At 36.4% G+C, this 57,671-nt stretch carries 52 protein-coding genes, 2 pseudogenes and 1 other annotated feature; of the genes and pseudogenes, 5 read left to right on the forward strand and 49 right to left on the reverse strand.

The window, feature by feature from the left end; translation table 11 throughout:
* The 23 genes and pseudogenes from A3GS_RS0110080 to A3GS_RS0110190 all read right to left on the reverse strand — a co-directional run.
* Positions 1 to 186, reverse strand: a 186-nt coding sequence (locus tag A3GS_RS0110080) for a transposase (RefSeq protein WP_018364880.1), incomplete at its 3' end; no start/stop codon positions are given.
* Positions 187 to 414: 228 nt separating this feature from the next.
* On the reverse strand, positions 415 to 828 hold the full coding sequence (locus A3GS_RS11885; RefSeq protein ID WP_018365273.1) for an HdeD family acid-resistance protein: 414 nt from the start codon (positions 826 to 828) through the stop codon (positions 415 to 417).
* Positions 828 to 1,454, reverse strand: a complete 627-nt coding sequence (locus tag A3GS_RS0110090) for a TetR/AcrR family transcriptional regulator (RefSeq protein ID WP_018365274.1) — start codon at positions 1,452 to 1,454, stop codon at positions 828 to 830. Before A3GS_RS0110090 ends, A3GS_RS11885 begins: the two co-directional genes overlap by 1 nt.
* A gap of 93 nt (positions 1,455 to 1,547) precedes the next feature.
* Positions 1,548 to 1,700 carry a hypothetical protein gene (locus tag A3GS_RS12810; protein WP_018365275.1) on the reverse strand — a complete coding sequence of 51 codons (153 nt, stop codon included), beginning with the start codon at positions 1,698 to 1,700 and terminating at the stop codon, positions 1,548 to 1,550.
* A gap of 19 nt (positions 1,701 to 1,719) precedes the next feature.
* Positions 1,720 to 1,866 (reverse strand): annotated as a pseudogene (locus A3GS_RS13355) (TMEM175 family protein); the annotation flags it as partial.
* A gap of 387 nt (positions 1,867 to 2,253) precedes the next feature.
* Positions 2,254 to 2,847 (reverse strand): magnesium transporter CorA family protein, encoded by a 594-nt coding sequence (locus tag A3GS_RS11895; RefSeq protein WP_018365278.1) that lies wholly within the window; start codon positions 2,845 to 2,847, stop codon positions 2,254 to 2,256.
* Between the two features lie 731 nt (positions 2,848 to 3,578).
* Positions 3,579 to 3,911: a PD-(D/E)XK nuclease family protein gene (locus A3GS_RS0110115; protein ID WP_018365279.1), complete on the reverse strand. Its 333-nt coding sequence runs from the start codon at positions 3,909 to 3,911 to the stop codon at positions 3,579 to 3,581.
* Between the two features lie 101 nt (positions 3,912 to 4,012).
* Positions 4,013 to 5,788 carry a DUF262 domain-containing protein gene (locus tag A3GS_RS0110120; protein WP_018365280.1) on the reverse strand — a complete coding sequence of 592 codons (1,776 nt, stop codon included), beginning with the start codon at positions 5,786 to 5,788 and terminating at the stop codon, positions 4,013 to 4,015.
* Between the two features lie 2 nt (positions 5,789 to 5,790).
* Complete coding sequence (locus A3GS_RS0110125; RefSeq protein WP_018365281.1) at positions 5,791 to 7,107, reverse strand: DUF262 domain-containing protein; 1,317 nt, start codon at positions 7,105 to 7,107, stop codon at positions 5,791 to 5,793.
* A 188-nt stretch (positions 7,108 to 7,295) separates the two neighbouring features.
* Positions 7,296 to 7,418 carry a hypothetical protein gene (locus A3GS_RS13205; protein ID WP_018365282.1) on the reverse strand — a complete coding sequence of 41 codons (123 nt, stop codon included), beginning with the start codon at positions 7,416 to 7,418 and terminating at the stop codon, positions 7,296 to 7,298.
* A 151-nt stretch (positions 7,419 to 7,569) separates the two neighbouring features.
* Positions 7,570 to 7,722, reverse strand: coding sequence for a hypothetical protein (locus A3GS_RS12820; RefSeq protein ID WP_018365283.1), 153 nt, complete (start codon positions 7,720 to 7,722; stop codon positions 7,570 to 7,572).
* A gap of 44 nt (positions 7,723 to 7,766) precedes the next feature.
* Positions 7,767 to 7,925, reverse strand: a complete 159-nt coding sequence (locus A3GS_RS0110140) for a hypothetical protein (protein WP_018365284.1) — start codon at positions 7,923 to 7,925, stop codon at positions 7,767 to 7,769.
* Between the two features lie 73 nt (positions 7,926 to 7,998).
* Positions 7,999 to 8,946, reverse strand: a complete 948-nt coding sequence (locus tag A3GS_RS0110145; protein ID WP_018365285.1) for a helix-turn-helix transcriptional regulator — start codon at positions 8,944 to 8,946, stop codon at positions 7,999 to 8,001.
* A gap of 34 nt (positions 8,947 to 8,980) precedes the next feature.
* A complete protein-coding gene (locus tag A3GS_RS0110150) occupies positions 8,981 to 9,508 on the reverse strand; it encodes a hypothetical protein (RefSeq protein ID WP_018365286.1) in 528 nt (175 codons plus the stop codon).
* Positions 9,509 to 9,536: 28 nt separating this feature from the next.
* The gene (locus A3GS_RS13250) at positions 9,537 to 11,258 is read right to left on the reverse strand and encodes an AAA family ATPase (protein ID WP_338062741.1); all 1,722 of its coding nucleotides are present in this window, start codon (positions 11,256 to 11,258) and stop codon (positions 9,537 to 9,539) included.
* 51 nt (positions 11,259 to 11,309) lie between these two features.
* Positions 11,310 to 11,405 (reverse strand): annotated as a pseudogene (locus A3GS_RS13145) (DNA recombinase); the annotation flags it as partial.
* A gap of 615 nt (positions 11,406 to 12,020) precedes the next feature.
* The gene (locus A3GS_RS0110160; RefSeq protein ID WP_018365288.1) at positions 12,021 to 13,712 is read right to left on the reverse strand and encodes a recombinase family protein; all 1,692 of its coding nucleotides are present in this window, start codon (positions 13,710 to 13,712) and stop codon (positions 12,021 to 12,023) included.
* Positions 13,713 to 13,796: 84 nt separating this feature from the next.
* Positions 13,797 to 13,964: a hypothetical protein gene (locus A3GS_RS12930; RefSeq protein ID WP_018365289.1), complete on the reverse strand. Its 168-nt coding sequence runs from the start codon at positions 13,962 to 13,964 to the stop codon at positions 13,797 to 13,799.
* A 488-nt stretch (positions 13,965 to 14,452) separates the two neighbouring features.
* Positions 14,453 to 14,863: a sigma-70 family RNA polymerase sigma factor gene (locus tag A3GS_RS0110170; protein ID WP_018365290.1), complete on the reverse strand. Its 411-nt coding sequence runs from the start codon at positions 14,861 to 14,863 to the stop codon at positions 14,453 to 14,455.
* Positions 14,864 to 15,104: 241 nt separating this feature from the next.
* Complete coding sequence (locus A3GS_RS0110175; RefSeq protein ID WP_026216373.1) at positions 15,105 to 15,983, reverse strand: SPL family radical SAM protein; 879 nt, start codon at positions 15,981 to 15,983, stop codon at positions 15,105 to 15,107.
* Positions 15,984 to 16,001: 18 nt separating this feature from the next.
* The gene (locus A3GS_RS0110180; RefSeq protein WP_012678198.1) at positions 16,002 to 16,544 is read right to left on the reverse strand and encodes a ClbS/DfsB family four-helix bundle protein; all 543 of its coding nucleotides are present in this window, start codon (positions 16,542 to 16,544) and stop codon (positions 16,002 to 16,004) included.
* A 6-nt stretch (positions 16,545 to 16,550) separates the two neighbouring features.
* Entirely contained in the window at positions 16,551 to 16,814 is a 264-nt protein-coding gene (locus tag A3GS_RS12975) for a zinc ribbon domain-containing protein (protein ID WP_009222351.1), read from the reverse strand.
* A 61-nt stretch (positions 16,815 to 16,875) separates the two neighbouring features.
* The gene (locus tag A3GS_RS0110190; protein WP_018365292.1) at positions 16,876 to 17,775 is read right to left on the reverse strand and encodes a helix-turn-helix transcriptional regulator; all 900 of its coding nucleotides are present in this window, start codon (positions 17,773 to 17,775) and stop codon (positions 16,876 to 16,878) included.
* Between the two features lie 302 nt (positions 17,776 to 18,077).
* Here A3GS_RS0110190 and A3GS_RS0110195 point away from each other — a divergent pair, with 302 nt between their 5' ends.
* Positions 18,078 to 18,428, forward strand: a complete 351-nt coding sequence (locus tag A3GS_RS0110195) for a plasmid mobilization protein (RefSeq protein WP_012678200.1) — start codon at positions 18,078 to 18,080, stop codon at positions 18,426 to 18,428.
* 5 nt (positions 18,429 to 18,433) lie between these two features.
* Positions 18,434 to 19,765, forward strand: coding sequence for a relaxase/mobilization nuclease domain-containing protein (locus A3GS_RS0110200; protein ID WP_018365293.1), 1,332 nt, complete (start codon positions 18,434 to 18,436; stop codon positions 19,763 to 19,765).
* A 68-nt stretch (positions 19,766 to 19,833) separates the two neighbouring features.
* Here the strand turns inward: A3GS_RS0110200 and A3GS_RS0110205 are convergent, their stop codons facing one another.
* The 13 genes from A3GS_RS0110205 to A3GS_RS0110265 form a co-directional block, all read right to left on the reverse strand.
* The gene (locus A3GS_RS0110205) at positions 19,834 to 20,493 is read right to left on the reverse strand and encodes a hypothetical protein (protein WP_018365294.1); all 660 of its coding nucleotides are present in this window, start codon (positions 20,491 to 20,493) and stop codon (positions 19,834 to 19,836) included.
* A 42-nt stretch (positions 20,494 to 20,535) separates the two neighbouring features.
* The gene (locus A3GS_RS0110210) at positions 20,536 to 29,265 is read right to left on the reverse strand and encodes a helicase-related protein (protein ID WP_018365295.1); all 8,730 of its coding nucleotides are present in this window, start codon (positions 29,263 to 29,265) and stop codon (positions 20,536 to 20,538) included.
* An 82-nt stretch (positions 29,266 to 29,347) separates the two neighbouring features.
* Positions 29,348 to 30,889, reverse strand: coding sequence for an AlbA family DNA-binding domain-containing protein (locus A3GS_RS0110215; protein ID WP_018365296.1), 1,542 nt, complete (start codon positions 30,887 to 30,889; stop codon positions 29,348 to 29,350).
* Between the two features lie 80 nt (positions 30,890 to 30,969).
* Positions 30,970 to 32,676 (reverse strand): DNA topoisomerase 3, encoded by a 1,707-nt coding sequence (locus A3GS_RS0110220; protein ID WP_018365297.1) that lies wholly within the window; start codon positions 32,674 to 32,676, stop codon positions 30,970 to 30,972.
* A gap of 98 nt (positions 32,677 to 32,774) precedes the next feature.
* Complete coding sequence (locus tag A3GS_RS0110225) at positions 32,775 to 34,322, reverse strand: CD1107 family mobile element protein (protein ID WP_018365298.1); 1,548 nt, start codon at positions 34,320 to 34,322, stop codon at positions 32,775 to 32,777.
* Positions 34,297 to 34,536, reverse strand: coding sequence for a hypothetical protein (locus A3GS_RS0110230; RefSeq protein ID WP_018365299.1), 240 nt, complete (start codon positions 34,534 to 34,536; stop codon positions 34,297 to 34,299). The genes A3GS_RS0110225 and A3GS_RS0110230 overlap by 26 nt, the downstream gene beginning before the upstream one ends.
* A 12-nt stretch (positions 34,537 to 34,548) precedes the next feature.
* On the reverse strand, positions 34,549 to 36,672 hold the full coding sequence (locus tag A3GS_RS0110235; RefSeq protein WP_018365300.1) for a CHAP domain-containing protein: 2,124 nt from the start codon (positions 36,670 to 36,672) through the stop codon (positions 34,549 to 34,551).
* Positions 36,673 to 36,675: 3 nt separating this feature from the next.
* Positions 36,676 to 39,102, reverse strand: a complete 2,427-nt coding sequence (locus A3GS_RS0110240; protein ID WP_018365301.1) for a VirB4-like conjugal transfer ATPase, CD1110 family — start codon at positions 39,100 to 39,102, stop codon at positions 36,676 to 36,678.
* The gene (locus A3GS_RS0110245; protein WP_012678211.1) at positions 39,014 to 39,403 is read right to left on the reverse strand and encodes a PrgI family protein; all 390 of its coding nucleotides are present in this window, start codon (positions 39,401 to 39,403) and stop codon (positions 39,014 to 39,016) included. Before A3GS_RS0110245 ends, A3GS_RS0110240 begins: the two co-directional genes overlap by 89 nt.
* A gap of 3 nt (positions 39,404 to 39,406) precedes the next feature.
* Positions 39,407 to 39,670, reverse strand: coding sequence for a hypothetical protein (locus A3GS_RS0110250; protein ID WP_012678212.1), 264 nt, complete (start codon positions 39,668 to 39,670; stop codon positions 39,407 to 39,409).
* 17 nt (positions 39,671 to 39,687) lie between these two features.
* Positions 39,688 to 40,551, reverse strand: coding sequence for a VirB6/TrbL-like conjugal transfer protein, CD1112 family (locus A3GS_RS0110255; protein WP_012678213.1), 864 nt, complete (start codon positions 40,549 to 40,551; stop codon positions 39,688 to 39,690).
* A 19-nt stretch (positions 40,552 to 40,570) separates the two neighbouring features.
* On the reverse strand, positions 40,571 to 40,786 hold the full coding sequence (locus A3GS_RS0110260; RefSeq protein WP_000394022.1) for a Maff2 family mobile element protein: 216 nt from the start codon (positions 40,784 to 40,786) through the stop codon (positions 40,571 to 40,573).
* A gap of 3 nt (positions 40,787 to 40,789) precedes the next feature.
* Positions 40,790 to 41,101: a single-stranded DNA-binding protein gene (locus tag A3GS_RS0110265; RefSeq protein ID WP_012678214.1), complete on the reverse strand. Its 312-nt coding sequence runs from the start codon at positions 41,099 to 41,101 to the stop codon at positions 40,790 to 40,792.
* A gap of 349 nt (positions 41,102 to 41,450) precedes the next feature.
* Between A3GS_RS0110265 and A3GS_RS0110275 the strand changes: the two genes are divergently transcribed.
* Entirely contained in the window at positions 41,451 to 42,602 is a 1,152-nt protein-coding gene (locus A3GS_RS0110275; protein ID WP_040807880.1) for an IS91 family transposase, read from the forward strand.
* A gap of 42 nt (positions 42,603 to 42,644) precedes the next feature.
* Positions 42,645 to 42,818, forward strand: a complete 174-nt coding sequence (locus A3GS_RS12935; protein ID WP_018365306.1) for a hypothetical protein — start codon at positions 42,645 to 42,647, stop codon at positions 42,816 to 42,818.
* A 164-nt stretch (positions 42,819 to 42,982) separates the two neighbouring features.
* Here A3GS_RS12935 and A3GS_RS0110285 read toward each other — a convergent pair whose 3' ends face one another.
* The 13 genes from A3GS_RS0110285 to rplJ form a co-directional block, all read right to left on the reverse strand.
* Positions 42,983 to 43,600 carry an SAP domain-containing protein gene (locus A3GS_RS0110285; RefSeq protein WP_018365307.1) on the reverse strand — a complete coding sequence of 206 codons (618 nt, stop codon included), beginning with the start codon at positions 43,598 to 43,600 and terminating at the stop codon, positions 42,983 to 42,985.
* Between the two features lie 81 nt (positions 43,601 to 43,681).
* A complete protein-coding gene (locus A3GS_RS0110290) occupies positions 43,682 to 45,463 on the reverse strand; it encodes a VirD4-like conjugal transfer protein, CD1115 family (protein WP_018365308.1) in 1,782 nt (593 codons plus the stop codon).
* Positions 45,460 to 45,945: a PcfB family protein gene (locus tag A3GS_RS0110295; RefSeq protein WP_012678216.1), complete on the reverse strand. Its 486-nt coding sequence runs from the start codon at positions 45,943 to 45,945 to the stop codon at positions 45,460 to 45,462. The genes A3GS_RS0110290 and A3GS_RS0110295 overlap by 4 nt, the downstream gene beginning before the upstream one ends.
* Positions 45,942 to 46,793 carry an ATP-binding protein gene (locus A3GS_RS0110300; RefSeq protein WP_018365309.1) on the reverse strand — a complete coding sequence of 284 codons (852 nt, stop codon included), beginning with the start codon at positions 46,791 to 46,793 and terminating at the stop codon, positions 45,942 to 45,944. The genes A3GS_RS0110295 and A3GS_RS0110300 overlap by 4 nt, the downstream gene beginning before the upstream one ends.
* On the reverse strand, positions 46,790 to 47,569 hold the full coding sequence (locus tag A3GS_RS0110305; protein WP_018365310.1) for a replication initiator protein A: 780 nt from the start codon (positions 47,567 to 47,569) through the stop codon (positions 46,790 to 46,792). The genes A3GS_RS0110300 and A3GS_RS0110305 overlap by 4 nt, the downstream gene beginning before the upstream one ends.
* A gap of 89 nt (positions 47,570 to 47,658) precedes the next feature.
* Positions 47,659 to 47,940 carry a CD1845 family protein gene (locus tag A3GS_RS0110310; RefSeq protein ID WP_004804245.1) on the reverse strand — a complete coding sequence of 94 codons (282 nt, stop codon included), beginning with the start codon at positions 47,938 to 47,940 and terminating at the stop codon, positions 47,659 to 47,661.
* An 18-nt stretch (positions 47,941 to 47,958) separates the two neighbouring features.
* On the reverse strand, positions 47,959 to 49,590 hold the full coding sequence (rlmD, locus tag A3GS_RS0110315; protein WP_018365311.1) for a 23S rRNA (uracil(1939)-C(5))-methyltransferase RlmD: 1,632 nt from the start codon (positions 49,588 to 49,590) through the stop codon (positions 47,959 to 47,961).
* Between the two features lie 75 nt (positions 49,591 to 49,665).
* Positions 49,666 to 51,129 (reverse strand): LCP family protein, encoded by a 1,464-nt coding sequence (locus A3GS_RS0110320; protein WP_018365312.1) that lies wholly within the window; start codon positions 51,127 to 51,129, stop codon positions 49,666 to 49,668.
* 57 nt (positions 51,130 to 51,186) lie between these two features.
* The gene (pheA, locus tag A3GS_RS0110325; RefSeq protein ID WP_018365313.1) at positions 51,187 to 52,011 is read right to left on the reverse strand and encodes a prephenate dehydratase; all 825 of its coding nucleotides are present in this window, start codon (positions 52,009 to 52,011) and stop codon (positions 51,187 to 51,189) included.
* Positions 52,008 to 52,484, reverse strand: a complete 477-nt coding sequence (locus tag A3GS_RS0110330) for a shikimate kinase (RefSeq protein WP_018365314.1) — start codon at positions 52,482 to 52,484, stop codon at positions 52,008 to 52,010. The genes pheA and A3GS_RS0110330 overlap by 4 nt, the downstream gene beginning before the upstream one ends.
* Entirely contained in the window at positions 52,477 to 53,760 is a 1,284-nt protein-coding gene (aroA, locus tag A3GS_RS0110335) for a 3-phosphoshikimate 1-carboxyvinyltransferase (protein WP_018365315.1), read from the reverse strand. Before aroA ends, A3GS_RS0110330 begins: the two co-directional genes overlap by 8 nt.
* A 329-nt stretch (positions 53,761 to 54,089) precedes the next feature.
* Positions 54,090 to 54,458 carry a 50S ribosomal protein L7/L12 gene (gene rplL / locus A3GS_RS0110340; RefSeq protein ID WP_018365316.1) on the reverse strand — a complete coding sequence of 123 codons (369 nt, stop codon included), beginning with the start codon at positions 54,456 to 54,458 and terminating at the stop codon, positions 54,090 to 54,092.
* 71 nt (positions 54,459 to 54,529) lie between these two features.
* Entirely contained in the window at positions 54,530 to 55,033 is a 504-nt protein-coding gene (gene rplJ, locus A3GS_RS0110345; protein ID WP_018365317.1) for a 50S ribosomal protein L10, read from the reverse strand.
* 28 nt (positions 55,034 to 55,061) lie between these two features.
* Positions 55,062 to 55,196, reverse strand: a sequence feature (ribosomal protein L10 leader region).
* A gap of 335 nt (positions 55,197 to 55,531) precedes the next feature.
* Here rplJ and A3GS_RS0110350 point away from each other — a divergent pair.
* Complete coding sequence (locus A3GS_RS0110350; RefSeq protein WP_018365318.1) at positions 55,532 to 57,643, forward strand: AAA family ATPase; 2,112 nt, start codon at positions 55,532 to 55,534, stop codon at positions 57,641 to 57,643.
* The last annotated feature ends 28 nt before the right edge of the window (positions 57,644 to 57,671 follow it).

Raw genomic sequence — 57,671 nt, forward strand, 5'->3', positions numbered from 1 at the left:
CAGAACAGGGTCAAGACTAGGACGCCCTGTTTCATCGCTATAGCTATCTGCGACTAAGTCATAGATAAAGGAGAAGTCAATAGCTTCCTCTATTTGACGAAGGAGATGATCTTGAGGAACAAGGTCATCTAAACTGTAGAAACCAAATTGACCGCGTTTGTAGGCTGGGTTTTCTTTGTGTAACATAGCGACNCTCCCTCTGTTTATTAACTGGATTCCTATCTCTATTATATTACTTTACACATGAAAAAGCCGTTAGAAATAAAATTCTAACGACTTTGTCTTCATTCTGAGAGGCTCTATAGCCTCTTTTTATTATTTAATTTTGAAGAATTGTACAATAGCCACAACCCCTTGGTAAATAAAGACAAAAGCAATGGTGTAGCTGATAAACAGACCTGTCATCAATGGGTGTCACATCATAATCAAACCTGCAACAATTCCCAAAATTCCCAGCCATACAAGTGGTGTCCCAACAGACTTATCCGTTTTACGAACCTTGAAACCAACGATTGTTTTTGTGATACCATTTGTCAAGGCCCAGAGAGAAATGATAACTGGTACAAAAGTTACCATTTCAATAAAGCTTCCTGAGAACAAGGCAAATGCTAGGATGAGGGTGACAATACCTCCGAATAAGTTCCAACCATGCTTTTCTTCAGCTTTGAAGTACTGCACAATCTCAGAAATTCCCTGAACTGCAAAGACAATAGCAAAGATGAACGTCATAGAAGCCAGACTAATAGCTGGGTTTACTAGCATACGACATCCAACAAATATAGCAAAAACACCAGCAAGCAATAACAACCATTTCCAATTTTTCGACATTATTTTTCTCCTTTTTTAGAGGATTCGTCCTCTAGTATCCCATAAATCATCATATCCAAAACCTGTGACAACTGATGTTCATATCCTGAAACCAAGTCTGTCAAACTGCTGTTTGACGAAGTGGTTAGATAGTAAGAACGAAACATATCCTGAATCAAGCGGAGATAGGCCAAGGCTTGCTTTTCATCAATATGATTTTTGAGTTTGGATTCTGACAAGAGTTTCTGACAAATTTGTTCATTCAAGTCCAGAAAAACGGCCTTCTGTGGTGCAATGTCTGCTTCCAGCTCTTTTGGAGTCGCAATCATTGCCTCAAAGAATATGTGACTATGCTCTGGGTATTGCTGATAAAACCGGTGACGCCTTTCCATATAGTCAGCCAAGGAAGGCACTTGACCTTCCTCGCCCAAAAACACTGCCAAAGCTTTCTCAAAACTCTCCTGAATACAAGTTAGATAGAGGTCTGTTTTCCCTGAGAAATTATGATACAAAACACCTTTGGAGATTCCATCAACCTTACATAGTTCATTGATGACAAAGCCTGTGTAGCCTTTTTGAGCAAATTCGCTCAAGGCAGCTGCAATGATTTTCTCTCTCCGAAGTCTTGTTTTTTCTTCTTTTCTCATAGGTTCACCTCTACTGTCTTTTATTATAGACTAGTCGGTCTATAATGTCAATGTTTTACTTTCAAAATTCAAAAAACACTGGCAAAACCAGTGTTAAATTTCCAAATCCCGTCCTTTGATGAGACCGATGACATTGAAGGGAATCATACCAAACATGGCTGCCGGAATACTCCAGAGAGAAATGACCAGCAAAATGGACAAAATCAGGATATAAGAAAGCGTCCGTGGCCAAGGGTAGGCTGGCATATCATTGATTTCTCGTAAACTATAATAGAGCAATGGCCCAAAAGATGTTTAAGACAAAAAAGACCATCATCGGCGTTCGACTATCTGGAAAGTCTGCCATCCAAGCAAAAACGTAAGGAATAAAAGATTGAATTAACATCCAAAAGGCGTTGGACCAGAGTACCTTGCGATTGACATTCTCAGCATAGTCAAATAAATTGTGGTGCTGGTATCAAACACCTACTAAAACAACAAAGGTTCCTATATAAACCAAGTAGACTTGCCAGTTGACGAGCAAACCCTCAAGCGTATAGGTTTCAGGCTTTGGCAAGTCTTTGCTCCAACTACTCATCTGTCAAGATTTCAAATGTTACAAACATTTGATTGTTATAAGATTTTTTACTTTGGTAGGCCATAAGGACACCTCTTTCTAAATATTTCTTTCAAGTCTTTATCAACTTGATGATAGTAGTTTACTCCTTGTCCAGAAAAGATGAATGACAGTTGGTGCCTATCAATTACCATTTTACGCCCAAATGAGGGTCTCCCCTCAAATCGTCCTTTAAATCGATATTTACCCTTGGCGCCGCATGACTAATTTCAATACTTGTGCAATGATCAGCCACATTATAAGTGACATAATTATAATCCAAATCCACGCCTGTGACTCGTTTTGCCATGGCAACTGAACATTCATCCCAAAGAATCCTGTTATCACAGCTAAAACAGCGAGTAATATGGATATCATCGTTAATATAGTCAGGTTGCCATTCAAGTTATTGTTCAAGATATTATTGTAGGCACCAGACAATTGTTGAAGAATCTGAGAATCCAGCTGCGTCATGGTTGCTAGCTGACGGGCTTCAATTAGCGCATCGTCCAGTTCTTCCAGTTCAATGCTACCGAGTTTTTGAATATGTGGATGTTTCCGCAATTGTTCCAACACGAGAGCATTTTGATTTCCTGCCGTAAGTAAATAGACTAACCTAGTTTCCAAGTCAGACAGTTCTAATAGCAGTTGCTTGGTCGTCCTCTTTCTCAACTTAGCATTGAGCGTATCTTTATCACGATCCAATTGATCCAAAACAGGGAAAATTTCTTTGGAAGCAATCGTTAAGGCGATAAATTCAAGTATACGATTCCTCCCATCTAAATGATGGAGAAACACCTCAACTTACTTTATTTTAGCATTTTTTCTCTTCAGTTTAAATGCTATATTTTTCTTGTTACACTAACCATAACTCCTATTAGAGACTATAAGAATAACTTTTATTTTTACGATGAACACTGTTTTTTTGATTTTGTCAAAAATTGCTTGAAGTGGATTTTTCTATCTTGAAGTCAAAGCTTAATAAATTGCTGTTGATATAGGAATTCCAAATTTCTTTATTAATTCCTCTCCCACTCTTTTGATATTTTCGTATACTACTACATTCGCTGGTTCTTCTTTAGTCTTCGCTTTCTTCCATTTTCTTAACTACCTTTTATGAATTTGCATTTGTCTTTGAAATACTCGACAGTTTCAATTTTCATTGGATTGCTAAAAGATTTGAATTCACTATCACTATCATATCCTACAAACAGGTAGTGTTCAGACGAATTGAATGAAAAGAGATTGTTGATTTTATACTACAAAAAATTTAAAATTATAGTGTAAAAGCAACGAAGAGGATTTTGGCTATAACAATGGAGTATGTAATTCGGTTAGTGTCACCTCTCTCTCGTAGAAGAAAATATTACACTCTATTAAATGCCTATTATAATAGTTTGATGATTTGAAATCTGACACTTGGTATTTATTGACTAATCGTGATATAAAAATAAAAATGATATGCTAACATTTGTACAATTTGTTCACATATCATTTTATATTTCAACATTAAAGCACATAACAGAAGGCTAGTATTTTTTTAGTTGAGACTGGACTAGATCACTGGATATATCATGCCTATCATTAATACCGTTAATGCTTGATTTTATTTTATTCTCTATTACGATAACATTATTTTTATCACAAATAAGTAGATCAATATTTTTCTTTTCTCTCTCAATGGTAAAATCAGTTTGTATTTCGACTGATAAGACTTTTTTTGCAAACCTAGAAAATGCGATTCTATTTATATTAAAAAAGTAAGCAAACATATTTGAAAAAGCGAGTTCACTATCTTCCTGCCTGATTATATTCAAGAAATTAAAGTACGGGTTGGTTTGAGGTTCTACTACTTCGGACATTACTTGCGTCGTATTGGATTCTTCCCACAAATCTTCGTTTTCAATTAATTTGAAAAATCAATAAGACAGAGCTTTTTATTACTCTTATCGTTCAACGGGTATTAATCAGACCTAAGAATCTTAAACATCTCGTCCTGATGTTCGTGTGCCAATTTTTGATCCCAAATATTGTTATTTTGTCTCATCATTTCAGCCATGATTTTCAGCTTCAAACTCTGCGCAATTATTCCTGGGTTTGAACTAGCTTTGCCAACAGGCGTTGCATTATTAAACGTTGAATTACCGGAGACCGTAATTAAAGCCAAATTTCCAAAGCAATTCGAATCATCATTTTCCCAAGGTGCCAACTCAGTTGGATTTTGCGGATAGAAATGTTCAATAGAACTTCTGAATTGAAATTGCCAGTCACTCGATAATGGCCGTATAACTTCATGACCATTGAATGAATAGCCATCTCTATAAATCAAATAATCTAAGTATGTAAACACAATCCGTTCAAATCCAAATCCAGAAGCCGTTTCATACCCACTTGTATCAACTTTTGACTGTGCATAACTTTCAAGAATCTTCATAATATCAGCATTTTCATCATTAAAATAGCTTGATAAGACTAATGAAATCCAATGCATTGTTTTTGGAGATGTGTATGTTATACGTAAGGCAGATTGTAAGGTTCGAATCTGTCTATTTTTATTATCTTCATCTCCACCAAACGTTCCGATATATTTTGGTTTATCTGTTCTAGCATCTCGATATTTTTCGAGCCTTTGTAATGACCACTTTCCTGTTTCTTTATAGTCACGCGCAAATTCACGCTTTAACACATATTTGTCGAATATAACGCGTGCTTTTAGCATCATGAATAGGAAGTGCTTAGACGAGGATTCATCCGCCCAATTATTCTTAAGATTAATTAAAAAATTCTTGTCATCCAAGCTTGAGTCGTCGTCCTCATTTGATCTCAAAATAGCTTCATTGACTTGTAATAAGAAGTTCGGGAAAGAAATAATTGACTCAAAACGTTCATTCTCTGTGTTCTCATTTGACACGGATTGGCTATTCGGTATCCCCTTACCACAAAGGATTTCCTCTAGTGTGAAAATTTCTTCGTTTACTATCTCATTTTGATAGCAACAGGATAATGAATCAAAGTCAACTATTTGCTCGGACAAGCTACTCCAATCATTGCTAAAAATCATCTTCCGTTTGTCTTTAGGATAATTCATTTGAATGTAGGAGTCCATGTTGGAGCAATATTCCCAGATATCACTAGCGATTTTCTTGTCTATTGGTGACGTTATTTTTGACAAAATATTTGCTTTGGCAATCTCATGTAATTCGAGTTGCTCACCACGGGTATTCATAATTTCAAAATAATGGTTCAAATCAATTTTAGTGGGTACTTGAACACGGATAAGATTCACTTTCTCCAAACGTTTGATGATTTTTTCTTTTTCTGCTTTCAGACCTGTCTTCTCAAAATAATCATCAATAATTTTATAGCCCTTTTTAATTTCTGAAGACTGTAACTCATCAGTTAATTGATTTGTATTTGGTAATGTTGCTAGCGTTCTATTCGCCTTATCTCTAGCTTCAAAACGTAATGCATCATTAGCAAACGTAATACCTAAATATCTTTCTAGTAAAAATAAAGTCGTCAAGCGTTGTTGCCCATCAATGACTTCATATACGTTATTATCCTTCTGATTGACGATTAAATTACCTAAAAAATAATCATCTTCAGTGCTCATAATATCTTCGATTAACTGTTCAATTTGATCAGATTCCCATGCGTAATTTCGTTGATAAATTGGAACCTCATAATGAACATCAGAAAATATTTTTGAAACTGGTATCATTTTTAAATGATTGTCCATGATTACCACCCATTCCATTGTTTAATTAATTCGTAAATTGCTTTGTAGCTACTACTTTGAAGGTCGCTCTCTTCTATACTTTCCAAGAATATGGATTTCAATTCTTGCGGGTCATTCATTTCACTCATTATTGAAAACACATCTTTACCCAAATTAATCCGATCATGTTGCCCAATTGCATACTTATTTATAGTTTGTGGATAAATAGCCTTCATTCGTAATCTTAATGAATAACACCAAGTGTATAGCTGATGCATGACCGATTCATCGATTGTTTCAAAACCAAACCTATCAGCATAAAATAGCAACGATGCTTCATAAAGTTGTTTTATGTAAATGTCACCCGTTCGCTTATCCGGCACTTCTTCTTCTTTTTTATGGTAACTATCAATTTTATTTTTGACTTGTTCCAATAAAGCTGAATAATGCAAGGTCCACTCAAAGAAGCGTTTTCCGGCAATAATTGGTTGCGTCAGCTGAAATTGGTTTAATTCCCCGGAACTGAGCAATTCGCTTGAACCACTCGAATTAACTTGTTCAATGAAAATATTACTGGCTTTATGATAAATCGCATAGTTATAAGTATTAGATTGCTTGATTCCTTTGAAATACTGAATTTTATCAGATGAATAATGTAACCCATCCCTGTTATTAAACCATCGAATGACTGGATACAAATAATTTCTAAACAAATCCTCAAGAGCATTTTGATCCGTATCTTCCCAATCAGAAATCAACCTGATTTTTAACTGCTCAGAATCTCGAGACATTTCTCTCAAGTGGTACGATTTCAATAAATCATGAGGCTTGAGTGCTTTTCCACGTGAATTTTGTGAATCAAAGAATTGAAAGGCCTCCTGCTCACTGTCTGTCACAATCTTTACAACAGTACAATTTTTTTCAAGAAACTCTTTATACTTTCTTTGTTCTTCCTTGGTAAGTTCATTCACTCTCTTTTGGAGCAATTTATAATTATTGTAAATTGCATCACGAGATGAAGGTTTATAATTTTCACTCAGAAGTTTTTGGCTTTTTTCACCAAGCACATAGAGTAAAATGGATAAGGTTGTAGTCCGTTGCTGTCCATCAACTAGATTATAATCGTAATGTTGGTTGTTATAATTCAATGCCCTATGCAAAATGACCGAACCTAACCTATACTCATCAATTCCTAACTTATAAGCTCCATAGGTATCTGCAAAAAGGGTATTGGTTGAACTAGATGACCAACGATATGGACGTTGATAATCTGGAATCTTTAAATCTATTTTCATCAGTTCATTTACACTGATGATTTTTAGTTCTTCTTGAACTAGCATCAAAATACTTTCCTCCTTTTTGATTTCTAGTATCGTCACTATAACACATACAAACTTTTTATATGTCCGTCATTATTAATCACAGGACATCAGAAAGAATACAAACCTGATATCCAAAGAAAAAACTGAATGCATAAAAATATTAGCAATCCTAAGTAAAATGTGTATCTTGTAAAGTTGAAGCCTTACTATCTTTTCTTTTCAACACTAGCGTTTGGAATATTTTTTGCATAAAATTCAGCTGATTGTTTGTCGTAGAAGCCTTGAGCAATCATATTCCCAAACTGATCAACAACGATCCATTCTTGCATGCTACTAATCTCCTTTCTATTTTAGTAAAATCTATTTAAAATTTCATTAAGTTTCTGAAACCATACTCGTTGTTAGTCCCTATTGTAATCGTTCCTGTAGTTTGCTGCAAACCTCCAAACTTTTTGGGTCAACAGTTGATGTAATAACCAACTATTTTTTGTTTTCTTCAATCAGCATTGCGAGTTGCTCTTCAAGAATGTCATCTTTTGGCATTAGATTCAAATCATCAATTAAGATATAGTCAAATTCGGAATTTGTAAGATTTTCTACTAAATGATAGGTTAATTTTTCTGCTGATAACAAGGTTACCTTATTTTGTTCAGATAGTAGGGCATTGTTTGTAGCATTTAGTAGATGAGTTTTCCAACTTTTTCATCACCGAATATATAAACCAGATTGTAGTGATTCTTATCCTTAATAACTGTCTTTAACGCTGCTAAAGCCCAAGCATTTCCATCATTGACCGAAAAATTCTCAAATGTCTGATTTTCAAATATAGTTTTCATATTAGTTCTCATTTCTTTTTGATATATCAAGTATATTATATCATGTGGACAATTAATGTCCATGTTCGCATTTTTATTTATATTTTTTTTGCATGTTCTTAATAATATCTTGCATATCATTTACTAAAGATTGAGGTGATAAAACTGTCAAAGCATCTGCTTGACTCAACAACCATCGTTTCAATCCTGGTGTGTCTTGACTGATAAATTCAATCACAGCTCCGTCTGGTGTATGTTCAATAATCCTAGCGGTTGGAAACTGATCCGTTACAATGGTTGGGTCATAGGCAAATTGAACTCTAATCGTCAACTCTCGTCCCATAAATGGATCAACGCGTTTGTTCCGTACCTCTCCATCACGAAACTTCTTCCCATAAGAAATCTGCGGTTTCTTTTCCGTAGATACTTTCCAATCTAAAATTCTATCCAGTTTTAAGGTCATGTACGATTCGAAAGTTAAATTAAATGCCACAACATAAAAATAATGTACATCATAGTATAGGGATACAGGAAGAATGGTATGCTGCTTTTCACTATTGTAAGGCGATTGATACCGAATCTCTAGAACAAGCTCTTTTCGTATTATTTCCGACCATTCCCAGATTTTATCAATTCGATTTTGAGTATCAGACAATGGCGCATAATTTAGTAGTTCACTCGCAATAATTTGATAAACCTCTTTTTGTTCCTCTTTAGAGATTAAGGCTAACAAACTATCAATTAGAGACTTATTTTCGTCTTTGTTCAAAGAACGGTTTTCTAATAAAATCTTTGATATCACTAAAATATCCTTTTTATTAAATAATGATTTCCCTTTTAGATAACGTGTATGGTATTTCGCATCATAGGCAAGCTCCGCTGCAACTATAGGCTGAGATTCCAAGTAATGACCTAATAGAGAAAAATCTCTCTGTATTGTTTTTTCACTAACTCCAAACTCATCTGCTAACTGTAACTTAGAAAGATGAGCACCTGATTGCAAACGTAGAAAAATCGTTAGTAAGCGTTCTTGATCGTTCATATTTACCTCAATTCTTAAAAAAATTATAACATCTCTAACAGGTTAAATTCAATAAACTCCCTTGATAAAGTATCTGACTAAGTGGATCATTTGAATTATCAAAGTTGGAGCCAGTGATTAATAATTTTCCTCCATTTTCCAAATAATCTTTCAAAAAGTTTGATATTCTTTTCTGAATCTTATCTGAGCAATTGTAAAATACGTCAATATCTTCAATAATAACAAGATCAAATACTTCAAAAAGAGCGTTATTATGAGTTAATTCAAACACAAGACTTACACTTGTTGTATGTTTGACTTTTTTAGACGTTTCAATAAAGTAGCATTCCAGATATTCAATAATATTACTTTTCAACTCATTTCTGTCTGAAATCACATAGAGTAATTGGCTGACAAACTTTTTTAAAGGTAGTTCAAAAAAGTGTTGCAATTCTCGATTGATACTATCAAAGGGGTTCTGCAACTTAATATCTGAACTCAATTTCCGATAAAGTAAATCAATATATATTTCCAAGACCTCAGTATCTTTGAATGTGACTTGCTCTTTAATAGTGTTTTTCATTATATTTTCCTTTCAACAATCATTGTTTTTAGTATCTACCAAATCCTATTGTTCGATTAAAATTATGAGATTTTAGTTCGAAGTTTTCCAGAGCCCTCTCAATATCCTCTAGTGTCACTAGACTCAAACTCTCCAAACTTGCCAAATGACTATTCTCCATATTGATAACCCTCTGCGCCTGGCAAACAATAATATGGTCAACAAGTTTTCGGACATAGCGAGCATTCCCAAAATGACTGTCGGGTTTTAGCTCTGAAAAGTGATGGTATAGTTTGTTCTTGCAGTCATCCGTCAAATGATATTGTTTTCTCGAAATCATTAGTTCGAAGATAGCAAAGAGTTCGTCAGAAGAGTAGTCTTCGAATATGATTTCCTGAGATACCCTAGAAGATAGACCTGGGTTTGTATCGAGAAACTCCTTCATCAAATCCTCGTAGCCCGCAAAAATAACTAAGACTTCATCTCTCCGATTTTCCATCTCCTGAATAATTGTCGCAATAGCTTCATGTCCAAAATCTTTTTCGTGCCTAGGAATTAAACTGTAGGCTTCATCAATAAAAAGAACACCACCTTTAGCTTCATCAAATACGTTTTTAACTTTGGGAGCAGTACTACCAATATACTCTCCAATTAGATCCGCACGGCCTACTTCCACCAATTTATCTTCTTGAATGATCTTGTTATTATACAAAATCTTTGTATAAAGTCTTGCAACTTCTGTCTTTCCTGTACCAGGATTTCCAGAAAAAACAAGATGATGGTTACTAGTTTCGTTGATAACTCCATGCTGTTTTCCTAGATAGTTGACTTTATTGAAAGCTATTTGCTGAGACAATAAATTTTTGACTGCTTTCAATCCTATCAATTCTTGCAAAATATCCTCTGGCTTCTTACTCAGTCCGATCTGACTTTCAGGAGAGATCAAAAAATTTTCTAAATGTATCTCCTTATCCTCAGAAGGATCAAACCCACTTTGGACAGCGAACTCGATAATCTCTTGAACAAATTGTCGAATATCTTTTGCGTTGTTTATATCCGACTTTTTTGATTGAGCCCTTCTAAAATCATCATCGTTGACTCGAATCATTTTCTTTGCTAGCATCATCCTACCAATAGAAGTTAGCTCATCTTGCTGATAATCTGGGAAAGGAACAATTGAAATCCTATAGGTTGTTTCTGACAGCTCTTTTTCAATTGACTTCGCCTCTTCAATATTATTGGCCAAAAAAATAGCTAATGTGTGACCCTCATGTTTGCGTAAACTGTCTAAAAATTCGATTTTTGGCCTTGATCTTGCTGAGAAATAATCATAGACCACAGGAAAATCTTCCGTTGTAATTTTAGGAAGGAAAAACTCTTTACAGTTCGCGACAACTGCTCGCAGACCAAATAAAGATTCCAAGAATTGAATGGCGAATTTTCGACCTGAACCTTGTTCACCTGTAAAAATATAAAAATGCCTTTGTTTCTCGTGACTATCTATTTTATCTTGAAATGATAGATAGGCGACTAGTTCTTTTACTGCATTTTTAAAATCGGTCAAACCAATAATATTATTCAATTCCTCTAACTTTTCAGTGTTAGGCTTCATCATTGAATACTGTGTATCATTACGACTATTGAGTAAAAATTTGATCAGGTCACCACGATAACTTTTCTCAAGTTTTTTTAAAAAATCCGTTTCCGTCAACGCCTCAAACTTATCCATATAAACCTTTTTCTCAAAAACACTGCTAAATTTTTCAATCATTTCTCTCCGACTGTAATCATCTTGCGTAATTAGATAACATGTTTCGTCTTCCTTGATAAGTAGCCAACGATTTGCTTTCACAAAGTCTTCTGTTTGTTGTTTTAAAAATTCATCAGGATTTTTTAACTCAACCTCAAAATATTTCATTTTGCATTCCCTCATATCATTTATTGATAATTTAAGTTTACAAAATAGGATGGACATAATTTGTCTACTATTAGAATTTCATAATGAAACTTATTAATTGGAATAATTTCTATAAATGAGTACTTATTCCCGAGTAATTTTTATGCAACCATATCAATAGAACACAAACACATTTATAGCTCTCAATATTACAATATAAAAAGCCCTTGAAACCAATCACATTCAAGGACTATTTATCGTTAAGTTGTAACAATAAAATTCTAATAAATTCCCTAATTCAAACCCTACTTAAGTTTAATTGATTAAATGGTTACGTTTCTATTCCCTCAAACTCTTAGTCTATGGAAATAAACACGTACCCACAGGGTAAATGGAAATAGAATTGGATAATTTCTTGCTATCACTTCTACTCACTCCAAAAATTTACTCACTCTAAAACTTCCCCACCACATAACAAAAAGCCTTGCAATCAAGGCTTTTCACTATCCCTTTCCTTCAACGGATACTAGACTTTTACGAGCAGAGCAAGACACTCTGCGGTTCGCTGTTCCCAACCGTTGTGTCACCTTCGTTCCTTACTCTTGGACAGCTATCGCATGGGCAGAACATCTGCTTTTACTTCGATGATAAATCATCTCGTACAAGCAGTGATACTGCCTCAACTTGTTCATCATTGTCCAAACCTATATTTAAATCTTCATCGATGATAGGAAGTTTAAAAGTAATTGATTTTAGCCATTGTCCATTCGGTTGCTTTTCTTCGTAAATTTGAATTTCAGAAATCAAAGCTGTAATTAACTGTCTACGCTCCACATCATTCATTACCTTGTAGAGTTTATCAAAATAGATCAGAACTTTATATATATTATCTCCTGTAAGTTTTTCAGCTTCAATAGTTTGTTTTTTTGCTTTCGCATCAATTAAGAATGATTCTAATTCTTCAATTTTATCGTACATACGATAAAGTCTATCGTCTAAGTCCTGTTTTCTTCGTTTGTAGTGCTTATCATCAGCATCTAAATTATCTATTTCCTCAATTAGCTTAAACTTTGTGGAATGACTTTTCCGCAGTTCTTTTTGATAATTATCTATTTCCTTTTCTATTTCAGAGGTATCCACTTTCATATTGATTTTTTCTTGCATCATAGAAGCAAATTTGGGATTGCTTACTATCTTTATAATTACCTCAGCAACTGCATCATCTAACAATTCCTCTCTAATTTGCTTACTGAAAGTACACTTATGACCTCTCATCATCTGCCTATGTTTACAGCCATAGTAATAAAAATCTTTATACTTTGTACCATCTTTCCTTTTCTTGATACACTTGTTGCCAAACATTCCCACTCCACATACCGGGCATTTTACAATTCCTGAAAGTAAGTGTGTACGTATATCTTTTCCTTTATTCACATGCTCATATTTCTTTGCTTGAGATTTTAGCTTAACCTGAGCAGCCTGCCATAACTCATCAGAAATTATAGCTTCATGAATTCCTTCAGCTATTAAATATTCATCTTGTTCTACTTGTTTATATTCATTTCTTGTACCATGAACTTTTTCTAAAGTTCTTCTTCCAAAAGCTATCTTCCCGTTATATACAGGATTCTTTAATATCTTTCTTATAAGACCTGCATCGAACAATGGATTTTTTCCATTCTGTCTTGGAATTTTTCTTATTCCATGATTTTCTAAGTATTTTGAAAGTCCATTAGCTCCAATGGTTGTATTAACATATTGATCAAAAATAGTTCTTATTGCGACAGCTTCTTCTTCATTGATAAACAGTTTACCATCGACAAGCTGATACCCATAAGGAGCAAAACCTCCATTCCATTTCCCTTCTCTTGCCTTTTGAATACGCCCTTCCATTGTTTGAACACGAATATTTTCTCTTTCAATTTCAGCCACAGCTGATAAAACAGAAATCATCAATTTACCTGCATCTTTGGATGAATCAATCCCATCCTCAACGCAAATCAAATTGACTCCAAAATCTTGCATTGTTTGTAATGTTGATAAAACATCCGCAGCATTTCTTGCAAATCTTGATAGCTTAAACACAAGAACAAAAGATACTCCATCTTTGCCAGATTTTATATCTTCCATCATTCGATTAAACTGTATCCTTCCCTCAATAGATTTTCCAGACTTACCTGCGTCTTCATACTCACCAACAATTTCATAGTCATTATAAAGGGCAAAAGCCTTCATTCTTGATTTTTGTGCCTCTAAAGAATAACCATCTATCTGTATTGATGTAGATACTCTTGTGTAGAGGTATACTTTTATTTTCTCTTTTGACATAGCATTAACCTCAATATATTTCTCTATATCTTTTTCATACTTCCAAAAAGTTTGGACTTATATCTCAAGTATATTATAGCACTTTTATTTCATTTTCTCAATCTGTGTTTTTACCATGTCAAAGATATTTTCATTTTCACTGTTATTATTTACTGGCATTGGATCTGGTAGATTATCCAAATCTAAAACACCAGCATACTTTGTAATAAGATTTGCTATCAAATCAGCCAATCCATTCCAGTCATTGTCCACCCGTACACCTCCCTCTAATTCCTCTATAATCAATATATAATTTTCTCATCTAACCAAGTTTAATGACATTGACGGGTGCTTAGGATCAGCAACATTGGAATCTCACCACCGCCCCTGTTAAGATGAGCCGGCTTTCACTAAAGAAGTATCATTATCATTACTTAGGTCATCACTTGCAAAGTTATCCTCGCTCTTTGCTTTAAGAAAATTTATTTATCGCTCGTTTCCTTATATCCTTGTCTTTGACAGTATTCATTTAAACCGAATTTCTTCAGCAGGAAAGTTATGGCGTAAAATTTCTTTCGCTCACTAAGTAATTAAAAGTCCCGTCATGGTCTATTCAGTTGTCAAAGAACAATTATTTGAAAGGGATTTTCTTTACATCTTCCTGTTTGCCATAAATAGGCTATATCTCTTATAAAAGTAAAGGAGATCAAACTCCCCTTCACTTTATATAAGGAAAGTTTGACCCCTTTGGTTACCGAAGTTTATAGATCCTCAATAAACTTTTTCAGTTTCTCAAGGATTTTATTTCTTCTCTTGATTAAAGCCGGATGTGTAATACTTTTTAATCTTGCTACTGAACGAAGCGTTTCGTCATTAAAGTACAAACGCTCTATGATGTCTCTTTCTTCATCGTTCAGCTTTGATATAGCATATCTCAATGATTCAATCATCATTTGTGTTTCCACAATCTTTGCTACATCAACATTTTCATCTATGATGTTATCAACATAATGTCCATCATGATCTAATGACGAAAAAAAGAGCAAGTGGTTTTTTCTGTCCACCTGCTCCAAATACTTTTCGTGTTCTTTTTCTCGCCAGTAGACTTTATAAATATCTTCACTGACTTTCACCTTTTGTCCGCTGACATAAAGGTAATACTCTTTTGCCATAAAGTTTCCTCCATTTCTTTTTTGTCTGTTTGTTTTTCAGACAAAAAAGGAGGACTTCGGCATTTGAACATACCGAGTCCTCCGTAATGGAAGAAAAATACTAAATTATCATGATTAAATAATGAAAAAAAGGTTGTAAAAAAGGGACATTATTATATTTGTATCGTATATGTTAAAAATTAACACTTTCATTAATAAATCCCTCCTTAATTATAATTTTATAAATATTTCACCCCCTTAGTCAGATTAAGTCAAAAAAACTAAGCTGCTTTGAGATGCCCTTTCCCTCAAATAGTCCCAAATAGTTAAATATTGCTTCATTATCATGAACGATACCGTTCCGTTCACAGAATTCATGAAACAAACCCATTAGTTTTTTATCGTTTCCACTGTTTGCTACATAATTGTTTCCGTATTCTCTGATGTAGCGTTCTTTCAGCTTTGGAAACTTTTTATCTAACTGCGAATAAAAATATTCTCTATTTCCCTCTCTGAGTGTAACTCCCATACCAAAGCATACTATTCCAAACACTTTTGCTTCTTTGCAGTAGTTTAAAATCCCAAGAATATTTTCTTCCGTATCGTTAATAAACGGCAGTATCGGAGTTAGCCAAACCACTGTTGGTATTCCTTCATCACGCAATATTTTTAATGCTTCAACCCTTTCTTTCGTTGTTGAAACATTAGGCTCTATCTTTTTACAAAGTTCTTCATCATAAGTTGTTAATGTCATTTGAATAACGCATTTTGCTTTTGAATTTATTTCTTCAAATAAATCTAAATCCCTTAAAACATTAGCTGACTTTGTTATAAGCGTTACACCGAAGCCATATTTATTTATTATCTCAAGTGCCTGTCTTGTATAATTTAGTCCAAGTTCCTCTTCAATGTATGGATCAGTCATAGAACCTAAACCAATCATACATTTTTTCCGCTTTCGTTTTAGGTTCTCTTCCAAAAGACTGATTCCATTTTCCTTTACTTCTACATCTTCAAATTTATGGTTCATCCGGTAGCAGTTGCTTCTTGAGTCGCAATAAATACAACCGTGAGTGCAGCCTCTGAACAAATTCATTCCATTTTTTGAAGATAATATTCCTTTTACCTTTGTAAAATGCACTTTACTATCCTGTTCCAATTATTTTGATTTGCATTTTTTCTGATGGGCTTTTAATTTTTTCATTGCCCAATCATAATGGCTTGCAGTGGTACTTACAAAATAGGAACCCAGTGTACTCCCCCCTGTCCACTTGTAGACGCCTTTGGAAAACAATTCTTCACTTGTAAATTTTTCAGCCAACTCTAAAACATCTCTATGGGATTTATGAAACATTTTAGTTGCGTCTTCAAGAGAAGTATTTTGATGTTTCTTCCAAAATTCTACATTCATATCTCCATAAGTTTTCCAATTGTACGGCTCAGGCAAAAACGGTTTTTCTTCTCCCTTTTGATTGGAATGTACCCAATTCAAAATAAGCTGATGCCACTCATAGAGATGGATTAAAACATCTCTTAGATTCTTATCTCTTTTCCAGTGGGCTTCTTTTTTCTTTTCATCTTTTGAAAAGTCAAATGGTGTATTTAACTCTTCCTCAGTCATCTTTGAGATAAATAAATTTAACTTTTCATAGTTTTCCTTAGCAGCAATCATTAAATCATTTTTTGTCGTTGGTCTTGGCATAATTTTTTACTCCTTCCATCTCTTTAGAGTTGGGAAAAACTCCATCATCATTTTTCTTGCACTATCTTCATTCATATCTTTATTGGCTTCGACTACATGAGGAACGCATATCTCAATCATTTCTTCCATTGTTCCCTTAAAAGTAAATTCGCCTTTCTCAAAGCAATACTTACAATAATCTTCATTTACGCTTCCATCTGAATTTGTACCATAAAGCTCTGTTCCCTCTCCCATAGGCATGCCACAACATTGACAATATTTCGTATCCATTTTTTATTCCTCCTTATCTTTATTTAAGATAATTATATCTCACCATACTTGACACCATCTGTCATATTATATATTTTTCTGCCATTTTATTTATCATTTTTTTAATTTGCATTCTAACTTCTTCAGGTTCCAATACTTCTGCTTCATCTCCAAATGAAAAAATATAATTATATAAGTTATAGTCATTCGGTATTTCTATTTCAGTATATAAATTTCCGTCATTATCTTCTGTAATTTCTCCGTTTAGTTCATCATATACCCTGAAAGCAACTTTTCGATCAAACTTAACTTTTATATTCACTGTATTCTCATGTGGCGTTTCTTTTTTGAGTATTACATCTTCAAAGTTGTCATCAAACTTTTCAGTATGGATTTCTAAATTCTTTATCCTGGACAATTTGAAATATCTGAAATCATTTCTGAGTAAACATAGGGCATATAGATACCAATCCTGACTCTTGAAAAGCAATCTCACAGGTTTAACTTTTCTGCTTGTTTCTTTTTCATTACTGCTAAAATATGTGAATGAAACAATGTTCTTACTTAAAATTGCGGACTTAATATCATTAAATGTTTTTTCATACATCTTATTGTTTTGCCAATTATTAAAATCAACTTCTATCCAACTGGTATTTTTTATTTTAAAGAGTGCGGATAGTTTTGTTAGAAGCTCATTCTCATGTTGTATTGTTGTATTCTCCAATCCCTGAAGAGCTGACATAATTTGTTGTTTCTCGTTTTCAGACAGTAGTGATTTACTAAGAACAAAATCCTCAGCAATTTCTATTCCACCACCCTTTCCTTGCAACGCATAAATGGGAATACCTGCACTACTGATAGAGTCAATATCTCTATAAATTGTTCTGACTGATACCTCAAATTTATCAGCAAGTTCGCTTGCTGTAACTTTTCCCTTTTCTAAAATATAATATAGTATCCTAAATAGCCTATTATCTTTCATCGTCTTAACATCTCCTATATTTATTATACCATATTAACTTGACATATGTTGGCATATTAAAAGCATTTTTTCAATTCTGATGACATTACTTATCTCATTTGGTATAATATAAGATATACATTTAAAACTTGCTTAATGCTTGCTACCATAATCATTCTTTTGTAGCAAGCACAGTAAGTGTACGGACACTTACGAAAAAATTGATGAAGCAGCCCTCTGGGATCTGCTTCTTTTTTTATCAATTTTTAGCTTGTTAGGGAGAACCCTAAGACCCCGAAATACATTCAAAGGAGGAACTACCTATGGCAAATAGAATACGAAATGAAAGACTTGAAATTAAACTAACAGAAGAAGAAAAGGCTCTTTTTGAAGAGAAAAGAAAACTTGCAAAGTGCAGAAATATGAGCCATTTTATACGCAAATGTGTTTTGGAAAAGGAAATTTATCAAGTAGATTTAGAGCCTTTCCGAAATTTACAAGGCTTGCTTTCTAATGCCACAAATAACATCAATCAGATTGCAAAGCGAGTAAATTCAACAGGTATAATTTACAAAGAGGACATCAATGATATGAAAAAACAAATTGAACATTTCTCAAAAGAGCTATGGCAAATTCATTCACTGCTGCTTAACAGGACTTCAGGAGGTGATTAGTTTTTATGGCGATCACAAAAATACACCCTATCAAATCGACCCTTAATCTTGCTATCGAATACATTGTAAATGGAGATAAAACAGACGAGCAGATTTTAGTCAGCACTCATAAATGCCATCAAGAAACTGCCCATACACAATTTTTAAGGACACGAAATGATGCAGGAACAAACGGAACTGTTCTTGCAAGACACCTCATTCAATCCTTTTTACCGGGAGAAGCAAGTCCTGAAATGGCACATCAAATCGGTCGTGAACTGTGTAAAAAGATATTAAAAGATGAGTACGAATATGTCTTATCTACTCACATAGACAAAGGACATATTCACAATCACATCATATTTAACAATGTAAATATGGTAACGGGTAGATGCTACCAGTCTAATAAGAAAAGCTATCATCAAATCCGTTATCAGAGCGACAAGCTATGCAAAGAAAACAACCTATCTGTGATTGATGAGTTCTACGAGAGCTATAAGAGAAAGTACAAAACAAAGGGTAAGTCATGGTATGAAAATGAGCAATCTAAGAAAGGTACTTCTTGGAAAAGTAAACTTCAATTTGACATTGATTGTTTGATAAAACAGTCTAAGGATTGGGAAGAATTTTTAAAGAAGATGGCTGATCTTGGCTATGAAATCAAATACGGTAAGCACATTGCTTTTAAGCCAAAAAATAAGGCGAGATTTACAAGGATTAAAACAATCGGAGAAGATTATACCGAAGAAAGATTAAAAGAACGAATTGCAGAAAGAGAGTTTATCAAGACTCCCGCCGTCAAAAAACGCATCGGCAATGTTATTGACATGAACACCAATGCAAAGGTAAAGGAAAGCAAAGGCTACGAATATTGGGCAACCAAACATAACCTTCATACAATGGCTGAGTCTGTTATTTATATCAGAGAACATGGCATTAAATCCGTTAAACAGCTTGATGAGTATATCCAAACAGCAGCTGATGAAAGGCAAAATATACAAGAGAAAATCAAGGCTATTGATAAGAAAATGCAGAAGCTTTCTACCACTATGGAGCAAGTTCATACCGTTAAAAAACACAGAGCGTGCTACAAGGAATATAAGGCTAATCCATCTGACAAGGCATTTTTTGAAGAGTACAAAGCTCAGATTACCCTATATGAAAATGCTCTCTCAGAGCTTAAAAAATCTTATTCCAAGCTCCCAAATTCAAAGGATATTTTAGCTGAGCTTGATAAATTACAAGAAAAAAAGGATAGCCTTATGCAAGAGTATTCTTCCTCAAAATCCACTATGGACGAGCTTTATAAGATACGAAAAAATTACGGAATTTATATGGGTAAGGAGATGGAGAGATAATCTTTATCTCCTTTTTTCGCAAATAAAAAAAGAGTCGGTGCAGTCCCAAGACCACACCGACCATAAGTTTATCTCTCAGCTTCTTTTGATGTTTCTTTCTTTTCTTTAGGCTTTTCCTTATCTTCAGCCTGATATTTTTTGATAGCTCCAAGTACAGACTCTTTCTTTTCTTCTTGCCCTTTCATCTGTTCTTTTGCCTTTAACAGTTTTGAAGAAAGTACCCTGATGTTGGTATGTTCTTTACCGTTGTCATCAACAGAAGTTCTGATTTGTCCAAAGAGCTTAACAAAATCACCCTGCTTAAAGTCCTTTGGAATATCACTCTTTTCTCCATAGGCGGAGCAATTATGATATACCTTATTCCCCTCATCATCTTTAGATACAACGGAGAAATTTGCTACCTTAAAGGCTTCCCCGTTCTTGTTTTCTCTCTCAATAACATTAACCTTACCGACAACATTTCCAATGATATTTATAAGGTTATCTTTCTCTTCCTGAACATAAGACAGGTCTTTTATCTGTCCCTGTTCCCTTAAATCTTCGATCATGTAGTCAAATTCCTCATGCAGTAAATTAACGGTGTCATTGTCCATATAAGCGTCATAGAGTTTATCTAAAGCACTTTCATCGTTAATGCCTTTTTCCATGCTTATAATCGCCTTAACAAAGTCCTTATGATTATCATTTACCATATCTTCGATTCTATCTCTCATTGTTTTGTAATCCATGTTTTTATCTCCTTTCATGGTCAAAGGGAGCTTTTCGCTCCCTTATCGTACATATTCCTGTTCTTTTGTAGTTTGTTTTTCTTCTGTTTTACTTTCATTTTGATAGGCTCTTATCTGCCCTAAAATAGATGGCTTATCCTCTGTTTTCTGTGTGGCTTCTTCTTTACTATGAATATTATCCTCCACATCATAGGTTGACTCAAAATAATCACTGTCCTTAAAGTCATTGTCATATCTGTCAGCAATTCCGTCATTATCAAGGTCTTTTGTGAGTGGATCATAAAAGTTACCTTCATCATCAATTTCAAGTCCCATTGCTTGCTTTAATTCTTCTTCATCTACTGAAACAAAGGTATTAAACTCTCCATTTTCCATTTCAAATTTCATGACATCAAGGGCTTTTTCAATACTTCCGTTTGCTTTCACATAATCATAATGACTTACTACCACATCATTTACATATTGAGTTGCTGTATAATCTTCAAGGTCTAACTCAAACTGTATGCCATGTCTTTCATCCGGTGTATCAGTATAAGCAATTCCTATGTGCTTTAAGTCAGGATATAGAGTATCAAACTCATCATAACTATGATTTTCCTCATATTCTCTGTTACAGAAATCAATAATTGCCTTTTTAACATCTTCTACAAGGGGATTATCATTTCTCTTTTCTTCCACATCACCCATATCAAGTAGCTTATTTAGTTCAGCCAAGCGAAGCACCTTATTCTTTAATTCATCAGCTTTTTCAAACGGCTTTTCAAGTTCTTCTTTGGCATTTTCAAGCTGCTCTTTGGTGCTTATGAGCTTTTCTTCAAGCCTGTTTAATTTCTCAGGCATTTTCTCAAGAGCGTTATCCAGTCTTGTAATGTTACCGTCTGCACTTGTTCCAAGCTCTCCTGAATGCTTTGCAGCACCATTTAGGCGGAAATCATGAGCATTGGTAAAGAAGTTATAGCTGACTTCCAAGTCCATATTTCTATACTTTCCTATAATCTTACTTTCATTGATTTTTACGTTCTTGATAGCTTCAAGTAACTTTTCTCCCGCAATCTTTTTATCAAATATCTTCTCTCCCTTTATGGTTATCGAAGTGAATTTATTTTCGCCTTCTCCTTGTGGCTCAATCTCTGATATGTCTTTCTTTACAGCCTCAATTAACTTTTCCGTCCTTGCAATTTCTTCAGGGTAGGTTTTTGCGACCTTATCTTCTAACCTATAACGGTTGGACTTAAAGTTTGCTTCAAGCATTTTAAGCTTCGTAACCTCATTATCCAAATCCATCTTTTCTTTAATTTTCGGATCGCCAGTAGCTAACGCTTTTATCTCTGCATAATTCAGTGAGCTTTCGTCCACATCTTCTGCCACTCTGACAGGAGTTTTACTTGTCATAATCTGAGATATGAACTTCTGCTTATTTTCTATCGTCTGCCAAAGGTATGCATCAAAGGTATTCTCCGTTACATATCTGTATATGCTGACTTCCTTATTTTCATTTCCCTGTCTTACAATTCTACCCGCACGCTGCTCAAGGTCAGCAGGACGCCAAGGGACATCGAGGTCATGAAGTGCAATCAGTTTGTTTTGAACATTCGTGCCGGCTCCCATCTTCTGAGTAGAGCCAAGTAATATCCTCACATCTCCTTTTCTTACCTTTGCAAAGAGTTCGTCTTTTTGTTTATCTGAATTAGCTTCATGGATAAATGCTATTTCTTCTTTCGGTATCCCCATTGCTACAAGTTTTTCTCTAATATCATCATAGATATTAAACTCTCCATCGCCTTTTGGTGTAGACATATCGGAAAATAGAAGCTGTGTTGACCTATCTTCTTTTGTCTTATCCCAAATGGCAAACACATTTTTCACGCATACATTGACCTTGCTATCAGGATTGTCAGGAAGTAATGGATTGATTAAACGCTGATCTAAAGCAAGTTTCTTACCGTCATTGGTGATTTTCAGCATATTATCTTCATCAGGCTCAACAACTCTATTTCTGACATCATCAGCTCTTTCAGATAGGCTCTTTAGGATTTCCTTTTGCTCCTCACTTGGCAAAGTCTTAATAACCTCATAGTGTGCTTCCGGTGTTGGAAGATTCAGCATATCCGCCGTCTGAATATCGGCAACTTCTTTAAACATACTCATTAGCTCAGGCAGGTTATAAAACTTTGAAAATCTTGTCTTAACTCTGTACCCTGTTCCCTCCGGAGATAATTCAAAGGCAGACTGTGTTTCACCAAAGGTAGAAGCCCAGCTATCAAAATGCTCCAGATTATTTTTCTTTAAGCTCTCATACTGAAGATAACGCTGCATAGTATAAAGCTCAGTCATAGAATTTGATACAGGAGTTCCTGTGGCAAATACAATACCTTTTCCACCCGTCATTTCATCCATATATCTACACTTCATAAACATATCGGAGGACTTAAAGGCTTCACTTTGACCGATACCTGCTACATTTCTCATTTTTGTGTAGAGATAGAGATTTTTGTAATTGTGTGCTTCGTCGATAAATAGCTTATCAACGCCTAATTCCTCAAAGGTAATAACATCGTCTTTCTTAAAATCGTCGTTTAACTTTTCAAGCCTTGTTTCCAGTTTTTTCTTTGTTTTTTCAAGCTGTTTTACTGTAAAGTTTTGATTTCTATCATGCTTATATTCCTCAACATAGTTGATGATTTCATCAATCTGATCCTGAATATGCTTTTCCTGATATTCCTTACTCATCGGAATTTTTTCAAATTGCGTATGCCCTATAACAACGGCATCGTACTCTCCTGTGGCAATTCTTCCGATAAATCTCTTTCTGTTTTTCGGCTCAAAGTCTTTTTTATCTGCCACCATAATATTTGCCGATGGATAAAGCTGCATAAACTCACGACCGATTTGACCTGTCAAGTGGTTTGGCACAACAAAGAGTGATTTACTGCACATCCCAAGCCTTTTAGATTCCATTGCAGAAGCTACCATTTCAAAGGTTTTTCCACTACCAACCACATGGGCAAGAAGCGTATTTCCTCCATACAAACTTCTTGCAATAGCATTTTTCTGATGAGATCTAAGCTCTATTTTCGTATTCATTCCCTCAAAAGATAGGTTGCTTCCGTCATATTCTCTGTTACGGATAGAGTTAAAACGCTCATTATACAGTTTTACAAGTCTGTTTCTTCTTTCCTGATCGTTAAATATCCAGTTTTTAAATTCTTCTTTTAGAAGCTCCTGCTTTTGCCCTGCAAGCATGGTTTCTTTTTTATTTAGCACAGAAGTTTTTGAGCCGTCTGAATTTACTATCTGGTCAAATACCTTTGTTTCTTTAAGGTTTAAGGCATCTTCAATCAGCTTATAGGCACTTACCCTTGATGTACCGTAAGTCATTTCAGCAAGGTCATTTCCTCTGTCTTTGCTTTTTCCCTCAATATTCCATTCGCTTGTGAGATTTGAAAATTTAACCTTAATATCCCATCTTGCCCAGCCCGGAGTTTTCAGTGTTTCAAAGATAAACTTTTCAATATCTTTTATCGGTATCCAAGTTGCTCCAAGACGAACATTTATTTCACTTGCTTCAAGCTCCTTTGGTAAAACTTTGGTAAGCTCTGCCTTTTGGTATTCCAATCGGTTCATCTCATAGCTTATCAGTTCTTTTTCTTTGCCATCTTCCGCATAGCCAAGATGAGGCAGCTCTCTTTCCGTTTGTCTCAGCTTAGAAAGATAACTGTCAACAATCGCAATCTTATCTCTGATATTTCCTGATAGGTACTCATCTTTTGTTACATAGCCATATTTATATGAATTACTGTCATTTGCACAGGCAAAAGGTAAATCCCCATCTTCAGGGTTAAAGGATAATGGTCTATAAAAGTTTTGTTCCTCTCTGATATTTAGGTAGATTTCTCCTCTAAGTTCTTCTATCAAAGTCGGTCTGTCTTTTCCTGTAAGACTTCCCATATAGTCAAAGTCCACATAACCTTTTTCAGATATAGATAACACAAGAGCTTCAAGGGAAGTGTCTACATGGTCGATTGTCTTTGCCTTTGTGATTGTTCTTTTTGAAAAAATATCTCCCTTTGCCTTAAAGTTTTCTTCTTCATCAAGAATTTCTATTGAGGAAACAAGTGGGAAGTTACTATCTTCTTTTAAGGCTCTGGTGTTAGAAAGGTTATTGACATACCCATGCTTTTTAGAAAAACTGTCATAAACTTCATTTAACTTCTCCTGAGCTTTCCTTACTTCATCATCAGAAAAATCTTCCTTTTGCTTATAAATAACATCCTTTAAGGCGTTGTTCAGTTCAAGGTAGTCTTTAATCTTTTCCTTGTTTTTATCCGTTATTTCTTTCTTTACGAAAAGTGAGTTTTCTCTGTAATACACTTCATCATCAATAATGGTGTAGGAGAAATTCTTGACATCGTCCGTTGCGGGTATTGTGCTGATTTCATCATCAAGTAGCTCTATTTCTTCATACTTTGCATCTTTAGAGATTTCTTCACTTGCTTTTGTAATTAGTTCCTTTAAGTCAGCATTTTCTTTCGGTAGACAAGCAAAGGTATTTCCAAATCTTCCTGATACTTCCTCCATACTTCCAAGCACCATCTCAGGATGATCTACAAAGTATTTATTGTAGATAAGACCATTTTCATCTTCCGCAAGATGTATCCAGTCCTCATCCCTTTCTCTGATACTATCTCTTTTCTTTAGGAAAATAATATCGCTTGTTACTTCCGTTCCGGCAACTCCCTTAAAGGTATCATTTGGAAGTCTGATTGCACCGAGGAATTCGGCTCTTGCTGCAAGGTAACGTCTGACACTTTCGTCCTTTTTATCCATCGTGCCTGAAGATGTGATAAAAGCGATAACACCGCCATTTCTGACTTTATCAATGGACTTGGCAAAGAAATAATCGTGTATAAGGAAGTTGTTTTTGTTATACTCCCTGTCATTTACTTTGTATTCTCCAAAGGGAACATTACCGATAACTGCATCGAAGAAGTTATTTGAAAAGGTAGTTTCTTCAAATCCCTTAATCTGCACTTCACTTTCAGGGTATAAGAGTTTTCCAATACGACCGCTTACCGAGTCAAGCTCCACTCCATGGAACTTAGACTTACTCATTTCATCAGGAAGATTTCCGATAAAGTTTCCAACTCCCATACTTGGCTCAAGGATATTTCCGCTCTTAAATCCCATACCGGAAAGTGTCTTATATACGCCGTCAATAACTGTTTTAGGTGTATAAAAGGCTGTTAAGGTTGACTCCTTTGCCGCTTCATATTCAGATGGTGATAGATTTCCCTTTAAGAAACTTCTTGCAGCTTCCCATTGTCCCTCTTTACTTTCATCAAACACATCAGCAAGTCCGCCCCAGCCGACATATTTCGCTAAAACTTCCTGAGCTGTACTGTCAAGCTCTCTTTGTCCACTCTCTACACGATTAAGCATGGAAATTGCTTCAAGGTTATTATTTAACCTTTCGCTTGGAGATAGCTTTTCGGGTAATGTTTCTTCTGTAATTTTGAAGTTATGTGCTTCCGTTTTCTTTATTTCTACTTCCTCAATAGTCTTTTCAAGTTTCGTATAGGTTAGATTTTCAAATATCCTCTCAAGGTCACTTTCAAGACGATAAGGGATTACATCGGAGCCTGTTATCATACCGCCCAAATATTCGGTATTGTCCTTAACCGTTACTGTCTTTAAATTATTTCCCATATCATCAAAGCCTGTGATAGTATAGTTTTTGTCCTTGTATATAACCTCATCTCCAATGATAAAGTTAGGTCTTTCAAGGCTTATCTGCTTTAATAAGTCCTCACTATCTTCAAACGCTATGATAGGGATTTGATGGTTTCCACTTCTTACCGGATCAAGCCATAAATCATCTCTTCCTGTGATTTGATTTTTAGCAATCTCCCTTACAGTGTATTCTTCATGATTAAAATAGACGGTATCGCCTGCTTTAACCGCAAATTCATCTAAAAGGCTTTCCTCTTTTTCATTTAATTCTACTTCTTCTCTTTCTTTGAGGTAATCAAATAGCGTTCCTTGAACAGGTGTTACAGCTATTCTTTCTTCTACTTCTTCAGGTGCTTCAAGCTCTGTTTCTTCTTCAAAACTAAGCTCTCCGTTAAAGACTGATTGAAGTTCCTGCTCATCCATCTGCTTGACAAGCTCTGTATCTTTAAGTTCTCTAAAGGTCTTTGGAAAATCTTCTAAAATAAGCCTTTGGGCATTTAATTCTTTCAGCTCCCCAAGGTTAAAATATCCCCATTCAGGTTCAATCCCAAGTACGAGTCCAAAGGCATCTCCACTTTCTCTATCGTATTCTGTCATATACCAAGTCCAATTACTTCTAAACGGAATGATATATGCAGCATGAACTTCCTTGTCAGCTAAAGCAACATTTTCCTGTGCATAAAGTTCAGGCACTCTTTTAAGCATTTCATCAGTCATTAAGTTTTCAGGATCATCTTTAGAATAATATTGCGGTGCTTTTGCTTCTTCTATCTCTGCCTTACTTTCTATTTTCTTTTCTTCATACAGATTTTTAGAAAGCAGCTCATCAATATGCTTTGTCACACTTGACCAAGTAAGAAATACATCACTGCAATCTTTCTTTTGTAATTTAAGTCCCTTTGCATCATGCCATTCATCACTTCCCATTGCACCTGATACAGCATGACTTCTTCCTCCAATGCCATACTCATCTTTTAAGAAATTTGCTTTTTCTTGAAGCGTATGGTTTTCCTTGAAAAATTTTGTGATTCGTTCTTTTCCTCTATCAACTCCACTTCCTCCTGAAAGACTTTCAAGAACTTCATCTTCTGTAATAAATGACTTTACTTTAGGAAGCTCTGTCAGATTGGTACTGTATTCCTTTCGTGGCAGTTCAAGTTCCTGCAATCTTTTATAAAGGCTATCTACCTTGTGATAGTGAAACCTTAGTACACCTCTGTTTTCTTTGTATCCTGCTAAAAATCTGCTGTATTCTTTGATTGTTTCTTTCAGATACTCAGGATTTTTTAATGCCTCAGATAATCTTTTCGTTTCTTCCGGAAAGCCCCCTCCACTTGTTTTCAATAGTTCAAAATATCCCTGTGCCTTTCCTTCTTCACTCAAATCGTGATATAGATACCATAGGGATTCTGAAATTCTATCTCTTTCATAATCAAGGGCTTCAGAAAGCTCCACATTTGTGGCAAACTCTCCGGTTTCCAAAAGCACATTTATCCTACTTGCTGCATTACTCCAGTTTAAAATTTGCGTATCATCTTCTCTTGATGAAGTCCCGTAAGATAAGTGAATACCTTTATCCGAATACCAGGAAGATACCTCTCTTTCATCAATGTAAAATCCATTTCCACCCCTAAAGGTATCTTTGAGGTATTCTCCTAATTCTTCATTGGTCTTTCCTTTAGAAAACTCTGCTATAACGGGAAGTCTACCACCATCATGGTTTCCTCCGTTAATAAGGATAGTGTCTATGTCTTTCTGATTAAGAGGAATAGTAAGCCTCATCTGTCCATAAGAATTTTCGGGCAAAGAAAAAGAAGCCTTTTCAGCTTCTTTTAACTCTACATTAGTATTATCTTTTAAATTTCCACTACTTCCTTGATTGTCATTTCCTTCAGAGCTGAAATCATCGCCCCATACTGTGGATTGTTCTCGTCCTCTATCTTCCAAGCTACCATCAATTTCGGCTTCTCCGTTCTCATAAATTCTATTGCCTGTTTCTGAATATCCATCAGGTGTCCTATTAGCTTCTTCTCCTTGTATAGATCTACCAACATCTCGAAGCGGCTCTGCTCCTCGCTCTGTGAAAGGTAAGTGAGCCTCATCACTGCGTAGGTCGGATTCGGATACTTCCTTATGAAGTCCGTCTGTTCCTCCAAGCTGTTTAGCGTATTCTCCCTGATTTTCTCTATTATCTCGTCCGTACTCTCCATTTCGGAGAACTCGCCCGCTTTCATTTCTTTTCTGATCATCTCGTCGAAGTACATTTTCTTCTACCTCCTCTAATTCTTCCTTAATCCTATTATATCCTGCTTCTTTTCCTCTTAAAACTTCTTTTTGAGGCTCCAGTTCTTTGCTTTTCTGAATGGTTTCATCAATAATCTTTCCGCTAATATCCGATACAGTTTCACCTAAGCTCATAAGGGAAATACTATCAAGCATTGCAAAGTTTTCCTTTAGAAGTTCATTATCCATAGGATAATCCACTTTAAATCTTGAAGCTACTGCATAACTCACTGAGTCCCTCACAAATTTAGTAAAGGATATTCTATCTTCATCAGCTATTCTAAGCTCATTCATAAGACTGTCTATCTTTTCATCGCCGTAAAGTCTGCTCAAAGAAAAGATATTTTCTAAGATGCTTTCACTTTCCTCATAACCTTCACTTACTATCATTTCTTTTAATACATCTTTGTGAGCTTCCTTATCAAATCTCCAAAGATTTACTTCATTGACATCTCTGTTTCTTGAAACTGTCTGACCTATATCAAAAATATATGCCACTTTTTTGTATGTGCCATAGTCCTCTAAAATGGGGATACCTTTCTGTCCACGCATAACGGTACGGTTAAATCGTTCCCTCCAATAATCAAACTTGGCACAGGCTGTCGCTTCAGGATTTTTATCATAGATACTGAGCTGACTTCTAAAGTCATATCTCTGATTGTTTCCGACGACCTTTAAGAGCTTTAGATATTCTGCTTCACTTTGCAAAATATCCTGTTTTACAAGCTCCAAAATGTTATGAAAATCATTTATTCGCATTTTTACCTCCTTCTTTTTTCCAAACAAAAAAGGTGGTTAGATTTTACTCTAATCACCTTTTGATTCTATGACCTTGTTTATTCTATTTCATTACTACCCATTTACCTGATTTGGTAGAGCCTTCTCTTTTAATCTTCCCGTCTGCTCTTAGTTTTTTTATGTGATAACGAACTCCGTCAAAAGAAACATTTAAATGTTCTGCAATTTGTTTTGCTGTAATATTTGGCTCCATCATCATCAATTCAACAATTCTATTCGGTACGGATTTCTCAATTTTTATTTCTTGGGTAGTTTCTTGGGTAGTTTCTTGGGTAATACTACCATTAAACTCTTTCAAAAACTCTGCATTTATACCCATAACTGCGTTAGTATAGTTATCTTCTTCATTGTCCGGATAAAACTTAAGCTCAGGAGAAGCATTTTCTAATAGTGCATCTTTTGCACGCCTTATTCCTGATCCGTAAGATTCTATCAAGTTTAATGAAAAGAACATATCTTTAAGTTCTTTATTAAGATACTGCCTTCTATCAAAACTTCTATCCCTATTAAGAGCTTCGATAGTTACCGGAGGAAGTGGTCTATTATGGTTTACAAAAGAAATTCTATCCTTGTAAATATAGATTCCTACATATTCAGGCGTATCATATTCTTTATGCAAAATAGCGTTAGTAGCAAGTTCCTCAAATGCCGTAAGAGGATAGTTATAGATAATCTTATGCTCAATTTTATCAGCTTCCCTTATGGTGTATGAAGCCATAATATTATCTTCAAAATATTTGCTGACTTGTTTTGCCTGTATCCAAACCGGCCCATCAAATCTTTTTGATTCCATTTTATCCGTTCCGTCAATTTCTCTTATGATTTCAACATGGGCATTTGGAATAAATTTATTTGGTGTTTCCGCAAACATCAGCACAGCAAAATTTTTAGCTCTATAACCGCCATACTCACTTTCACTGACAAGCCCCATACTCTTTGCCATATCCAACTTAGACATTTCTCTAATATCTTTCTTTGCTCCCGTCTGAAGCAGATATTCTTTCATATATTCATAGCTTAAATCATCTATGGTAGCTGTATCATTGAGATTGGAACTAAAAGAAAAGTTTGCAAATTTCTTCAAAAGTTCAAATTCTTCGGTTGGGTTTGGTAGTCTTGAATCTCTGCCGACTCTGATATATCTTCCTGCCTTTAGCCTAATATCTTTATCTCTTTCCGCCCTTTCACTTGTTTGAAACGGTCCGTTACTTCCACTTTCTACTGCAACGACAATATAATATTCATCGTCAATTTTATCCGTAATAATGTGATAGTTTATTTTAGGGTGGATATTGGAAAGCAGAGATTTTAATTCATTTTCAATACCTTCAATTTTAGACTCTTTTATCCCCTCTATCGGTCTTTTCGGAATTGCCTTTTCTCCTGTTTCTTTATTATCAACTTCTTCAATCCCGACAAATAATAAGCCTATCTCATTGTTCATGTAGTTATTGGCAAAGGCACAAGCAGTTTTTAGAATTTTATCTTTAAAATTTGCCGACTTTTTATATTCGATAAAACTGCTTTCTATGTTTTGATTTTCAAGAATGCTGTGAGCCATTCTCTTTATGTCTAAAAGCTGCATAATACCTCCTTTTCACAAAAATATTTCAATATATTATAGCACTTTTAAGATATTTTTTCTACTCTGAGATTAGTCCCTACTTACTTGCTATATGTCAGAACAGCCTCTTTTATCTCATTTTCAATCGCATCTAAAAATTCTTTCTTAGAGGATTTACCCTGAGCAATATCCGATAATTCCATTTCCCACTTCGCTGTCGTTTCTGCTGACTTAAAGCTATCCGCTACAATCGTTACAAGGCTAATTCCTTTATGAGTGGCTATAAGATTTTTCTTATCTCTTTCTACAAATCCCTTAAAGATTAAGTTTTCAATAATCCCTGCCCTTGTTGCAGGTGTTCCAAGTCCTTTTCTTTCCACTTCTACACCTTTTTCTAAGGCTTCATTTCCTGCAATCTCCATAGACTTTAAGAGAGTATCTTCAGTAAAGTGTTTCGGAGGTTGGGTAAATTTCTCTTTAATTTCTTTATTTTCAATGCTTAAAACATCTCCAATGCTCACATCAGGAAGCTCCATGTCCTCATTCTTCTTGGACTTGTATTCTTTAAGGTATTTTGTAAAGCCATCATCCTTAATTACCTTTCCTGAACTTGTAAATTCAAAACCATCAAATGAAGCTACAATCTTTGTTGTGTTTTCCACTAATGGATAACCTACACTTGCGTGAAGCTTATTAGAAATAAGCCTATATACCTTTGCTTCACCCTCAGGAATGCCTGATAAATCTTCACTCAGTGAGCTTACTGTCGGGATAATCGCATGATGATCTGTAACCTTTTTTGAGTTAAACACCGTCTTGATACGCTCTGTATCAAAGTCATTTTTGCCTAAAATGTTATTGACCGTACTCACAATCATATCCTCTGTTAAACATCTACTATCCGTTCTTGGATAAGTAATCAGTTTCTTTTCATACAGGCTTTGAGCATAGTCAAGTGTCTGCTTGGCACTATATCCAAAATATTTATTGCACTCCCTTTGAAGTGTTGTAAGGTCAAAAGGTAAATCAGGTTTAGTAATCTTTTCTTTTTGAATAACATCAGTGATTTCAATCTTATCGCCTACTAAATTTAAGAGCTGCTCTGCTGCAATTTCATCATCAATTCTATCCGTTGATAGTGTAAAACCACCCATAGATAGCTCCACTGTATAGTATTTCTCTTTCTTAAAATTTGCTATCTCATCATCTCTTTTTACAATCATGGCAAGAGTCGGTGTCTGCACTCTGCCAACACTGTAATTTTGCTTATATAGGCAAGAATAGAGCCTACTGATGTTCATTCCGACTAACCAATCCGCAATGGCTCTTGCCTGTGCCGATTCAAAGAGATTGTCATAGTCCTCTCCGTCTTTTAGATTATCAAAACCCTCTTTAATGGCACTATCCTCCATAGATGAAATCCAAAGGCGTTTCATCTTCTTTTTACAATTCACTTGATTATATACAAGTCTAAAAATGCTCTCTCCCTCACGACCTGCGTCGCACGCATTGATAACCGTATCAATCTCTTTATCGTTCATCAGTTTTTTAAGAATCGTAAATTGTTTCTTTGTTGACTTCGCAATCTCATACTTATATTCTCTTGGAATAATCGGTAAATCAGCCATATTCCATTTAGCATACTTTTCATCATAGCTGTCCGGATTTGCCATTTGAATTAAATGACCAACACACCAAGAAATCCTATATCCATTTCCCTCATAATATCCATCTTTCTTTTTCGTTGCTCCAATAACTTTTGCAATGGAGATTGCAACACTTGGCTTTTCTGCAATAACTAACTTCATTTCTGTACTTCCTCCTATTTTTCAATATAAGAGGGCGAAAGATATTCCTCTCCCGCCCTTTACTTTGCACCAAATACTGTATTATTTTTGGTGCAGCATTACTGCCCATCTTCTGCTTCTACTTCATCTGCATCATTTGTTTCTTCTTCGCTTTCAGCCTCAGAAAAGAAATCATCATCTTCTTCCTCTAAGGCTTCAAGCTCTCTATCTTCTTTCTTTTTCACAACCTTAAAGTAGTATCCAGCTCCCAATGCTCCACCTACAACAAGAAGCAAGATAATATAGGTTCCTAAATTACTCTTTTCTTCCTTTTTCTCAGGCTTTACTTCTTCCTTAACAGGTTCTTCTTTTACTACTTCCTGCTTTGGTGCTTCTTTTTTCTCCACCATGTTAAGTAGGTCATCTTCAGATACTTCTGTTAAAAGCATTACATTCTCACTATCCTCATCGTGGTTGATGATGAGATGAAAAGTCTTACCATTTTTAGTCTGAAAGGTAATAAACTGCCTTGCATCTGCTGAATACATATTCGTTTCTTTGTTATCGCTGCTATCTCCATGATGAATTGGATAATCATTATTCGCATTATCCTTATTCTCCGTAACGGAAGCTCTTGCCTTTGACGGTGCTGAAGCTACGCCCTTATTGGTATTTACACTCTTACTTGTACCGTCCATAGATGAATCCTGACTGCTGTTATTAGCAGGAGCTTTTGCTGTCAATTTATTTGGATAGCGAACTTCCTTTTCTTTCTTCTTTGCTTCTGTTTTACCTGTATCTTTTGTGGTATTGCTTGAACTTACTGTATCAGATGAGCCTTTACCGGAACTCTGTGGTGTTTGAGGAGAAATGCCCGAACTTGTTTTAATTCCGGAAATAGGACTAATCGGCGTAATCGAGTGAGATGTTGAAGGCGTACTACTTACTTCTTTCTTTTTCTCAAGCTCTTTGACCTTTTCATTCAGCTTATCCATTTCCTTTTTCATATCTTCTGATAAGTCTTTATTTCCCTTATCTTTCTTCATTTTTTCTTTCAAACTTTCAATCTCATCCTCAAGGTCTTTGATTTTTTCTTTCTGCTTATCGCTTAGTTTGTCTTTATCCTTGATTTCGCCATTTAACTTATCAAGTTTTTCCTGAAGTTCCTTAGCCTCTTTTTCCATTTTTGAAATATCGTCTTTAGAAAGCTCTGTCTGTGTTTTCTTGTCCTCTGTCTTTTTATCTTCCGTCTGAGTGCTTGCGTCCTGCTTTGGTTTTTCTTCTTCCGTTTGCGTTTGTTTATCCTTAAGCTCAGTCTTTGCTACCTTACGGATAATCTCATCATTACCATCGCCCTTTACTTCATAGAATAGAAATTCATCAATGAATTTCATATCATCAGGGAGCATTGGAAGATCGCCACTATCAAGAAGCTGTCCTTTCTCTGCCTTAATCTTCTCTTCCTTAAATACCTTTTCATCTTCAAAGATATATTTTACATTTACTTCAACTTCCGTTTGGACAGCCTTATCACTTGTAGGCGTATCCGATACCTTTTGTTCCTGAGCATACACCACTGTCCAAAGTCCTAAAATACAGCTAATACTTACAATCACCGCAAGTGCTGCTGTCCAAAATTTATTATTCTTTTTCAAACTGGTTTTCATTTGTTCTCTCCTTTTTCAGTTCTGCTTTTTCTCTGTTTACCTTTGCCATCAAATCACTGATTGTGATATTGTTCTTTCTACAAATCGTGATGATTTCCTCATTTTCAAGTTCTTCTTCACGAATAAATAAAGGCTCCAATTCTTCATCAATCAGAGCCTTTTTATCCTTTAACTTCTTTATTCTGTTTTTTACTGCTGTCAGTTCTTTTTTCACATTGTTCCCTCCTTATCTGTTTACATTTGGCGGAAAACCGAAGCCTACCGGATGATGTTTACAAAAAGTCGCAATCCAATCATCTAAGGTAGTTACTCTTATATAACCGATGTTATCAATAACCTTTCCGTCCCCGATGTAAATACCTACATGACCATAGGTAAGTCCTGCTGTACTTCCGCTACTGCTGCTTTCTACCGCTACAAGCATTCCTACTTTTAGCTTTGACCTGTCTGATGTAAAGGTATAGTTTCGATACATATCATTGGCGTTTCCTCCGATATATCCAAGTCCCGCATTTTGATAGACCTGTGATACCCACATGGCACACCAGCCTGCACCCGGAGATGGTGTAATATATGCAGCATTAACAATTTTCTTTTGGACTTCCGTAGATGCCTCATACTCTTTTCCACCGCCTATACCGCCATTAGAGCTAATAAGGTCGGTATTCCCAAAGGCTTCTCCCATATTACCTTGTGCAAGGAATAAGGCTTCATAGTGCTTTAAGTTATCGGGATAGTCTGCAAATACCTTTCGTATAATGCTATCCATCTCTTTTTTTTGAAGCGTTACAATGAGCTTTTTATACTCATAAGGTTCTTCATGGCTTTCGGTATATTCATTGCCATCTTCATCGGTATAGGTTTCTGTAACTGTCCTGTATCTGATTTCAATTTCTTCCCTGTATTCAAGGTCATACATGGACTCAAACAATTCTTTTAATATGGATTCTACTTCCGATACATTCTTTACCTCTCCGCATCTTGATGTAATGTAGGATAAAAGCTCATGGACATTATGACCGATGTACTCTGTGTTATTTAAGATGTATTCATCATATCCGGGATAATTTTCTTCTACATGATCAACTTCACTTTGAAGCTCACTCTCCATAGCAGAAAACTTCTGATTGATTTCACTTAGAACATTTGGCTTTGATAAATAGCTTGTTGTAAGAACCGAGCTTGTAGAGTTCATAAAGCCTGTCATGCCTGTTCCTGCAAAGTTAATCACAAAAGTTCCTAAGATGATGATACCTATGAAGATAAGCATTAGTCCTTTTGCTTTTCGGATAATCATATCCTTTGAGCTTTTCAGTGTTCCGATAAGCCCCTCTTTAATACGATCTCTAAGTCTTGACTTATTCTCACGAGAAATCGCTGCCTTTGCCTGATTTTTCTTTTGAAATCTTTTATAGGCACTTGCTCTTTTATACTCATCTGTCTTTTTCAGTTCCTCTTTGGCATCACGAAACTCTAACTTGGATTTACGCTTTCTGATTTTATAGTCCTTATTTGTAAGGTCATATCCTTTTTTAGCTCTTTTCTTATCTGAGTATCTCTTAATACCATGAATGAGCTTGGAACTTGCGTCCGCCGTCTTTTCTCCTGCTTCTACGCCTTTATTTTCATCGCTTCCATGAGAAAGGTAATCTCTTACGGTTTCACTTCCTTTGGCAAGCCCTGACAGGGCAGATACTTTTACCATATCCTTTTTGACCTTTTTCTTTTGGTCTTTTGATAAGCTGATATTTTCTTTTTCGCATGCAGTATCTTTCCCTGTCCTTTTACCTTCAGATTTATTTTCTTTTGGTACATCGTCCTTTTTTCTTGTATAGAGGCTTTCGGAATAGTTTTTCCTCTTATACTTACTCTTTTGAACCTTATGATTTTTAGAGGAATTTTCCAGTGATTTTTCTTTGTTCTGAAGATTGTCATCTACATCATAGGTCGACTCAAAGTAGTCGCTGTCCCTAAAGTCATTGTCGTATCTGTCTATGATTCCATCGTTATCAAGGTCTTGTCCTAAAGGATCATAAATTTTCCCGTTCTTTACCTCAGTATCATAGTCAGCCTTTCCTGCTTCATTTACACTTCCCTTATCAGAAGCTCTATGCTTTGTATTTCTTTTGGAAGTCCCCTGTGCTTGCTCATTATCAGAGTTTACCTTACTTATCTTTTCATGTACCTTATCCTGAAATCTTTCTTTATCATGGACGATTTTTCCTCTGTAATCATCGCTATGCTTTAGCTTACTTTCTTCAGGTACGGAGCTTGTTTCAGTTTTTAGCATTTCTCTTTCAAGGCTTGCCTTATGTCTTTCTCTAAAATCTTTTTTCAGCTTCCCATCCATAAGCTACCTCACTTCTTCAGGCTTGGTAGTCATCTTCTGATAAAGAATAGTATCTTTCGGAAATTTATCAAGGAAAGGCACAATGGTATTTCCAAAGAAAAGTAATCCCTCGCCCTCATTGGAGTTAGTTACATACCGAAGCTGTGGAAGTGAGATTTTAAGTTTTCTTGCTAAGATTTCTCTATCTCCCGAAGCCTGATTTAGCATTAAGACAAAGTCCGTATTATCAAAGATGTTTTCTATTTCCTTACTCATAAGCAGGTCTTTGACATTCTGCGTGATACCCGTCGGGATACCTCCCCATTTTCTGAAACGCTTCCATATCTCAACCGAGTATGAAGCTGTCTGCTCATCTTTTAACAGCAAGTGAAATTCATCTATATAGTACCTTGTAGCCTTGTTTCCTCTGTTTTGCGATACCTTATTCCACACCTGATCCTGAATGACAAGCATACCGATTTTCTTTAATTGACTTCCAAGTTCCTTAATATCAAAGCAAAGCAGCTTCTTATTTAAGTCCACATTTGACCTGTGATTAAAGACATTAAGAGAACCTGATACATATATTTCCATCTCCGTTGCCAGCTTCTTACCAACCTTTTCTTCCTGCCCTTTTAACATATCGTATAGGTCTTGAAGAATCGGCATATTGTCAGGAGTCGGATTTTCAAAATACTTTTCATAAATTTTAGGAAGGCACCTATCTATTACCGACTTTTCTTCTGCCGTAAGTCCGCTTCCTCCAACTACAAGTTCAAGCATGGACATAATGAAATTTGCCTTGTCTTTAAGAGGTGCATCTCCATCGCCATAGTTCATGTTTATATCAAGGGGATTTAAGTAGTCTTTTGACTTACTGCTAACCTTTATCACTTCTCCCTTAAACTGTCTTACAAGGTTTCCATACTCTCCCTCCGGATCGCAAATAATCACATCATCGTCCGTTACTAAAATCGCATTTGCCATCTCCCTTTTAGCGCTAAAGGATTTACCACTTCCGGGAGTCCCTAAAATTAAGCCGTTCGGGTTCTTTAATTTCTTCCTGTCCGCCATAATCAGGTTATGACTTAAAGCATTTAGTCCATAGTACAGACTGTTACTTGAGTTGATAAAAAGTTCCTCTGTGGTAAATGGCATAAAGACTGCTGTTGATGATGAGGTTAGCCCTCTATCTATTTCAATCTTGTTTACCCCAAGAGGCAGCACGCTCACTAAGCCTTGTTCCTGCGTATGGTCAAGTCTTTTCAATTTACAGTTATGCTTGTTTGCAATGGAGCTTATCTGAGCTATGGTGTTATCGAGCTTCTGCACTGTCCTTGCAAAATTCATAAAGACAATACTTACAACAAACATACGCTCATCTCTTGTCTGTAAATCTTTTAAAAGACTTTTTACATCTTCTCCGTAAGTAATTAAATCACTTGGAAGAATGTCCATGTCATAGCCTGACCTTACAGCTTTCTTGTTTTCCTCAATTCGCATCTTGTCAATATCGGTGTTTTTTCGTTTTACCATCTTGATGGCTTCTGACTGGTCAATCGCCTTAATATGAAAAGATATATTGATGTTATCATCAATATCCAAAAACTCCGATAACATACGGTCTGAAAGCTCACTTGCAAGGATTTGAAAATGACTTGTTGCTCCGATAAACTTCCCAAACTTGAAATACCTGCTTGGCATAAAGTTAAATTCATCAGGCACGATATATGTTTTGGTACTTTCCTTTTTCTTCAGGTCTTTGTAGGAAAACTCAAAGGTCTTATTCGGATTTAATATATCGTGAAGAATCTTTAGCCTTTCTTCTCCGGTAAGACTTTCAGCTCTTACCCCCATGCCTTTTAGATTAGATAATATATCTATCTCCAGTCTTTCAAGTTTTGATGTTGCCTGTTCTAAATTGTCTGCCTCTACTGTAAAGGTTACATACTTTGATTTTTTCAGTCCGTTATTTCCTTTTACAATCTGACTTTTTAGCATCTCTCTAAACTCAAGTCGTATATCGTCAAATCCGTCCCCTTTATTCGGTATCTGAATTGCCGATTTCATTTCTTCGTTTCGTCCAAGCTGATTGATGTAGGAAAACTCAATCGCTATGCTTGGATCAAAGGAATTTAAGAAATTGGCAAACTGATTAAAAATCAAATCCCTATCTTCATCTAAAGCAAGCTGATAGTTAATGTCCTGAAAGGCTATGCTTTTACTGAAGTGCTTTTCATCGAGCTGGCATATCCCGCTTTTTAAGAGTCTAAGATAGGGAATGGTATCTTCAACAGTGTATCTTTTCGGCTCTTTCTTAAAAATAAGGTCAAGTATATTACTGTCTTTTTTAATCTTTCCCTTATTTTGCTTTAAGTCCCGCTTTTGACTTCTCAGTGCCTTTTTGTTTTCTTCTAACTTTATTTGCTGAATTTTTCTTTTCTTGTTCAAGGTAAACCTCCTTTCTCACTCTCTTTGCCGGCTGATAAAACTTATGAAGATAGATATGCTTAAAATATTTCTCAAAGGTCAGTCCATCCTTTTCAAAAAGTGTGATGAAAAAGATTGGAAGTGTGGACACAATCAGAAATATGACAGCTATATCATTTGGTACTACCTTTCTCATAAATAAATAGACCGGTATTCCAACAAGTCCTGCAATGGTAAATCCGATAAGCTGCCTTTTCGTTAAGTTAAATGCTACCTTTGTCTTGACCTTCTTGAGATCTTTGGGAATTGGTACATACGCCATAACTTACCTCCCATCTTCTTTGTCCTTTGACAGCTCCTCAAAGTGTTCATATACAGATCCGATTTCATCCTGAATAATTGCAAGCTGTTCATCTGTATTCTTGTTATATCTTTGCTGCATTAGGCAAAAGTCATTGTGGCAGCGACCGATGTCCTCTGTTCTTTCTTCCAATTCATCCACTTTGTTATAAAGTCTGATTCTGTCAATTACCGCCATAATGCCTGCGACCATTACTACTGCTGTAAATACTGTTTTTCTTTTGTTCATACTATCTTTCCTTTCTTTTAGTGTGCATTTAATACGCTTTTGGCCAGTGTTCCGCTCTTAAGCATCATTAACCCCAGCAAAACCGCATATCCAAGTATCGTCATGGTACTTGTGTGTATATCTGTTATTTCAATCGTCTTAACTAATACTGCGTAAATTCCAAGACAAACCATTAAAAAGAGTCCTTGTAGTCCAAGTGCAAATAGTCCCTTGATGTAATTCGTGCCGATTTGCCCCCATTCTTTGTTTCCCATTGTGGCAAAAGGAATGGCTGAAACCGATGAATAAACATAAATCTCAAACATTCTTCCGTAAACCACAAGCATAATTACTATGGAAATTGCCTGTATAGCAACCTTGATGATGGAGGTTTCAAAGAGAATCATGACAAGTTCCCCAAGTCCCTTTTCTTTTAGGGTATCCATCATCGCCACTATCTGATCTCCGGAAACGGTGGCAGAGGTGTTTATCACCCCTGCCGCCTTATTTACCATATGCTGTGCCACATCAAAGACCGCCATTGAAAACTCAAAGGCATGAGATACTAACCACACAGCAATCCACATCTTGATGATGTACTTGAAAAATTCAAAGGTATCCGTATCGTGCATATTGTTCTTTTGCATTACCATGTTGATAATCTCGATACAAAGGACTGCTGTGATAATTAGTCCCGCTATGGGAATAATGACGGAATCGTTAATGCTTTTGATAAAGGCAAATACTTCTCCGTTCCATCCCATAGGCGTTTTTCCTACATCTGTTGCAACTGCACCAACCTTGTCGTTGATGTCAAGAAACATGGACTCTAAGTTTGCTTGGATACCGCCCAGTAGAAGCTCTTTAAAGAATTCTTCTATCTTGTCGAATATTCCAAACATCTAAGCTCTCCTTTTCTTCTTACTTGAGTACATTTGCAAGAAGCGGAATCAGCTTAAGTCCGATAAGAACAATACCTCCTCCCGCCATCAACTGCTTAATCCCCTGAGATTTTGCTCCGGGATTGTCATTCCCATATCCTTCCATCAGGTTAATAACACCCCATGCTCCAAGTCCTGCTCCTACTGCCATAACCAAAATTTTTAATACATTTACTGCCTGTGCGAAAAATTCCATAATTTATTCCTCCTCATTTTCTTCTTTCTTTTCAATCTTGTTGTATGACTTCACTACAAAATTTTTGTAAATCTTTCCCTCTTTTTCACGCTTCTTAAAGTAGCCGAATACATGAATCAAATCGCCTTTTTCAAAAGATTTTGCTTTATCCGCTTTTTCTCCATAGGCTGCACAGTTAATGTACTCCTTGCCTTTTCCGTACTTCTTTACAAGCGTGAAGTTTGCAACTTCTACCGTTTCTCCGTCTTTTTCAAAGTTTGAGAAAGTAGGTTCCGCCACTAAGTTGGCGTTGATGTTAATCATTTCTTGTTTCATCTTTTTAAATTTCTCCTTTTCAATTCAATAAAAAAGCGACTGGAGTATTTCTTTTCCAATCGCTGATACTCTTTCTATTTAGTTTTTTCTTAGTGGGACTTCTGATCCTTATCATCTTATCTCCTTTATTGTCTTTAACATATTTAAGGGAATTAGCATTTTGTCGTGTATATATTAGTGAAAAGTACTTGAAATACTAGTTCGCTAATTAGCGAGTTTCCCCTATTTATTGATCGCAATATAAATTGAAAATAGGCATAAAAAATAGGCTTCGCCTATTCAACTCCCCTGCCCCTCAATCTTGAGGGGTGGGGTTTCTTTTTCTTTCATAATCCCTCATAATGTTCTTATGAACGTGCTGCAGAAAATTTTTAATGATTATTATGAAGAAATTAAATATACTCTTCATCCCAGAGATTCTGAGATAGAAAATATCGAAAAAATGATAAACTGTGGTGATCCTTCTTTTGGCGGTGCCATGTTTGGCTGTCCGCACTGTGGTAAGCTTAAGTTTGTTCCTTTTCGATGCCACAGCCGTTTCTGCCCTACCTGTGGCAACAAGTACTCTATGCAACGCACTACATCCATGTCTTTTAAACTGCTTAATGTCCGACACAGACACTGCGTTTTCACAATCGATCAAAACCTCCGTGATTTTTTCCTTCAGGACAGAACTCTGCTTAATTCTCTTTTCCATTCTGCCTCCAGCGTTGTTTCACGCATGTTCTTTAAGATGAATAAATCCAAAAACTTTACTCCCGGCTTCATTATGGTTCTTCATACTTTTGGCAGAGATCTCAAATGGAATCCTCACATCCACTGTTTGATTTCTGAAGGGGGATACAGCGACGATGGGGTTTGGCGCCATGTCACACACTTTAATTACACATACTTACGAAATGCTTTCCGCACTGCTCTCCTTAACGAAATGGAAAACAAACTTGGGCAATCCTTTAAAAACATTAAAGCCAACTGTTATTCAGAGCACAAACATGGCTTCTATGTTTATGCCAAACCTAATAAATGTAATCCCAAAACCGTAATAAAATATATCGGTCGCTATCTTGGACGTCCCGTTATAGCCACATCACGTATTGATAAATACGACGGTGAGTTCGTTACCTTCCATTACAATCGCCATGAAGACGAAAAATATATCGTGGAGACGCTTCCTGCCATTGATTTTATAAAACGCTTAATCCGGCATATCCCCGAAAAGCATTTTAAAATGATTCGATATGCTGGTATTTATGCTCGCCACCGCGAAATTGACAAGCATCTGTATCATGCTATTTCTAAAGAAAAGCAGCACATTTTTTGTAGTTTCAATCAATGGCGTACTGCCATTCTTTCTTCTTTTGGCTATGACCCTTTACAATGTCCTGATTGTAAGCACAAAATGGTATTCCTTGAACTCTACTACAACCACAAGCGCGTTCCTCTTGAAGAACTCTACGAGAAAGCAATGTCCAAATCTCGCGGAAAGCGTTCCTCTGCATAAGTTCTAATGATATAATCTCTTAGTAGAAAGGAGATTGCCATTATGAAAACGGATATCGAGGAATTGCGCAAAAAATACATAGAAAACCCACCGGAAGGTATGACATCCAAGGACATTCGCTATTTGAGCGAGGATGAGCTTCTGGACTTGGATTATTTCTTAAATGATGACGAACTTGATGACGATTTCGGAGAAGAAGGCTTCTATATTTTCTAATCCCTGACCGTCTGTTTGCTATGCCCGCCTTCGTGCGGGCATTTTAAATTCACAAGAGCGCCATAGGCGGTCTTTCCTATAAAGTGAAAAAAGACGATAGATTTTTTTCTTTTCTATCGTCTTACGCATTTAGTATTCAATTTTTCAGTTCAACAAACTGGAATTTATTTATGATACTCCTCTATTTTATCTCCATATTCGTTTAGGAGTTGTCTAGAATAAATTTTTTCATTTTTTGAGTCTCTAACTTCTTTCCATAGAATAGCAGCAACTTTTAACTTGTTAGAATAATAGTAGCTAAGTTCATCTGAGCAAAAATCCTTTAGGAATTGATTCCATTGACAAGCTGAATTATCATACTTAGCGTAGTTTGACTCGCCATAATATACTTTGAGCATATCTTGAATTGTAAATTTTAAGTCATTTTCCATTTTCACTTTTCTCCATGCCGTTGCCATATCAGCATTGAACTTAAATGGACTAACACCCGTTACTGCAGAAAAATAGTCCCTAAATTTTTGATTAAAGGAAAAAGCACATTCAAGTAATGGTGTACGTAATGTTACAACTTCTGTTTGATTTTTGTTCCCATTTCTCTGAGACTTCTCTATTCTATTCCCCATAAAATATTGTTCTATGATATGATTCAGTTCTTGCTTTGTACTTCTATATTCTAATCCAAGTGACTTACAGATTTTTGAAAGCTCCTCTCTGTACCAATAATATCTAGAAAATTCTTCAAATGACTTTATATCTCTGAAATCAGGTCTACCGTTCTTCAAATAGCCACCCCCACAAATTCAAATTTATCTAGCTCTATTATATCAAATATACCCTCGACCATATAGTTATAACAGTAAATCTTACAATCTTGTAATTACCGTATTTCTATTAAGCTTAACCTTGCCTTTTCTCTTTATATATTCTTCAATATCAAACACATTCTTCTTGTCATAATCTTCTAAGAACTTATAGTTCTTATGCTTTGTGATGTCGAATTTATCTGAAAGAAAAGGTCTTACACCTCTAAGCTGAAAAATACATTTACCACCGTCCATTACAGTAATCTCATCTTGGCTCATCAGTTCCTTACCTGTCTTTTGATAATTAAGTCCGAAAGACTTTTGATTTGACCTTGTTTCCGATGTGTTATATAAATCTATCGTTTCTTTTCCCAGTGTTTCAGACAATTCTTTTAGTGTAGTTTTCTCCTTGCCACCAAGGAACAAGGTACTATCACAGTTACCTACGATTGTATCGGCATTATCCTTATAGATTGCCTTTAACTGAGATTGTGCTTGAAGTATGATACTTGCTGATATTTCTCTGGAACGGATTGTTGCTATAAGTTTCTCAAACTTTGGAATTAAGCCGATGTTTGCAAATTCATCAAGCAAGCATCTCACATGGACAGGTAATCGTCCGCCATATACATCATCTGCCTTATCACATAAGAGATTAAAAAGTTGTGAGTACATAATGGATACTACAAAGTTAAAGGTATCATCAGTATCAGAGATAATAACAAAGAGTGCCGTTTTTCTATCTCCGAGTGTATCAAGCTCAAGTTCATCTTCACTCATCAAGTCCCTAAGTTCCCTAATATCAAATGGAGCAAGCCTTGCACCACAAGAGATAAGAATAGATTTTGCCGTTTTTCCGGCAGCCAATTTGTACTTTTTATATTGCTTCACTGCAAAGTGTGTCGGCTCTCTTTTTTCAAGTGCTTCAAAGAGTCTATCTATGGGATTCATATAGGTTTCATCATCTTCTCTGACTTCAGAAGCATCTATCATATCGAGTAGAGTCGCAAAGTTCTTTTCTTCTCTTGGAGCTTCATAGAAGATGTAGCCGATAAGTGCTGTGTAGTAGAGTTTTTCGGCTTTTACCCAAAAATCCTCACCTGATTTTTCTCCCTCTCCCTTGGTGTTTGCGATGATTGTCTGTACTAATTTTAATATGTCTTTTTCACTTCTAAGATAAGCAAAGGGATTGTATTTCATAGACTTTTTGAAGTTAATGGTATTTAGGATTTTTATCTCATATCCGTTATCTTCAAGCATCTTACCGCACTCAAGGACTATAGTTCCTTTAGGATCGGTTACACAATATGACGAGTGCATCTGCATAAGATTCGGTTTTACATAAAATCTCGTTTTCCCACTTCCTGATCCACCGATGACAAGAACATTCTTATTTCTTGCATACTTAGGATTAGCCGGTCTGCCATTCATAGTTAATCGTTCTGTTTGCGTAAGCAGGATATTATTTTGAAACTTTTCATCCATATATGGCTCTATATCTTTTTTCGTTCCCCATCTTGCTGAGCCATACTCTTTCCCCTGTCTAAACTTTTTAACATTTTTCCCTTTGGTATATACGATAATTTTGATTAAAACAGCTACTACCACGCCCATTATAATATCCGTAGGATGAAGGCTTGGAAGAAAGCTCATCGTATTAATCTCTAATATCCCTTGAAAAATTTTGTCAATAATATCGCCACCTATATAGGCTCTTACATGATGTGAAAAGATATTACCTATATAGAAAAATGCAAGATAGGGAATGTTTTGCTTTAGAAACTTTACCTTATCTTGCACCTTAAATAAGCCTTTGATGTCCTTTAATATTTTATCTATCATAGGCTCTGCTCCTTTTGTTTATTCTTGATTTTATCTTTGGAAACAGAGTTTTTAGCCATCTCCTTAAACTTCTCAATATTCTTATGAATGGACTCCTTCCTTTCCGTTTTCTTTTCTGATTCTGAAAGGGCATGCTTAAATGCTTTGTCCATAACCTTCATATCTTTAGCTTGAAAGAATACTGAGTATTTCCCTCTTTCCTTATCTTTCATGACTGAAAACTTTACCCCATACCGATTAAGTTCCTTTTTGAGTTCCTTAAGTTCTGCTTCTTCAACTGGAATTTCTTCAAGCTGCCCCTTTTTAACCATATCTTTTAGCTTTACTTCATTTCCGTTAGTATTAACCAGCTTTTCAAGTCCTCCAAGTTTTTCTGCTTCTTTCATCAATTTCTTTAACAAGTTCAGAATTAGCTTTCCTGTTACTTTAGCAGCTCTAACTTCCATATTCAGTGTTTTTCTTGCTATTTCTTCATTGATCAACTTCTCTCACCTCCATTCAGCAGTCTGTCCTTATTCCGATTCAGTTTGTCCTTTTGAATAACCTTTCTAAAATCTTCTCCTACAACCATAACAGGAATACACATCTCTATGATTCTTGAGTAGATTCTTTGATACTCTACGCTATCCTTACAATTTTGGATTGTGTCGTAGGAAAGGTTAGTAGTGAAGATAGTCGGTTTCTGTTTTAAGTACCTGTTATTCACGATGTTATATACTTGCTCTTTAGCATAGCTTGTATCTCTTTCTATTCCTAAGTCATCCAAGATAAGAACGGAAGTATTTACAAGGGATTCAATATATGCGTTCTTGTCAAAATCAAATCCTCCCTTTTGCAGTTCATTGATAATCTGTGCAAAATTTCTTATTTTAACGCCTATTTGATACTGTTCAATAAGGCTATTTGCAATGGAGCAGGCAAGATAGGTCTTTCCGCTACCTACTGAGCCATAAAAAAGAAGTCCGATATTTTCTTTTTTCATTTCCTCATAGTCTTTTACAAAGTTCTTTGCAATGATAAGGCTTTGATTTTCTTCTCCCTGATAATTTTCAAATGTGTATGACCACTGAATAATCGAGTTAAAGCAGCTACTCTTTAATCGTTCAATTTCCATCTGCTTTTGTCTTTCTTTTTCTCTTTCCTCTCTATCTCTATCGCATTTGCAAGAAATCTTAAATATCATCTTGTTATCAAAGAACTCCATCACTTTTCCGTCTTTTCTTTCATGGCAAACTTTACAAAATGCGTGTCCATCCTTGATATATTCTTTTTCAGGATCGTAAGAATACTCTACATCTTCTATCATTACTTTTTCTAATTCTTTCATCATAGGTGTTCTCCTTTATCATATTCTTCCCATGTCGGGATATTTGATGTTTTCACTTCTTTTCCTCTCCCCTGATCTTTATAAAACCAAGAAAGGATTGTCGCTTTATGGTCTTTATAGGTCTTTCCGGTGCTTTTGATATATGCAGATAATCTCTCAATGTAATTATCAAGCTGTGAGTTCATTATGATTTGTAAATCGGATATATCTTCTGCCGTTAAAAATACATTTTGAAATGTTCCAAGCCCGTTTTCACCAAAACTATATTCTCTCTTACTATACTTACTCTTATTATTCTCTATATAGTTAGAGTCAAGATTTTGAACTTCCTGAAGTTCATTTTCTTTACTTCTGAGGTTAAAATCTTTTACTTCTGAAGTTAAGTTTTTTGACTTCTGAAAGTCATTTTCTTTTACCGCTAATATGCTCATAAAGTCTTTAACATATATGACATTCGGCTTACCAAGCCCAAGCCTTACTCTTTCAATCAGTCCGATTCCTTTCTTCATATCGAGTTCATCTAATGTTTTTATAGCTGTCGGCTTTGAGATATTTCTTCTTCTCATAATTTCTTCAACAGTAAAATAGATAAATACCCTGCCATCTTTGTCTATCCAGTTATTCTTAAAAGACATTCCTGTCCGTTTAAGAAGCATTGAATAAAGGATAATCGCTTCAGCGGATAATCCCTTAAATTCTTCTCCGTCTACCAATATCTCCGGTACTTTTAGAAAGTTAAATCTTTCCGCTTCTCTGTTATAGAAATAGTCAAAGTCCATCGCTTCACCTCCTTTCCTTAAAATTTTACAAAGAAAAAGACGATAGTTTTTTTCTCTATCGTCTTTGGTAACCATTTTTATGAAATTTTTCAAATTGATTTTATTACTTCGTTTATACCTTTAAGAAAGGCTATAACGGTTGCTCCGACCATGGGTATTCCATATGGACTTAACAAAAATCCTAATACCAACGCCTCAATTCCAAGTGATATATCTTTTTGTATAAATGATCCTATTGCAGCAACGATACACATCAGCATCAAGAAATATAGAATAGTTGTTCCTATGCCGAGCAGGAATGTCAGAAATGCAGTGAGGATACTTAACAGCAATCTAATTGGAAATAAGATTATTTTTAATATCCATCTCATAAATACCCTCCATTTCTATTAAATCATCTTAAAATGCCTTAACGCATCCATGATAGCTTCCTCTTTTTCCGGTGTGCATTGTGGAATAACCTGTTTCTCTTTTTTTGATTTATTATAATGCTCCCTCAGTGCAATTCCACATTTCTTTTTAATCTGTGCAATATAGAGTGTCGAAACCTTTAAATCAAACTTTTCCAATATATATTTCTTGATTTGTGCATAAGTCGCTTTACTTTCAGCACTTGTCAAATCAAGTTCATCCAGCTCTACTTCAACACTTATATGCTTATCGACATTAAGTTTGGACAATAATGCCACCGTCTCAACATGATGTGTATTCGGAAACAAATCGACTGGTTGCACTTTGGTCAATTTGTAACCAATTTCTTCAAAGAGTGCAATATCACGAGCCATGGTTGCTGGGTTACATGAAATGTAGGTCACCTTATCTGCACCCGTTTGTGCTGCGGAACGGATGAAGCTTTCAGTCAAACCCTTACGCGGTGGGTCAACCATGATAACAGTTGGTTTGATGCCTGCTGCCAGCCATTTGGCCATTGCATTTTCAGCGCTATCCGCCACATAGGTGCTATTAGTGATGCCGTTTCGCTCAGCATTTTTCTTAGCATCAGCGACAGCTTTTTCTACTACCTCAACGCCATAAACATACTTCACCTGCTTAGCCACAGAAAGCCCGATTGTTCCAATACCAGAGTAAGCATCGATGACCACATCGCTAGCTGTCAATTTTGAAAAATTGATGGCGGTCTGATAAAGTTTTTCAGCCATTTCAGTATTGACTTGATAGAAAGACTGGGCCGAAATCTCGTAAGTATTGTCCAACATCTGATCCTCAATCACATCCTTACCATAAAGGGTGCGGAACTCCGGACCAAAAATAGTGTTGGTATTTTTATCATTGATGTTCTGAATGACAGAGACAACAGCAGGAAAAGCTTTGATAATTTTGGCAATCATTTGCTCAACGCGGAAAATCTTAAGACGGGTGGTCACGAGGACAAGCATCATTTGACCCGTGTAGTGCCCGCGACGGACAACAAGATTGCGGATGAGACCTGATTGCTCTTTTTCATCATAAGGCTTGATATCAAAGCGACGCAAAAGGTCACGTGTAAAATTAATAAGCGCATCAATGTCTTTTTCTTGAATCAAATAATCATCAATCGGCATTAAGTCATGGGAATTCTTACGAAAGAAGCCTGTCTCCAACTGACCATTGACACGGCGAACAGGTACCTGGGCCTTGTTACGATAGGCAAATGGTTCCTCCATTCCAATAGTCGGCAAGACTTCCACATCAGAAAGGTGAGCTGTCTTGTACAAGTTATCTGCTACTTGTTTTTGCTTGAACTTGAGTTGCTCTTCGTAAGCTAGGTGCCCCAAGTCAGCAATCCCTGTCCGCAAGTAAGCGACATCCAAATTGTTATTACGGTAAGGAGAGAGTCTCAGATATTCTTCAACCTTCCCATAGCCAATACGTTTACGCAATTTCAAGACGCGCATCTTGATAACTTCATTTGGAAGAGCATTTTCAACAAAGAAGACAAAACCATCCACCTTGGCAACTCCCATTCCCTCATGACTCAGGTCTGAAATGACCACTTCTACAATATCATTTTTTTCTAGCATCTTTTATCCTTTTCTACTTATCAGCTCTGCTATCTTCAAAAAAAAGAGAGACTGTCGTCTCTCCATTATATCATATTAGCGTAAGCCTAAGTCGGCAAGTTTCTTTTGGTATTTATCAAAGTCAATAGAAATTCCCGTACCACCGTACATGTCATAATCATCAACCCAATCACCTTCCGCTGGAATGGTGGTCTGCTCAATGCCAGACTTTCCACTGGTTAGCACGCCTAGCCCCTCCTTGATAAGGAAAGGATAAGAGATGTTGGTCGAGGTCAGGCTGTAGATCTTTCCGATAGCTGCCGAACCCGTAAAGAGTTTAGTTGGATCCTTGATTTGTGAAAAAATAGCGGACATAACTTCTTGTTGCCTACGTGTACGCCCAAAATCACCATCGTCATCCTTACGGAAACGAGCGTAATTAAGCAAGGTGCGACCATCCATACGCTGCTGACCAACCTTGATGGTTTGGTTGGGAACGACGCCATCCTTCATATTAAGATCATCGGGAACTTCAACAGAACTAACCGATTCACCATTGACCAAGCCAAACTTAGCATTCATCTTAACCCCATTAGGGAATAGGGTGTCAATAGCTTCTGCAAAGGTCTGGAAATCCACCATAACATAATATTTGATATTAATGTCAAAATTACGTTTAAGAGTTTCGCGCATAAGCTCAGCACCCTGATTATTGTTTTGTTCTCCAATGTTAAAAGCAACATTAAGTTTTTGATCATAAGAATAGTCACCATAGCTGACGCCCTCGATATTGACCAAGGTATCACGCATAAAGCTGACCATCTTAACTTTACCAGACTTGTTACCAATGTTAAGCACCATAATGGTATCCGTCCTAGCATCACTGGATCCCTGAGTAACACGCTGGTCACTTCCTAAAATCAAAATATTGGTGCCATCAGGTGAATTTTTTCCATTGAAAGTCTCCGTTACAGCAGGTGTGTAGTTTGTTTTCCCGCTGGACACATCATTCATTCCCTTTATGAACATGGCAATCATTCCAATGACAACTAGCAAAATGAGAATCCCCAAATATTTAAAGAAACGTTTCACGCCACCTTTTTTTCTTGGCCTTTTATTCTTTAGCTTATTAGGATGCGAAGTAGGGACAGGGGCTGCGTAGGCTTGTTCTACACCTTGATAAGCATTAGCTTGTTCTTGATAATAAGCTGGCTCTTCTTGATAATTAGGAATGTTATTTTCACCCCGTCTTGATGAGCGCTTGGATGCACGACTTTCTTCTGGATAAACTGGTAGACCTTGAGAGGTATAATTTTCCTGAGGTTGGTCTACAGCAGATGAGTAGTCGTCATAAGCTGCCTCATAAGAATGGTCAGGCTCTTCTCTGTAGTAGCTCTGCCCATTGCTATAAGAAGGGTCAGAAAAAGTCGATTTTTTCTTGTTATATAAGTAGTCAAATTCCTGCTTCTCCTTGGCATTGAGGTAGCTCAGGTTACGCAGTAGATAATTATATCTTAATTCTTCGTGGTGGCTCAAATTGCCTCTATTATTTCTCACCATTTTCTATTCCATACAATTCTATAGATTTCCCATACATACTCTTCTTTTTCTTTGAGCTTACAATTCAAAAACATCGTAATTTCCCAAGATTTTATAATTGATACCGATAGTGGTCAACTCCTCCAATGCAAATGTCACTAATTCTTCATTGTGATTTTCAAAATCGATGATAAAGAAATACTCTCCCAAAACGGTTTTCAAAGGACGACTTTCGATTTTAGTTAAGTCAATCCCACGCCAGGCAAAGACTGATAGTGCTTTGTAAAGGGCTCCTGGTAAATTATCTGGCAAAGTCAGAGCCAAAGAAACTTTCTTATCAATTTTAGGCAGGCAGATAACTGGTGACTGATGCCCTAAAAGCCAAAAACGTGTGAAATTTTCATCAATTTCTTGAATATCTTTAGCAATAATTTGTAGATTATATTCTTTAGCTGCCGCTTCTGGAGCGATGGCAGCAAAATTTTCCTGAGGATTTTCTGCAATGAAGCGTGCTGCGTAGGCTGTGCTGGCCGTAATTTCCAACTTAGCCTGTGGATAATTTGTCTTGATATACTTCTTTCCTTGAGCAATAGCTTGGGGATGAGAGAAAATCTTATCAATCTGCTTATCCCTTGTTGTTGCCATCAACTGTTGTTTGATAGGCTGAATAATTTCTGCAACAGCTTGGATATCAGCCTGATGAAAAAGATAGTCAAAGGTCTCATGAACAGATCCCTCAATAGAATTTTCAACAGGCACAATAGCAAAGTCCACCAAACCTTCTTCATAAGACTTGATGACATCTGTAATATTGCCAAAGGCACGCAAATCAAAATCTGGAAAAGCCTTAACTGCAACATTATGTGTAAAGGACCCCGCAGGTCCTAAATAAGCAACCTTCATTTTATCAATCCTATAATTTCTTCTGGAGATTTCTGATTAACATCAATGATAATATTAGCTGATTCTTCATAAAAATCTTGTCGGCTATCAAAAATGGCTTTAAAAGAAGCTTTATCATTATTAACAAAGAGCGGGCGAACATTAGCTTCATCGTTTTGAATACGCTGGTAAAGCGTTTCAAAATCAGCTTTGAGATAGATTGTTTCAGGATTTTTTGCTAAAATCACACGGTTATGTGGATTAACAACCACACCGCCACCAGTGGCAATAACTTGGTTAGAGTCAGCCAATTCTTCCAAAACCTGCGATTCAATCTCACGAAACTTGGCCTCACCATGACTAGCAAAAAAATCAGCGATAGACATGCCAATGCGTTCAGTGATGACAGCATCCATATCAACAAAATTGGGATCTAATAAACTAGCAACAGTTGATTTTCCCGATCCCATGAAACCAATGAGAATTTTAGCCATTAATCAATGCCTCCAAATCAGCGAAAAAGCTAGGATAGCTGGCATTAATTGCTTCTGCACGTTCCAACTCAACGTCACCTTCTTTGACCAACAGTGCAGCAATTGCTGCCATCATACCAATACGATGGTCTCCAAAAGTATTAATCTTAGCGCCATGTAGGTCTGTCTTACCATGAATAATCATACCATCTTCCGTTGGCGTAATATGGGCCCCCATGGCATTGAGAGCATCCGCAACAACTTGAATACGGTCTGTCTCTTTTACCTTGAGCTCTTCAGCATCACGAATGACGGTATCACCCTGAGCTTGTGTAGCCAGTAGAGCGATGATTGGCAACTCGTCAATCAAACGCGGAATAATATCCCCTGCAATTTCTGTAGCATGTAAACCTGAGCTTTCAACTGTAATCGTCGCAGATTTGGCAATATCATCCACGTCTGTTAGCTGCAAATTCCCTCCCATAGCTTGAATGACATCCAAAATACCTGTTCGTGTTTCATTGATGCCGACATTCTTAAGGACAATTTTACTATTTGGGATAATAAGCCCTGCAACAAGCCAAAAGGCAGCACTGGAAATATCTCCAGGAACAACTATATCTTGCGCAATAAACTCTTGCCCACCACTAATGCGAATTTCTTTACCTTTTACATCAATCTGTCCGCCAAACTGAACGATCATATCTTCTGTATGATTGCGAGTTTTTTCTTTTTCAATGATAGTAGATTCACCATCAGCTTGCAGAGCAGCAAAAATCAGAGCAGACTTGACCTGAGCCGAAGCCACTGGCAATTGATAATGAATAGGCTTCAAGTGCTTTGACCCCTTCATTTTTAGTGGGGGAAGATCACGATCAGTTCTTCCCGAAACCTCTACTCCCATCTGACTAAGCGGAATCGTCACACGATCCATGGGACGTTTTGAGAGGCTATCATCACCAAACATCTCCACTGCAAAATCTTGTCCAGCTAAAACACCTGAAATCAAGCGGATAGAAGTACCCGAATTTCCCATATCTAAAGGTTTTTTAGGTGCCTGTAACCCATTGAAACCAAGGCCGTGAACAGTCACAATATTGCCATCATCTTCAATCTCGACACCCAAATCACGAAAAGCCTGCATGGTAGACAAAACATCCTCACCACGTAAAATATCATGCACATGAGTCACTCCTCTAGCCAAGCTTCCAAACATGATAGAGCGATGACTAATTGATTTATCACCGGGAACCTGAATCGTTCCATTCAATTTTTTTGCATTTGTTTGTAACTTCATACAAAACTCCCATTGTATAGTTTTATACCATTGTATCATAAAATAGGTGATTTTTTGAGAATTCCATTAAAAAGACAGCAAAATTTCTTCTATTTTCAAATAAAAAATCGGAGCTATTTAAATTACTTGAACTTTACCTGATAAGGCAATATAATCGAATCTCTAATATCTGTAGTGGGTAACTGCACCTATTTAGCTTGTTTCTTAATAATTCGAAAGAGACAAAACGAGAGAGAATCAAATTGATTCTCTCTCGTTACTAGATATAAGTCAACCCACTACAGTTGACAAAGAGCCCATATTTTTAGGCTGCTTGAGTAGTCACTCTATTATTTAAGAGTAACTGAAGCTCCAGCTTCTTCAAGTTTAGCTTTGATTTCTTCAGCTTCTGCAGTTGCAACGCCTTCTTTAACGTTTGCAGGTGCGCCATCAACAAGAGCTTTAGCTTCTTTAAGGCCGAGACCTGTAACTTCACGTACAGCTTTGATAACAGCAACTTTCTTGTCGCCTGCAGCTGTCAATTCAACATCAAATGAATCTTTAGCAGCAGCGTCATCAGCACCACCAGCAGCAGCAACTGCAACTGGAGCAGCAGCTGTTACGCCAAATTCTTCTTCGATAGCTTTTACAAGGTCGTTCAATTCAAGGATTGAAGCTTCTTTAATTTCAGCAATAATGTTTTCAATGTTCAATGCCATTGTGATTTCCTCCAAATAATGTTTTTTAAATAAATGTGATTTGTAGCCTTAAGCCGCTACAGGCTGACGCATTAAGCAGCGCCTTCTTCTTTGCTTTCTGCAACAGCTTTGACAGCATATGCAACGTTGCGAACTGGTGCTTGAAGTACTGAAAGGAGCATAGAAAGCATACCTTCGCGGTTTGGCAAGCTTGCAAGTGCGTTGATTTCTTCTTTTGTAGAAACAGCGCCTTCGATTGCACCACCTTTGATTTCAAGAGCATCAGCTTCTTTTGCAAAGTCGCTAAGGACTTTTGCGGGTGCGATAACATCTTCGTTAGAAAATGCCACTGCAGATGGTCCAACAAAAAGATCTTTCATTCCTTCAAGACCAGCTTGTTCAGCTGCACGAGTCAAGATTGAGTTTTTGATAACTTTGAACTCAACGCCAGATTCACGAAGTGAACGACGAAGACGAGTATCTTGCTCAACTGTAAGACCACGTGAATCAACAACGACGATAGATGCGGCTTCTTTCATTTTAGCAGCAACCACTTCGACTTGTTCAGCTTTTTTAGCAATAATTGCTTCACTCATTAGTTTTACCTCCGTTTTTATTTTTGGGCTAGGTACAAAAAAATCGCACCTAAACCTAGACACGAAAGTACAATACGTTATTTCAATAATTACGTTTTGTGCCTCGGCAGGAATATTATGAGCACTGCTCCCCTGCTGTCTTAGGTCAGTTTTTTTCAAAACCTTACTTAGTATATCTTAGTTTATCTCTTATGTCAATAGTTTCTTTAAATTTTCGTCCCTAACAATCTCTACATTTAATTTCCTGCTTTAGTATTTGTTTGATGAATAATTTCACAACTTATCGCAATAGAATCATATTTTTATATTATTTCTTCGTTTTCTATATTGACTTTTTCTGACTAAAGTTGTATGATAGTACCAGAAGGTGGTTGAGGAAGAACCGACAAAATCACTCTAAATATGACCTCTCTACTTACTATGTATAGACTAGAGCGATTACCCTTCATTTCATAGAATAGTATTATTCTAAACATTACTTAAGCGAGGTACATTATTATGGCTAACAATTTTTATGGAAGAGATCCTTTTGGAAACATGGATGACATTTTCAACCAACTCATGGGAAACATGGGAGGTTACAATTCTGAAAACAAACGTTATTTGATTAATGGACGTGAAGTAACACCTGAAGAGTTCGCACAATACCGTCAAACAGGTCAATTACCTGGAAATGCTCAAGCACAGCAAGCATCTGCCGCTGCAGCTCCTAAAGAAGACAGTATTCTAGCTAAGCTCGGTACAAATTTAACTGAACAAGCACGTCAAAATGAACTTGACCCAGTCATTGGACGAAACAAAGAAATCCAAGAGACTGCTGAAATCTTATCACGTCGCACTAAGAATAATCCTGTCCTTGTCGGTGATGCCGGGGTCGGTAAAACAGCCGTTGTTGAAGGGTTAGCCCAAGCTATTGTCAATGGTGATGTTCCTGCAACTATCAAGAATAAAGAAATTATCTCTATTGATATTTCTGGACTTGAGGCAGGTACGCAATACCGTGGTAGCTTTGAAGAAAATATTCAAAACTTGGTCAAAGAAGTTAAGGACGCTGGCAACATCATCCTCTTCTTCGATGAAATCCATCAAATTCTGGGTGCTGGCTCAACTGGTGGCGACTCTGGTTCCAAAGGCTTGGCTGACATTCTTAAACCTGCCCTTTCACGTGGTGAATTGACTGTGATTGGTGCGACTACACAAGACGAATATCGCAACACCATTTTGAAAAACGCTGCTCTGGCACGTCGTTTCAACGAAGTTAAGGTTAATGCCCCATCTGCACAAGACAGCTTTAATATCCTCATGGGCATCCGCGACTTGTATGAAAAGCACCACAACGTCATTTTGCCTGATGATGTCTTGAAAGCAGCTGTAGATTTCTCTATTCAATACATTCCACAACGTAGCTTGCCAGACAAAGCCATTGACTTAGTTGACATGACTGCTGCTCACTTGGCTGCACAAAATAAAGTTACTGACATCAAGACTCTAGAAAAAGAAATTGCTGACCAAAAAGCTAAACAAGAAGCTGCTGCCGCTAAGGAAGATTATGAAGCAGCTCTTAAAGCTAAAGTTAAGATTGAAGAATTGCAAAAACAAATTGACAATCATACTGAGGGGCAAAAAGTAACTGCTACTGTAAACGACGTGGCGGAATCCGTTGAACGTTTAACTGGTGTGCCTGTTTCCAACATGGGCGCCAGCGACATTGAACGACTAAAAGAAATGGCTAGTCGCCTCAAAGGCAAAGTTATCGGTCAAAATGAAGCTGTTGAAGCTGTGTCACGCGCCATCCGTCGTAACCGTGCTGGTTTTGATGAAGGTAACCGCCCAATCGGTAGCTTCCTCTTTGTTGGTCCTACTGGTGTTGGTAAAACTGAATTGGCTAAGCAACTAGCACTTGATATGTTTGGTTCAAAAGATTCTATCATTCGTCTGGATATGTCAGAATACAGTGATCGCACAGCTGTTTCTAAATTGATTGGTACCACTGCTGGTTATGTTGGTTATGACGATAATAATAACACTCTAACAGAACGTGTTCGCCGCAACCCTTACTCTATCGTACTCTTGGACGAAATCGAAAAAGCTGATCCTCAAGTCATCACACTTCTACTTCAAGTCTTGGATGACGGTCGTTTGACGGATGGACAAGGTAACACCATCAACTTCAAGAATACAGTCATCATCGCAACCTCAAACGCTGGTTTTGGTAACGAAGCTTTGACTGGCCAAGATGACAAAGATATGAAGATTATGGATCGTATCGCGCCATATTTCCGTCCTGAATTTCTCAACCGCTTCAACGGTGTTATTGAATTCTCTCATTTGACTAAGGAAGATCTCAACGAAATCGTTGACCTGATGTTGGATGAAGTTAATAAGACTATCGCTAAGAAAGGCATTGATCTTGAAGTGACTGACGCTGCTAAAGCTCACTTGATTGAACTCGGCTACGATGAAGCCATGGGTGTTCGTCCACTCCGCCGTGTCATTGAACAAGAAATTCGTGATAAAATCACCGACTTCTATCTTGATCACACAGATGTGAAACATTTACTAGCTGATGTCAAGGATGATGTGATGGAGATCACTGAAAAAACAGCCTAATCTTAAGCAAGCCTGATTCTCAACTGAG

The sequence above is a fragment of the Streptococcus caballi DSM 19004 genome (assembly GCF_000379985.1).
GTDB classification, from domain to species: Bacteria; Bacillota; Bacilli; order Lactobacillales; family Streptococcaceae; genus Streptococcus; species Streptococcus caballi.

Bases quoted from the DNA above. Each gene is read 5' to 3' on its own strand.
- A3GS_RS0110120 (WP_018365280.1), bottom strand. From the start codon at position 5,788: ATGGACAATCATTTAAAAATGATACCAGTTTCAAAAATATTTTCTGAT.
- A3GS_RS11885 (WP_018365273.1), bottom strand. From the start codon at position 828: ATGTCGAAAAATTGGAAATGGTTGTTATTGCTTGCTGGTGTTTTTGCT.
- A3GS_RS0110145 (WP_018365285.1), bottom strand. From the start codon at position 8,946: ATGAACGATCAAGAACGCTTACTAACGATTTTTCTACGTTTGCAATCA.
- A3GS_RS0110305 (WP_018365310.1), bottom strand. From the start codon at position 47,569: ATGGACTTTGACTATTTCTATAACAGAGAAGCGGAAAGATTTAACTTT.
- A3GS_RS0110235 (WP_018365300.1), bottom strand. From the start codon at position 36,672: ATGGATGGGAAGCTGAAAAAAGATTTTAGAGAAAGACATAAGGCAAGC.
- A3GS_RS0110150 (WP_018365286.1), bottom strand. From the start codon at position 9,508: ATGAAAAACACTATTAAAGAGCAAGTCACATTCAAAGATACTGAGGTC.
- A3GS_RS0110275 (WP_040807880.1), top strand. From the start codon at position 41,451: ATGAACGTGCTGCAGAAAATTTTTAATGATTATTATGAAGAAATTAAA.
- A3GS_RS0110260 (WP_000394022.1), bottom strand. From the start codon at position 40,786: ATGGAATTTTTCGCACAGGCAGTAAATGTATTAAAAATTTTGGTTATG.
- A3GS_RS0110190 (WP_018365292.1), bottom strand. From the start codon at position 17,775: ATGAAAGATAATAGGCTATTTAGGATACTATATTATATTTTAGAAAAG.
- A3GS_RS0110245 (WP_012678211.1), bottom strand. From the start codon at position 39,403: ATGGCGTATGTACCAATTCCCAAAGATCTCAAGAAGGTCAAGACAAAG.
- A3GS_RS0110310 (WP_004804245.1), bottom strand. From the start codon at position 47,940: ATGAGATGGATATTAAAAATAATCTTATTTCCAATTAGATTGCTGTTA.
- A3GS_RS0110255 (WP_012678213.1), bottom strand. From the start codon at position 40,551: ATGTTTGGAATATTCGACAAGATAGAAGAATTCTTTAAAGAGCTTCTA.
- A3GS_RS0110195 (WP_012678200.1), top strand. From the start codon at position 18,078: ATGGCAAATAGAATACGAAATGAAAGACTTGAAATTAAACTAACAGAA.
- A3GS_RS0110210 (WP_018365295.1), bottom strand. From the start codon at position 29,265: ATGCGAATAAATGATTTTCATAACATTTTGGAGCTTGTAAAACAGGAT.
- A3GS_RS0110215 (WP_018365296.1), bottom strand. From the start codon at position 30,889: ATGCAGCTTTTAGACATAAAGAGAATGGCTCACAGCATTCTTGAAAAT.
- A3GS_RS0110250 (WP_012678212.1), bottom strand. From the start codon at position 39,670: ATGAACAAAAGAAAAACAGTATTTACAGCAGTAGTAATGGTCGCAGGC.
- A3GS_RS12935 (WP_018365306.1), top strand. From the start codon at position 42,645: ATGAAAACGGATATCGAGGAATTGCGCAAAAAATACATAGAAAACCCA.
- A3GS_RS0110265 (WP_012678214.1), bottom strand. From the start codon at position 41,101: ATGAAACAAGAAATGATTAACATCAACGCCAACTTAGTGGCGGAACCT.
- A3GS_RS0110330 (WP_018365314.1), bottom strand. From the start codon at position 52,484: ATGGCTAAAATTCTCATTGGTTTCATGGGATCGGGAAAATCAACTGTT.
- A3GS_RS0110125 (WP_018365281.1), bottom strand. From the start codon at position 7,107: ATGCTAGTTCAAGAAGAACTAAAAATCATCAGTGTAAATGAACTGATG.
- A3GS_RS0110220 (WP_018365297.1), bottom strand. From the start codon at position 32,676: ATGAAGTTAGTTATTGCAGAAAAGCCAAGTGTTGCAATCTCCATTGCA.
- A3GS_RS0110300 (WP_018365309.1), bottom strand. From the start codon at position 46,793: ATGATGAAAGAATTAGAAAAAGTAATGATAGAAGATGTAGAGTATTCT.
- pheA (WP_018365313.1), bottom strand. From the start codon at position 52,011: ATGAAGGTTGCTTATTTAGGACCTGCGGGGTCCTTTACACATAATGTT.
- A3GS_RS0110170 (WP_018365290.1), bottom strand. From the start codon at position 14,863: ATGGCAAAAGAGTATTACCTTTATGTCAGCGGACAAAAGGTGAAAGTC.
- A3GS_RS0110200 (WP_018365293.1), top strand. From the start codon at position 18,434: ATGGCGATCACAAAAATACACCCTATCAAATCGACCCTTAATCTTGCT.
- A3GS_RS13250 (WP_338062741.1), bottom strand. From the start codon at position 11,258: ATGATTGAAAAATTTAGCAGTGTTTTTGAGAAAAAGGTTTATATGGAT.
- rplL (WP_018365316.1), bottom strand. From the start codon at position 54,458: ATGGCATTGAACATTGAAAACATTATTGCTGAAATTAAAGAAGCTTCA.
- A3GS_RS12810 (WP_018365275.1), bottom strand. From the start codon at position 1,700: ATGCCAGCCTACCCTTGGCCACGGACGCTTTCTTATATCCTGATTTTG.
- A3GS_RS12975 (WP_009222351.1), bottom strand. From the start codon at position 16,814: ATGGATACGAAATATTGTCAATGTTGTGGCATGCCTATGGGAGAGGGA.
- A3GS_RS0110205 (WP_018365294.1), bottom strand. From the start codon at position 20,493: ATGGATTACAAAACAATGAGAGATAGAATCGAAGATATGGTAAATGAT.
- A3GS_RS0110225 (WP_018365298.1), bottom strand. From the start codon at position 34,322: ATGAAAACCAGTTTGAAAAAGAATAATAAATTTTGGACAGCAGCACTT.
- A3GS_RS0110160 (WP_018365288.1), bottom strand. From the start codon at position 13,712: ATGTCAAAAGAGAAAATAAAAGTATACCTCTACACAAGAGTATCTACA.
- aroA (WP_018365315.1), bottom strand. From the start codon at position 53,760: ATGAAGTTACAAACAAATGCAAAAAAATTGAATGGAACGATTCAGGTT.
- A3GS_RS13205 (WP_018365282.1), bottom strand. From the start codon at position 7,418: ATGCAAGAATGGATCGTTGTTGATCAGTTTGGGAATATGATTGCTCAA.
- A3GS_RS0110180 (WP_012678198.1), bottom strand. From the start codon at position 16,544: ATGCCAAGACCAACGACAAAAAATGATTTAATGATTGCTGCTAAGGAA.
- A3GS_RS0110290 (WP_018365308.1), bottom strand. From the start codon at position 45,463: ATGATAGATAAAATATTAAAGGACATCAAAGGCTTATTTAAGGTGCAA.
- A3GS_RS0110140 (WP_018365284.1), bottom strand. From the start codon at position 7,925: ATGAAAACTATATTTGAAAATCAGACATTTGAGAATTTTTCGGTCAAT.
- A3GS_RS0110350 (WP_018365318.1), top strand. From the start codon at position 55,532: ATGGCTAACAATTTTTATGGAAGAGATCCTTTTGGAAACATGGATGAC.
- rlmD (WP_018365311.1), bottom strand. From the start codon at position 49,590: ATGCTAGAAAAAAATGATATTGTAGAAGTGGTCATTTCAGACCTGAGT.
- A3GS_RS0110115 (WP_018365279.1), bottom strand. From the start codon at position 3,911: ATGTCCGAAGTAGTAGAACCTCAAACCAACCCGTACTTTAATTTCTTG.
- rplJ (WP_018365317.1), bottom strand. From the start codon at position 55,033: ATGAGTGAAGCAATTATTGCTAAAAAAGCTGAACAAGTCGAAGTGGTT.
- A3GS_RS0110320 (WP_018365312.1), bottom strand. From the start codon at position 51,129: ATGGTGAGAAATAATAGAGGCAATTTGAGCCACCACGAAGAATTAAGA.
- A3GS_RS0110090 (WP_018365274.1), bottom strand. From the start codon at position 1,454: ATGAGAAAAGAAGAAAAAACAAGACTTCGGAGAGAGAAAATCATTGCA.